The sequence below is a fragment of the Rhizobium sp. CF142 genome (genome assembly GCF_000281145.1).
Taxonomy (GTDB): Bacteria; Pseudomonadota; Alphaproteobacteria; order Rhizobiales; family Rhizobiaceae; genus Rhizobium.
The window spans coordinates 1-56,145 of the sequence record NZ_AJWE01000096.1; the positions used below are offsets into that span (position 1 = coordinate 1).

At 60.5% G+C, this 56,145-nt stretch carries 53 protein-coding genes and 1 pseudogene (1 of these 54 only partly in view); 23 read left to right on the forward strand and 31 right to left on the reverse strand.

All coding sequences use genetic code 11. The features are described from left to right. Positions 1 to 72: 72 nt before the first annotated feature. Positions 73 to 1,128 (forward strand): NAD(P)H-dependent flavin oxidoreductase, encoded by a 1,056-nt coding sequence (locus PMI11_RS20250; protein ID WP_007820697.1) that lies wholly within the window; start codon positions 73 to 75, stop codon positions 1,126 to 1,128. Between the two features lie 27 nt (positions 1,129 to 1,155). Here the strand turns inward: PMI11_RS20250 and PMI11_RS20255 are convergent, their stop codons facing one another. Next, positions 1,156 to 3,093, reverse strand: coding sequence for a mechanosensitive ion channel family protein (locus PMI11_RS20255; protein WP_007820704.1), 1,938 nt, complete (start codon positions 3,091 to 3,093; stop codon positions 1,156 to 1,158). A gap of 242 nt (positions 3,094 to 3,335) precedes the next feature. Here PMI11_RS20255 and PMI11_RS20260 point away from each other — a divergent pair, with 242 nt between their 5' ends. From PMI11_RS20260 to PMI11_RS20270, 3 genes are all read left to right on the forward strand, one after another. Further along, entirely contained in the window at positions 3,336 to 3,635 is a 300-nt protein-coding gene (locus tag PMI11_RS20260) for a hypothetical protein (RefSeq protein WP_007820706.1), read from the forward strand. Positions 3,636 to 3,761: 126 nt separating this feature from the next. Then, complete coding sequence (locus tag PMI11_RS20265; protein WP_007820708.1) at positions 3,762 to 5,501, forward strand: hypothetical protein; 1,740 nt, start codon at positions 3,762 to 3,764, stop codon at positions 5,499 to 5,501. 204 nt (positions 5,502 to 5,705) lie between these two features. Then, on the forward strand, positions 5,706 to 6,488 hold the full coding sequence (locus tag PMI11_RS20270; RefSeq protein WP_007820710.1) for a hypothetical protein: 783 nt from the start codon (positions 5,706 to 5,708) through the stop codon (positions 6,486 to 6,488). 41 nt (positions 6,489 to 6,529) lie between these two features. Here the strand turns inward: PMI11_RS20270 and PMI11_RS20275 are convergent, their stop codons facing one another. Both PMI11_RS20275 and PMI11_RS20280 read right to left on the reverse strand, forming a co-directional pair. Then, positions 6,530 to 7,546, reverse strand: a complete 1,017-nt coding sequence (locus tag PMI11_RS20275; protein ID WP_007820712.1) for an HAD family hydrolase — start codon at positions 7,544 to 7,546, stop codon at positions 6,530 to 6,532. Continuing rightward, a complete protein-coding gene (locus PMI11_RS20280; RefSeq protein WP_007820714.1) occupies positions 7,521 to 8,525 on the reverse strand; it encodes a formylglycine-generating enzyme family protein in 1,005 nt (334 codons plus the stop codon). Before PMI11_RS20280 ends, PMI11_RS20275 begins: the two co-directional genes overlap by 26 nt. A gap of 231 nt (positions 8,526 to 8,756) precedes the next feature. On the opposite strand from PMI11_RS20280, the gene PMI11_RS20285 reads away from it, so the two are divergent. Continuing rightward, positions 8,757 to 9,512, forward strand: a complete 756-nt coding sequence (locus PMI11_RS20285) for a hypothetical protein (RefSeq protein WP_051034616.1) — start codon at positions 8,757 to 8,759, stop codon at positions 9,510 to 9,512. A 15-nt stretch (positions 9,513 to 9,527) separates the two neighbouring features. Here PMI11_RS20285 and PMI11_RS20290 read toward each other — a convergent pair whose 3' ends face one another. The 10 genes and pseudogenes from PMI11_RS20290 to PMI11_RS20335 form a co-directional block, all read right to left on the reverse strand. Further along, the gene (locus PMI11_RS20290; RefSeq protein WP_007820726.1) at positions 9,528 to 10,826 is read right to left on the reverse strand and encodes a BatD family protein; all 1,299 of its coding nucleotides are present in this window, start codon (positions 10,824 to 10,826) and stop codon (positions 9,528 to 9,530) included. Continuing rightward, on the reverse strand, positions 10,823 to 12,379 hold the full coding sequence (locus tag PMI11_RS20295) for a VWA domain-containing protein (protein ID WP_007820728.1): 1,557 nt from the start codon (positions 12,377 to 12,379) through the stop codon (positions 10,823 to 10,825). Before PMI11_RS20295 ends, PMI11_RS20290 begins: the two co-directional genes overlap by 4 nt. Then, positions 12,376 to 13,365 carry a vWA domain-containing protein gene (locus PMI11_RS20300; protein ID WP_007820730.1) on the reverse strand — a complete coding sequence of 330 codons (990 nt, stop codon included), beginning with the start codon at positions 13,363 to 13,365 and terminating at the stop codon, positions 12,376 to 12,378. Before PMI11_RS20300 ends, PMI11_RS20295 begins: the two co-directional genes overlap by 4 nt. Next, on the reverse strand, positions 13,352 to 13,864 hold the full coding sequence (locus tag PMI11_RS20305) for a DUF4381 domain-containing protein (RefSeq protein WP_007820732.1): 513 nt from the start codon (positions 13,862 to 13,864) through the stop codon (positions 13,352 to 13,354). Before PMI11_RS20305 ends, PMI11_RS20300 begins: the two co-directional genes overlap by 14 nt. Then, positions 13,864 to 14,817: a DUF58 domain-containing protein gene (locus tag PMI11_RS20310; RefSeq protein ID WP_007820734.1), complete on the reverse strand. Its 954-nt coding sequence runs from the start codon at positions 14,815 to 14,817 to the stop codon at positions 13,864 to 13,866. The genes PMI11_RS20305 and PMI11_RS20310 overlap by 1 nt, the downstream gene beginning before the upstream one ends. Then, complete coding sequence (locus tag PMI11_RS20315) at positions 14,814 to 15,791, reverse strand: AAA family ATPase (RefSeq protein WP_007820736.1); 978 nt, start codon at positions 15,789 to 15,791, stop codon at positions 14,814 to 14,816. The genes PMI11_RS20310 and PMI11_RS20315 overlap by 4 nt, the downstream gene beginning before the upstream one ends. 72 nt (positions 15,792 to 15,863) lie before the next feature. Next, complete coding sequence (locus tag PMI11_RS20320) at positions 15,864 to 17,471, reverse strand: arylsulfatase (protein WP_007820739.1); 1,608 nt, start codon at positions 17,469 to 17,471, stop codon at positions 15,864 to 15,866. Positions 17,472 to 17,658: 187 nt separating this feature from the next. Next, the gene (locus PMI11_RS20325; protein WP_007820741.1) at positions 17,659 to 18,873 is read right to left on the reverse strand and encodes an alpha/beta hydrolase; all 1,215 of its coding nucleotides are present in this window, start codon (positions 18,871 to 18,873) and stop codon (positions 17,659 to 17,661) included. 248 nt (positions 18,874 to 19,121) lie between these two features. Beyond that, positions 19,122 to 20,135: pseudogene (locus tag PMI11_RS20330) on the reverse strand (glycosyltransferase family 2 protein); the annotation flags it as partial. A 69-nt stretch (positions 20,136 to 20,204) separates the two neighbouring features. After that, complete coding sequence (locus PMI11_RS20335) at positions 20,205 to 21,116, reverse strand: glycosyltransferase family 8 protein (protein ID WP_007820743.1); 912 nt, start codon at positions 21,114 to 21,116, stop codon at positions 20,205 to 20,207. A gap of 283 nt (positions 21,117 to 21,399) precedes the next feature. Here PMI11_RS20335 and PMI11_RS20340 point away from each other — a divergent pair, with 283 nt between their 5' ends. Beyond that, complete coding sequence (locus tag PMI11_RS20340) at positions 21,400 to 21,696, forward strand: hypothetical protein (protein WP_007820744.1); 297 nt, start codon at positions 21,400 to 21,402, stop codon at positions 21,694 to 21,696. 29 nt (positions 21,697 to 21,725) lie between these two features. Here PMI11_RS20340 and PMI11_RS20345 read toward each other — a convergent pair whose 3' ends face one another. The 4 genes from PMI11_RS20345 to PMI11_RS20360 all read right to left on the reverse strand — a co-directional run bounded on the left by PMI11_RS20345 (position 21,726) and on the right by PMI11_RS20360 (position 27,259). Beyond that, positions 21,726 to 23,174 carry a hypothetical protein gene (locus PMI11_RS20345; protein WP_007820745.1) on the reverse strand — a complete coding sequence of 483 codons (1,449 nt, stop codon included), beginning with the start codon at positions 23,172 to 23,174 and terminating at the stop codon, positions 21,726 to 21,728. A gap of 133 nt (positions 23,175 to 23,307) precedes the next feature. After that, positions 23,308 to 24,675 (reverse strand): polysaccharide biosynthesis/export family protein, encoded by a 1,368-nt coding sequence (locus tag PMI11_RS20350; RefSeq protein WP_007820746.1) that lies wholly within the window; start codon positions 24,673 to 24,675, stop codon positions 23,308 to 23,310. Positions 24,676 to 24,683: 8 nt separating this feature from the next. Continuing rightward, on the reverse strand, positions 24,684 to 25,634 hold the full coding sequence (locus tag PMI11_RS20355; RefSeq protein WP_007820748.1) for a glycosyltransferase family 2 protein: 951 nt from the start codon (positions 25,632 to 25,634) through the stop codon (positions 24,684 to 24,686). After that, positions 25,631 to 27,259, reverse strand: a complete 1,629-nt coding sequence (locus PMI11_RS20360) for a sugar transporter (RefSeq protein ID WP_244430634.1) — start codon at positions 27,257 to 27,259, stop codon at positions 25,631 to 25,633. The genes PMI11_RS20355 and PMI11_RS20360 overlap by 4 nt, the downstream gene beginning before the upstream one ends. Here PMI11_RS20360 and PMI11_RS38410 point away from each other — a divergent pair. Further along, a complete protein-coding gene (locus PMI11_RS38410; protein WP_280110104.1) occupies positions 27,249 to 27,371 on the forward strand; it encodes a hypothetical protein in 123 nt (40 codons plus the stop codon). The two genes, PMI11_RS20360 and PMI11_RS38410, sit on opposite strands and share 11 nt — an antisense overlap. A 100-nt stretch (positions 27,372 to 27,471) precedes the next feature. Here PMI11_RS38410 and PMI11_RS20365 read toward each other — a convergent pair whose 3' ends face one another. Next, positions 27,472 to 28,185, reverse strand: a complete 714-nt coding sequence (locus tag PMI11_RS20365; protein ID WP_007820754.1) for a sugar transferase — start codon at positions 28,183 to 28,185, stop codon at positions 27,472 to 27,474. A 466-nt stretch (positions 28,186 to 28,651) separates the two neighbouring features. Between PMI11_RS20365 and PMI11_RS20370 the strand changes: the two genes are divergently transcribed. The 5 genes from PMI11_RS20370 (at position 28,652) to PMI11_RS20390 (ending at position 34,585) form a co-directional block, all read left to right on the forward strand. Further along, the gene (locus PMI11_RS20370; RefSeq protein ID WP_085990557.1) at positions 28,652 to 29,395 is read left to right on the forward strand and encodes a Crp/Fnr family transcriptional regulator; all 744 of its coding nucleotides are present in this window, start codon (positions 28,652 to 28,654) and stop codon (positions 29,393 to 29,395) included. A gap of 117 nt (positions 29,396 to 29,512) precedes the next feature. Then, complete coding sequence (locus PMI11_RS20375; RefSeq protein WP_007820758.1) at positions 29,513 to 30,904, forward strand: glycosyltransferase family 4 protein; 1,392 nt, start codon at positions 29,513 to 29,515, stop codon at positions 30,902 to 30,904. Then, positions 30,901 to 32,145, forward strand: coding sequence for a glycosyltransferase family 4 protein (locus PMI11_RS20380; protein WP_007820760.1), 1,245 nt, complete (start codon positions 30,901 to 30,903; stop codon positions 32,143 to 32,145). Before PMI11_RS20375 ends, PMI11_RS20380 begins: the two co-directional genes overlap by 4 nt. Before the next feature lie 77 nt (positions 32,146 to 32,222). After that, positions 32,223 to 33,704, forward strand: coding sequence for a lipopolysaccharide biosynthesis protein (locus PMI11_RS20385; RefSeq protein WP_007820761.1), 1,482 nt, complete (start codon positions 32,223 to 32,225; stop codon positions 33,702 to 33,704). A 50-nt stretch (positions 33,705 to 33,754) separates the two neighbouring features. Then, entirely contained in the window at positions 33,755 to 34,585 is an 831-nt protein-coding gene (locus PMI11_RS20390; RefSeq protein ID WP_007820764.1) for a glycoside hydrolase family 16 protein, read from the forward strand. Here the strand turns inward: PMI11_RS20390 and PMI11_RS20395 are convergent. Beyond that, on the reverse strand, positions 34,582 to 35,463 hold the full coding sequence (locus PMI11_RS20395; RefSeq protein ID WP_007820766.1) for a LysR family transcriptional regulator: 882 nt from the start codon (positions 35,461 to 35,463) through the stop codon (positions 34,582 to 34,584). The genes PMI11_RS20390 and PMI11_RS20395 overlap by 4 nt on opposite strands. 99 nt (positions 35,464 to 35,562) lie before the next feature. On the opposite strand from PMI11_RS20395, the gene PMI11_RS20400 reads away from it, so the two are divergent. From PMI11_RS20400 to PMI11_RS20410, 3 genes are read left to right on the forward strand one after another with little or no spacing between them, the layout of a single operon-like run. After that, on the forward strand, positions 35,563 to 36,342 hold the full coding sequence (locus tag PMI11_RS20400; protein WP_007820768.1) for an SDR family oxidoreductase: 780 nt from the start codon (positions 35,563 to 35,565) through the stop codon (positions 36,340 to 36,342). A 10-nt stretch (positions 36,343 to 36,352) separates the two neighbouring features. Beyond that, positions 36,353 to 37,057 carry a ribonuclease activity regulator RraA gene (locus PMI11_RS20405; protein WP_007820770.1) on the forward strand — a complete coding sequence of 235 codons (705 nt, stop codon included), beginning with the start codon at positions 36,353 to 36,355 and terminating at the stop codon, positions 37,055 to 37,057. Then, on the forward strand, positions 37,054 to 37,980 hold the full coding sequence (locus tag PMI11_RS20410) for a dihydrodipicolinate synthase family protein (RefSeq protein ID WP_007820771.1): 927 nt from the start codon (positions 37,054 to 37,056) through the stop codon (positions 37,978 to 37,980). Before PMI11_RS20405 ends, PMI11_RS20410 begins: the two co-directional genes overlap by 4 nt. A gap of 111 nt (positions 37,981 to 38,091) precedes the next feature. Here PMI11_RS20410 and PMI11_RS20415 read toward each other — a convergent pair whose 3' ends face one another. From PMI11_RS20415 to PMI11_RS20425, 3 genes are all read right to left on the reverse strand, one after another. Beyond that, a complete protein-coding gene (locus tag PMI11_RS20415; RefSeq protein ID WP_007820772.1) occupies positions 38,092 to 39,063 on the reverse strand; it encodes a D-2-hydroxyacid dehydrogenase family protein in 972 nt (323 codons plus the stop codon). 107 nt (positions 39,064 to 39,170) lie between these two features. Next, positions 39,171 to 40,367, reverse strand: a complete 1,197-nt coding sequence (locus tag PMI11_RS20420; RefSeq protein WP_007820773.1) for a LysR family transcriptional regulator — start codon at positions 40,365 to 40,367, stop codon at positions 39,171 to 39,173. A gap of 31 nt (positions 40,368 to 40,398) precedes the next feature. Next, positions 40,399 to 41,319, reverse strand: coding sequence for a hypothetical protein (locus PMI11_RS20425; protein ID WP_007820774.1), 921 nt, complete (start codon positions 41,317 to 41,319; stop codon positions 40,399 to 40,401). 557 nt (positions 41,320 to 41,876) lie between these two features. Between PMI11_RS20425 and PMI11_RS20435 the strand changes: the two genes are divergently transcribed. Genes PMI11_RS20435 through PMI11_RS20455 form a run of 5 tightly spaced genes read left to right on the forward strand, consistent with a single transcriptional unit; the run spans position 41,877 to position 46,208 of the window. Then, positions 41,877 to 42,836 carry a VOC family protein gene (locus tag PMI11_RS20435; RefSeq protein ID WP_007820775.1) on the forward strand — a complete coding sequence of 320 codons (960 nt, stop codon included), beginning with the start codon at positions 41,877 to 41,879 and terminating at the stop codon, positions 42,834 to 42,836. A gap of 3 nt (positions 42,837 to 42,839) precedes the next feature. After that, complete coding sequence (locus PMI11_RS20440; RefSeq protein WP_007820776.1) at positions 42,840 to 43,568, forward strand: PIG-L deacetylase family protein; 729 nt, start codon at positions 42,840 to 42,842, stop codon at positions 43,566 to 43,568. Next, complete coding sequence (locus tag PMI11_RS20445; protein WP_007820777.1) at positions 43,568 to 44,239, forward strand: 4-carboxy-4-hydroxy-2-oxoadipate aldolase/oxaloacetate decarboxylase; 672 nt, start codon at positions 43,568 to 43,570, stop codon at positions 44,237 to 44,239. The genes PMI11_RS20440 and PMI11_RS20445 overlap by 1 nt, the downstream gene beginning before the upstream one ends. After that, positions 44,232 to 45,290, forward strand: a complete 1,059-nt coding sequence (locus PMI11_RS20450; RefSeq protein ID WP_202803157.1) for a 4-oxalomesaconate tautomerase — start codon at positions 44,232 to 44,234, stop codon at positions 45,288 to 45,290. The genes PMI11_RS20445 and PMI11_RS20450 overlap by 8 nt, the downstream gene beginning before the upstream one ends. Positions 45,291 to 45,341: 51 nt before the next feature. After that, a complete protein-coding gene (locus PMI11_RS20455) occupies positions 45,342 to 46,208 on the forward strand; it encodes an NAD(P)-dependent oxidoreductase (protein ID WP_007820780.1) in 867 nt (288 codons plus the stop codon). A gap of 153 nt (positions 46,209 to 46,361) precedes the next feature. Here the strand turns inward: PMI11_RS20455 and PMI11_RS20460 are convergent, their stop codons facing one another. Genes PMI11_RS20460 through PMI11_RS20475 form a run of 4 tightly spaced genes read right to left on the reverse strand, consistent with a single transcriptional unit; the run spans position 46,362 to position 48,579 of the window. Then, complete coding sequence (locus tag PMI11_RS20460; protein ID WP_007820796.1) at positions 46,362 to 46,688, reverse strand: YciI family protein; 327 nt, start codon at positions 46,686 to 46,688, stop codon at positions 46,362 to 46,364. Beyond that, entirely contained in the window at positions 46,688 to 47,530 is an 843-nt protein-coding gene (locus PMI11_RS20465; protein WP_007820798.1) for a class III extradiol dioxygenase family protein, read from the reverse strand. Before PMI11_RS20465 ends, PMI11_RS20460 begins: the two co-directional genes overlap by 1 nt. Continuing rightward, positions 47,523 to 47,876 (reverse strand): extradiol ring-cleavage dioxygenase, encoded by a 354-nt coding sequence (locus PMI11_RS20470; RefSeq protein WP_007820800.1) that lies wholly within the window; start codon positions 47,874 to 47,876, stop codon positions 47,523 to 47,525. The genes PMI11_RS20465 and PMI11_RS20470 overlap by 8 nt, the downstream gene beginning before the upstream one ends. Beyond that, the gene (locus PMI11_RS20475) at positions 47,869 to 48,579 is read right to left on the reverse strand and encodes an alpha/beta fold hydrolase (protein ID WP_007820810.1); all 711 of its coding nucleotides are present in this window, start codon (positions 48,577 to 48,579) and stop codon (positions 47,869 to 47,871) included. The genes PMI11_RS20470 and PMI11_RS20475 overlap by 8 nt, the downstream gene beginning before the upstream one ends. 198 nt (positions 48,580 to 48,777) lie before the next feature. Here PMI11_RS20475 and PMI11_RS20480 point away from each other — a divergent pair, with 198 nt between their 5' ends. From PMI11_RS20480 to murA, 3 genes are all read left to right on the forward strand, one after another. Then, the gene (locus tag PMI11_RS20480; RefSeq protein WP_007820811.1) at positions 48,778 to 49,512 is read left to right on the forward strand and encodes a GntR family transcriptional regulator; all 735 of its coding nucleotides are present in this window, start codon (positions 48,778 to 48,780) and stop codon (positions 49,510 to 49,512) included. 156 nt (positions 49,513 to 49,668) lie between these two features. Continuing rightward, on the forward strand, positions 49,669 to 51,081 hold the full coding sequence (locus tag PMI11_RS20485; protein WP_007820812.1) for a vanillate/3-O-methylgallate O-demethylase: 1,413 nt from the start codon (positions 49,669 to 49,671) through the stop codon (positions 51,079 to 51,081). A 194-nt stretch (positions 51,082 to 51,275) separates the two neighbouring features. Beyond that, positions 51,276 to 52,598 (forward strand): UDP-N-acetylglucosamine 1-carboxyvinyltransferase, encoded by a 1,323-nt coding sequence (gene murA, locus PMI11_RS20490; RefSeq protein ID WP_051034614.1) that lies wholly within the window; start codon positions 51,276 to 51,278, stop codon positions 52,596 to 52,598. A gap of 3 nt (positions 52,599 to 52,601) precedes the next feature. On the opposite strand, the gene PMI11_RS20495 is transcribed toward murA, so the two are convergent. The 5 genes in view from PMI11_RS20495 to PMI11_RS20515 are tightly spaced (at most 54 nt apart) and all read right to left on the reverse strand, a layout consistent with a single transcriptional unit that may run on beyond the window. Continuing rightward, positions 52,602 to 53,300, reverse strand: a complete 699-nt coding sequence (locus PMI11_RS20495) for an ABC transporter ATP-binding protein (RefSeq protein ID WP_007820814.1) — start codon at positions 53,298 to 53,300, stop codon at positions 52,602 to 52,604. After that, a complete protein-coding gene (locus PMI11_RS20500) occupies positions 53,300 to 54,046 on the reverse strand; it encodes an ABC transporter ATP-binding protein (protein ID WP_007820815.1) in 747 nt (248 codons plus the stop codon). Before PMI11_RS20500 ends, PMI11_RS20495 begins: the two co-directional genes overlap by 1 nt. After that, positions 54,043 to 55,077, reverse strand: coding sequence for a branched-chain amino acid ABC transporter permease (locus PMI11_RS20505; RefSeq protein WP_007820816.1), 1,035 nt, complete (start codon positions 55,075 to 55,077; stop codon positions 54,043 to 54,045). Before PMI11_RS20505 ends, PMI11_RS20500 begins: the two co-directional genes overlap by 4 nt. Beyond that, positions 55,074 to 55,934, reverse strand: a complete 861-nt coding sequence (locus PMI11_RS20510; RefSeq protein ID WP_007820817.1) for a branched-chain amino acid ABC transporter permease — start codon at positions 55,932 to 55,934, stop codon at positions 55,074 to 55,076. Before PMI11_RS20510 ends, PMI11_RS20505 begins: the two co-directional genes overlap by 4 nt. Positions 55,935 to 55,988: 54 nt before the next feature. Then, a protein-coding gene (locus tag PMI11_RS20515) for an ABC transporter substrate-binding protein (RefSeq protein ID WP_007820819.1) crosses the window boundary here: on the reverse strand, positions 55,989 to 56,145 show its 3' end. 1,019 nt of this gene lie beyond the right edge of the window; only the last 157 of its 1,176 coding nucleotides appear in the window; its start codon lies beyond the right edge, outside the window — the gene reads right to left on this strand; it ends in the stop codon at positions 55,989 to 55,991.

A 56,145-nucleotide genomic window follows, 5' to 3' on the forward strand; every position in this document is an offset into this window, starting at 1 on the left:
AAATAGTGTCGTGGCGGCCCGCAAGGCCGCCACTCGCTTTACGATCAAGCGCAATGCAGGAAGTATCGTGTCATGGGCAGTTGGCAGGACAATCGTATCATCGACCTCTTCGGGGTCGAGCTCCCCATCATCCAGGCGCCAATGGCAGGCGCGACGACGCCCGAAATGGTGATTGCGGGAAGCGAAGCCGGTGGCCTCGGTTCGCTTCCCGCGGCCCTTCTGACAATCGAGCAGACGAAAGCGGCCCTCGACCAGATACGCTCGGCGACATCAAAGCCGATCAATATCAATTTCTTCGCGCATACCAATCCTGCCGCCGATCCCGTTGCGCAGATGGCGTGGCGTACCGCCCTCGCACCCTATTATGTTGAGCTGGGGCTGGATCCCGCTGCGCCGGTTCCGGCGGCAGGAAGAGCGCCCTTCGACGACAATTATTGCACCCTTGTCGAAAGCTACCGGCCTGAGGTCGTGAGCTTCCATTTCGGCTTGCCGGGTCCGGATCTCCTGGAGCGTGTGCGTCGCACCGGCGCGAAGATCATCGCCTCGGCAACAACGGTTGCGGAAGCGCGCTGGCTCGCCAAGCATCGCGTCGATGCTGTCATTGCGATGGGGTTCGAAGCCGGAGGGCACCGCGGCAATTTCCTTGATGATGACATGGCAACGCAGGTCGGCACGATGGCGCTGGTGCCGCAGGTTGCTGATGCGGTTTCGTTGCCGGTCATTGCAGCAGGCGGCATCAGCGATCGGCGGGGCGTTCGCGCAGCCTTCGCGCTCGGGGCGTCGGCCGTTCAGGTCGGCACGGCTTATCTTTTAACGCCGGAGGCAAAGATTACCGCGTTTCATCGCGAGGCGCTCAAATCGGCGCGGGACGACAATACGGCCGTCACCAATGTCTTCACCGGCCGTCCGGCACGGGGGATCGTCAATCGTATCATGCGGGAGATCGGACCGCTTGCGAAGGCTGCACCGGCCTTCCCGACCGCCGGCGGAGCGCTTGCGCCGCTGAGAGCGGTGACCGAGAAGGATGGCAGGTCGGATTTCAGCAATATGTGGGCCGGTCAGGCCGCGAGCCTTGCGCGCGAAATGTCGGCGGCGGCGCTGACGCGTTACCTCGTCGAGGCCGATTAAGACGGTCGCTGCCGCTACGATAATATGTCAACCCTCGGCGCCGGCGGCCTTCGCCTGCTGGGCAGCGCGGAGCGTGGCTGTTGCGGCGGCGGCCGCGCCGTTCTTGTCGTCGCCGCCGACCTGAACCATGGGCTGGGCGAATTCGATGCCGTTGCTCTGGAAGGCTTCCCGGATCATGGCGTAGGCCTTGCGGCGAATATAGGTCTGCATGCCGGGCACGGTCGTCATGGCGAAACTCAGGACGATGCCGTAGTCGCCGAATTCCTCGACGCCCTTCATCTTGAGCGGCTCGATGAAGAGGGGACCGACCTCCTCATCAGCCTTCAGTTCCGCGCCGATCGTCTTGGTGATCTTGCGGGCCTTGTTGATGTCGGTGTTGTAGGCGACCGAGATGCGGAACTTGTCGATCACCCAGTCGCGGCTCATGTTCTCCACCGCGCCGAGCTCTCCGAAGGGCACGGTGAAGACCGGGCCGCGATGGTGGCGCAGCCGCACCGAGCGCAGGCTGAAGCCCTCCACCGTTCCCTTGTAGTTCTTGGCCTGAATATATTCGCCGACGCGGAAGGCGTCGTCGAGCATGTAGAAGACACCGCTGATGACGTCCTTGACGAGGGTCTGCGAACCGAAGCCGATCGCGACACCGAAGATACCGGCGCCAGCAATCAGTGGGCCGATTTCGACGCCGAGCTGGGAGAGAACGATGAGGGCGGCCATGACCGCCACTATGACGGCGAGCGCATTGCGGAAGATTGGTAACAGCGTGCGGAATCTCGCGCGTTTGGCGGCTTCAGCGGGGGCGAGACCGGTCGCATCCCCTGAAGTCGTAATGGTGCGGTCGATCCAGCCTTTGGCAAGCTGCCAGAGGAGATCGGCAATCAAGAGCACGATCACGCCTTTCAGCAGTCCGTAGAGGATGGCGGCGATCGTTGCGTTCTGATTTGCAAGCGAATCTGGGCTGAGGCGCCAGACGAGAGCCAGCCACCCAGCGGCGAGCGTGATGACGATTGCCCGACTGCCGCGCACGAGCAATATGCTTCTTGGATTCTCAGGCGGCGCTGAAGTGAGTGTTGCCGCAGCCCTGCCAGTGGCACGCAACAGATCCGGCAAGACAAGGACATAGACGCCGATCCAGAAAAGACCTTGCAGATCCAGGCACCAGAGAGCCCATAGGAGGGCAAGAAAGGCGGTCAGCCCTGCCTTTATGACGAGGGGATGGACGAGAGCCGACCAGACCGTTTCAATCGCCAGCGCCAGCAGAAGAATCGAGAAGCAGTAGGAGATCGCTTCGGTGACGGCGGGATCGACGCCAAGTGGTGCTCCGAGTGTTGCGGTTGCCACAGCAAACAGTGTGATGCCGAGAAAGATTCGGGCGCGGATAACAAGTCCGGGGCGATTGCTTTCCACGAGGCCAATGAGGACAGCGCCGATGCGGTAGACGATGAAGGCGACCAGATAGGCGAGCAGGACCAGCCGGGCGAGCGGCGGCCATTCGACGGCGAAGAATATGATCGCCACAACCACGCTAAAGACCGCGACCGGAAGAAGACGGGCGACCGGGCCGATCGATGTGGGGCGCGCGCGCCTGAAGAGCCATTCGGCGGCCGCGCCTATTGCGACCAAGCCGGCAAAAATCAGAAAGATCGGCGCATAGCCGTGCGATACCGCATCATGGCGAGCACGAGCGGCACCTTCGAACACTTCGGAGGGGATGCGCGGAACGGCCGCAAGAATACCATCGATGCGCGCGCGCGCCCGCGCTTCCCAGGTCGCAAAGCCTGATGGCTGGGCGGCCGCGGCCGTTGCGTCCTGCTCCTTCTTCCGATTTTCCAGCCAGGTTTGGATTTCGGGATCCTGCAACAGGCCTATTAGTTGGTCGATCTTCTGCTGGGGCGGCGGCGGCGCGGTTTGAGCCGCCGCCGAGGTCACGACAACGAGAGCCAGAAGAAATACCGCCAGCCTGATCATTCTAGATGTCTCCCGGCAAAGCTGCCGGCTGCAGCAGAGGCCGTCACCGATCTGTCCATGTGCTCATCCTTACACAAATAGAAGGATGCGCACAGCCGATGCGTTTATGGGAGTACGTTACAGTAAACTCAGGGGTAAAGGCGAGGGAAGAAGCGTAAACGGTGGCGGATTTACGGTAACGTACTTCCATCTTCCGCCCGCCACTTCATAGTCGGCGGGATGAGCAGGAGGCTGAAATTCCAATGGGTGGGAAAGGAGGCATTAATCGCAACAGTACCGAAACCGCACAGCGCGGGCTGTGGCGGCTCATGCTGAAATTGCCTGCCATGCGCGGCAGACTGCAGCTTCTCGCCTCGAAATCCCATTCGCTCGATGATCTCTTCGAGGCTTATGAAGAAGCAAGCCTCGCTCTGGGGCGGCTGATGCGGCAGCCTGGAGACGAGCATTGTCCAATGGTGACAGAATACGAAACCATCTGTGCCGAAATCGAATCCGACATTATCCAATATGTCCTGGAACACCGCCCGAGCGTGCCGGATTGAGGCGCAGGCTCGCGTTAAAATCTATCGTCTACTGGTTTTGTTAGCATTTTCGGTTGCAACCTGTTGCTGTCTCGGCGATAAACATCTCGGTTATACTTTAGCCTAATTAGCGCGTACGGGGCGATCATGGGTGCTGAAGTACACGATACCAGGGCATGCGAAGTATCGTTGCCGGAGGCCAGGGCGGAACTCGAACGAATTCTGTCCGATCCCAGATTCCACGCCACGGAACGGCAACGGGCCATTCTCAGGTATCTTGCGGAAAGGCGTTTCGCCGGCTGCGAGGAAGGGGTTAAGGCCTATTCCATCGCACTTGACGTTCTCGGGCGAGCGAGCAATTTCGATGCATCGAACGATCCGATCGTGCGCATCGAGGTGAGCCGGCTGCGTTCGGCGGTCGAAAACTACTACGAAGCCTTCGGTGCCGAGCGTGATGTGACAATCCACATCCCCAAGGGAACGTATGTGACGCTTTTCCCTCGTTCGCATGTGCCTTACGAACAAGACGAGGAAGAGCTGGCGTTGAAAAGCGATCTGCCCGAGACGCCGGATGATGTTCCGGTTTCTCAAGTTGCGGAGAGCACTGTTGCCGCTTCACCCTCAGGTCGGCCTCTGGCGATACATGCCAGCGTGGCGCTGCTGCTGTGCGTCGCGATTGCCGCCGGCGTTATCGCCTATGCATCGAAGCCGTCCCTGACGGTCCGTCCGTCGGTTGCTCTTTCCATGGATGCCGTCGACACCAGGTTGCAGGGCGAGGCTAGCCAGACGCGCGATATGCTGCTGACGGCGCTGACGCAATTCCAGACGCTGACAGTGGCGAAGGCGGGTTATGCCGGCATGCGAACCCAGAAGGTCGCGGGGCGGGCCTATGAAATCGACATGAAATATTACGGCGACGGCGATATCAGGAGCGTCTGGTGGCAGATCGTCGACAGCCAGTCCGGCGACCTTCTGAAATCGGGGCTCGAAACGATCGCCATCGATGGCAGGAGCCCGGCAGCGACCCGTCAGGAGATCGTCGATGTTCTTGCTCGCCGCTTTGCAGCGACGCGGGGCGCGATCAACAATATCGAAACGCATGCAAGCAGTACGGAGTCGATCGGAAACGCCTGCGTTCTGCGTGCCGAATATCAGCTCGATGACGGCAGCTCGGACGATATGGCCGCCGTGCGCTCCTGTCTCGAACGGACGCTTGCCGCCGATCCGAGCAATTCCGATGCCAAGGCACTGCTCGCGCGTGTCCTCATCGCGCCGGAGGCCGCGGCCGGGGATGCCGTGCTGCGCGCCCGTGCTCTCGATCTGGCAAACCGCGCGGTTTCGATCGCCCCCATGTCGGACCGCGCCTATGTGGCGCTGATGATGACGCAGTTCGCCGACGGGCGCATCGATGCGGCGCTGCAGGCCGGGAATCGGGCGATCTCGCTCAACCCGAGCAATCCGGATGCGGTGGCGAAACTTGCTTCCGTACTGTTTTCGGCCGGTTACTTCGACGCCGGTGTTGCTATGGCGCAGGATGCTGGCCGGGCCGTCGATATCGTGCCGCGTGATGCCATGCTCGTGCTTGCCCTGGATGCCTATCGCCGCGGCGACTGGTCGGAGGCCTCATTGCTTGCCGAACAGGTGAACTGTACCGATTTCGTCGTGCGAGCCTTACGGGTGGCCGCACTCGGCCAGCTCGGTTCCGACCAGGCGAAGGAGCGGCTTGCCGATGTGCGGGGCAGGGATCCGGATTTCGAGCGCACCTTGCGTTGGAAGCTGGAGGCAAGGCGCTTCCAGCCATTGCTTTCGGCCGAGATCGTAGCGGGACTGACCAAGGCGGGAGCCGTGTTCGCGCTCAACGACGTCACCGGAGCCGTGAATCCGTAGATGGGAGCCGCTGCTACGAGAACATTCGAAGCGTTCTCCTTGCGGCTGCCGAGGCAGAAGCGGCACACTATCCCGAAAACGACAGGCCCGTTTACGGCAGCATTTACGGCGCGATTTACCGTAACGTACTTCCGCCGGGAGGCGGAGATGTATCCTATCGTTACAGGGGCAATTTAACTTCGTGGGTCATCAGAGGGATATTGGATGCGAACCACCATGCTATTGCTTTCCGCGGCCATTCTGGCCGCTCCCGCAGTCGTGGAGGCTGCGGATATTGCTCCCGTTCTCGCTCCGCAGCCGAGGCCCGCAGATCCCGATAAATGGACCTTTTCGATCGCGCCCTATTTCTGGGCCGCCGGGATCACGGGCGACACCGGCGTCTTCGGCCTTCCTGAGGTGCACGTCGACGAGAGTTTCGGCGATATTCTCTCCGATCTCGATTTTGCCTTCATGGCAGCTGGTGATGCCCGCTACGATCGTTTCAGCATTGTCACCGACATCGCCTATGTCCGTGTGACGACGGATTCCGCCACGCCGCGTGGCATATTCGCCGACGAGGTCGACCTGAAACAGGAGACCTTTACGGCGATGATCGGCGCAGGTTACGCAGTCATCGACGAACCCCAGGGCCGGCTTGATGTCATTGGTGGCGTGAGGGTCTGGTATACCGAAACGACGATTTCCTTTTCCGGTGGTCCGCTGAATGGCGTTTCCGGCACCGACAGTGCGACTTGGGTGGATGCCATGGCGGGCTTCCGGGGCATGTATTCAATCACGCCCTCGGTCTACTTGACGGGATGGGGCCTGATCGGCGCGGGCGGTGCCGATCTCGACTGGGATGTGATGGCGGGTATCGGCTACAAATGGAACGATGCCATTTCCGCAATCGCCGGCTATCGTGCTCTCGGCGTGAACTACAGCGACGACACCTTGACCAGCGACATCGTCGAGCACGGCCCGATCCTGGGCGTCGTCTTCCATTTCTGAGATTGCGTGAGAGCGCTCGCTGCAACCTCGCGAGCGCTTTGTCATTGCTCGAAGGCGAAGATCTTTTTCCAGTCGTTTTTCATGTCGACCACCAGCCAATTCCGGCGCTCGGCTTCGTCAAGGGCCTTGTCCAGCTTTCCGAAGGCGGAATCCCGGTCATAGGCATATTCGCGAGCGGCATCCGTGTGGTGGACCAGCATGGCGAAGCTAGGACCTTTACCTGCCGTCGTCCAGCGCAACATCTCGTAGTCGCCGTCCGAGTTGCCGGCCGCGAAGATCGGCCGCATGCCGATGAACTTGTTGATGCCCACGGGCTTGCCCGGACCATCGTCGACGAAATCGATCTTCGGCAGGCGTTTCAAAACCGGGACATCGCCGACGAGATCATATTCGGTGGCGATCGTGCTACCGACGACCTGTTCGGGCGGGATGCCGTAGAGCTGTTCCGTGACCGGGCGCATGAACTCGACGCCACCGCCGGAGACGATATGGGTGCGGAAGCCGTTGGCACGCAGATAGTCCAGCAGTTCGCGCATCGGCAGGTAGGTCATCTCGGTATAAGGCTGGCCGGTCTTCGGATGTTTTGACGATGCGAACCAGTCTGTGGCGATCTTGCTGAATTCGTCGGTGGTCATGCCGGCATGCGTTGCCATCATGAGTTCCACCATGCCCTTCTCGCCGCCCTTGGCGATGCCTTTCAGGTCGCCATCGAGAACGCTCTTGAAGGGTTCTTTGGTCTTCCATTCGGGATGTTGGGGTGCCAGCGCCTTGACGCGGTCGAGCACAAAGCCGAGCTGGATATAATAGGGCTGCTCGGACCAGAGCGTGCCGTCATTATCGAAGACGGCAATGCGATCCGCTGGCGCGACATAGCCTTGTGCGCCTTCCGTGACAGTCGCCTTGACGAAATCCATGATGCGGGTCTTGGCTGATGTATCGTTCCATGAGGGCAGGGGTTCCTGCGCAAGCACGGGGCTCCATGCCGCTGCGATCAGAAGAATGAAAGCGACCGCGAGAGAGGCAAGGCAGGCATCAATGGTTTGGATGGATCGTCTCATGGACATTCTCCGGTGACGCTGAAACTCGTTTGATGCAGCGGAAGCCGAGATGGCTGGTCGAGGTATCCTCCGGCTCGGCATGGCGGGCGGCAGGGCGATAGCGGCGGCAGTAACTCGGTGCGCACAGATGGGAGCCACCCTTCAGCACGCGGCGAGGAATACGGATATTGGGCTGGCGCGGATCGTAGCTCGCCTCCATGCCGCCGCCGCGCGGATTATCAGGAATGCAGCAGGCTTTTGCTGATGGTTCGGGATGGCGATCGGACCAGTAGTCCGTGGTCCATTCCCAGACATTGCCGATCATGTCGTAAAGGCCGTAGCCATTCGGCGGGAAGCTGCGTACGGGCGAGGTCCGTTCGTGGCCTTTCGGTTTCGTGGACTTCACCGGGAAGGTGCCCTGCCATGTATTGGCCATGGGAACGCCGTCGGGCATCAGTTCGTCGCCCCAGGCAAATTCGGTATCGTCGAGGCCGCCGCGGGCCGCAAGCTCCCATTCCGCTTCCGTCGGCAGCTCGAGACCCGCCCAGTCCGCATAGGCCTTCGCGTCGCACCAGGCGACATGGACGACGGGATGGTCGAGCTTGCCGCGCAGATCGCTCAAACCGCCGAGCGGCCGGCGCCAGTTCGCACCGAATTTGAAGGTCCACCATTGGGTGATATCAGGCCCGCTGACGGTCTTCGGCTGGAAGAAGAGCAGCGACCCCGCGCGCAACATCTCGGGTTTGGCGCCGGGATAATCCTTGGGGTCGGGCGTCTTTTCGGCGAAGGTGACATAGCCGGTCGCCTTGACGAATTCCGTGAACCTGCGGTTCGTGACCGGGATCTCGTCGATCCAGAAGCCATCGACCTTCACGGGATGGGCAGGCGCCTCCTCGGGATAGTGATCATTCGATCCCATCGTGAAGGTCCGCCCGGGAATCCAGATCATGCCTTCGGGTGCCGCGCCCGGGGCCTGCCCATCGTCGAATGCCAACGCCATCGTCACCTCCGGAGTCTGAGCTTGAAGTTTCGCGCGTAAGCGGAGGAGACGGAAGTACGTTACCGTAAACGCGCTCGCGCGGGCGGTAATGGCCGGCGTAAATTTACGGTAACGTACTTGTTTGCCAGGGCTAGCCTGTGTCTTCTCGTGCCTCATGGATATCGGAGGGATATGATGAGCCGCACCAGGTTCGCGTCTTGTCTGCTGGCGCTTTCGCCCGGACTGTTCGGCATGATCGGCTCCGCTGCTGCGCAGGAGTCCGACAGCGATCTTGCCAAAAAGCTCAGTAATCCAGTCGCTTCGCTGATCAGCGTGCCCTTCCAGTTCAACTATGACCGCGGCTTCGGTCCTGAAGACGGCAATCGTGAGACGCTGAATATCCAGCCTGTCATCCCGTTTTCCATCAATGAGGACTGGAACGTCATATCGCGCACTATTCTGCCGGTGATCTGGCAGGACTATATTGCCGGCTCCTCCGGCCATCAGTTCGGCATCGGCGATATCACGCAGAGCTTCTTCTTTTCTCCCAAGCAACCTGGACCGGGCGGCCTCATCTGGGGTGTCGGCCCGGTCTTTCTTATTCCGACGGCGACAGACGAATTGCTGGGGACCGGCAAATGGGGCGCGGGGCCAACGGCTGTCTTGTTGAAACAGGACGGTCCTTGGACTTATGGCATTCTCGCCAACCATATCTGGTCCTTTGCGGGCCAAAGCGATAGGGCGGATGTAAGTTCGACCTTTCTGCAGCCTTTCCTCTCCTATACCACGAAGGATGCTTGGACCTTCACCCTCAACACCGAAAGCACCTATGATTGGGAGGCCAACCAGTGGTCTGTGCCGATCAATCTGCAGGCTTCGAAGCTTTTGAAGTTCGGCCAACAGCCCGTCAGTCTTTCCGCCGGCGTTCGCTACTGGGCGGATGCGCCAGATAGTGGGGCCGAAGGTTGGGCCTTTCGTGCCGGCATAACATTTCTGTTCCCGAAATAAGAATCCGCTTCGAGATCAGGCAGGTGATCTTCCATCGGCTGCGACTGGATTGAGTGGCGGCAGCGCCGATTGTTTTTTCTGGTCGCTGATAGCGCCGCGCCGGGCAAGGGCTTTGGCTATTGTGGACCTATCGATATCGCCACCCGCTTGTGCTGCAAAAAGCTTGCGTTCCAAAAGATCGATCTGCCGTGTGAGTTCGGGAGAGCCCTCCTTTGCCAACCAGTCGGAAATGGTTCGGTATCCGAGCTTAGAGGCCCAGGCCTGAAGGGCTGCGTAGACCGCGGTTTCGCTGCCGGTCCTAATCGTCTGCTCTATCTGGTGAAGGTGATAGGAACGGGAGCTGTACCTGAGATCGCGACGCTTCGAGCGCCATACGGCAAAGCGCGGGGCGAGCCAGCGGACGACGAGAGCGATAACTGCCAGCGCGATGGTGATGGCGGCAATGATCCAGATGGTGGTGAGGCGCGATGAGCGGCTTTCTTCTTGGGAAAGCTGTGGAGCGATTGCTTCCTTGGCCGCTGCAGCGCCGACCGTGACTTTCACATCAGGAAGTGTCGCGGTTTTCTGGGTTTTACCGTCGACATCGAACCACGGGTAGGAAACCGTGGGTATGTCGAATGTTCCGGCAGTGGTGGCGGTATAGATGATGGTTTCGGTGCGCCGGCCGGCCGTCTCCCTGTTAATCTCTATGCCGTCTTCAATCTTCGGCGGCTTCACATATTGCTGCAGGCCGGATGCGCTGCCGGGCTTTACCGGCGGGATCATCATCGCCTGCGTGTCCAGAGCGGTGATGATGATGGTGCGCGAAAGCGCATCGCCTGCCTTCAGCTTGGCGGGATCGCGATCGAAGGATTGTTCGATCGTCAGACCGTGGGTCGCAAATACCGGTTCGTTCGGCAGGGCGTTGCCGCCAACCGTGAAGGAGATGCCGGGCATGGTGACGGTTGCCTTGGTCGGCTTTCCATCCACCGTATAACCGAGTTCAATCGGGACATCCGGCAGAGTATAGGGGCCGGACGCTTCCGGCACGATCGCATAGCTGCGGCGGATGCCGGAATATTGCACGCCGTCGATGATCTGGGTGAGATTGAAGCTGCGTTCTTCCGGCAGGGTCACCATTGCATTCGGGACGGCAAAAAGGGGAAATTGCGGCGGTGAGGTAAAGAACTCGGGTACGAAGACATCGACCGTCAGGCGCACCTGCTGCCCGGGCACGATTTCGTCACCGCCTTCGACGGCAGCACGCGCAAATGGTTCGGCAGCCAGCGCGCTTCCCGATGCCAACAGCCAGAACAACAGGGCAAAGTGCGTCATGGTTTTTGTCCCTGCGCTTCCAGTGCGAACTTGCGCGTCATCAGCTCGGCCGGGCTCACCTGAATATTCTTCATCCACATTTCCGAAGTCTGTTCGGCGGTGCTGATCTGCCCTTCCTTGCCTTTTTTGCCCTTGTCGTCGAACTGCACGCTGTCGGGCTTTTCGTTCGGCTCCTGCGGTTGCTCTTCTTCCTTCTCCTGTTGAGCCTTCAGTAGCCTTTCGGCGATGACGAGATCGGCCTCGGCGTCGGGCCAGTCCTTCCGCATTTCAACGGCCTTCCGATAGGCCGCGACGGCCTCCTCGAACTTGCCGAGATGCAGGAGAGTGTTTCCCTGATTGTACCAGCTCTCGGCCATATCCACGGCGGCGAAGGCGTCGAGTGCATCCTGAAAACGGCCGGCCCTATAGAGGGCGGCGCCTTTCCACATAGGGTTACGAAAATGGCTGGCGGCTCCTTCGTAGTCATCCTGTTCGAAGGCGAGCCGCCCCTGCTGGTCCGGGGTCAGCCAAAGATCCATGAAGCTAGCCGCTTCAGCGGGTGAGGGCGTCAGCAATCGGATGGCGAGGAATAGGGCGCCGACCCTGACCACCCAGCCGCGTCGGAAGGAGAAAGCGAGCAGCAAGGCAACCGGGGCGATCAGCCACCAGCCGGCATCCCGCCAGCGATTGCCCTCGGAAGCCTGTGCGTCAGAAAAATTCGTGCTGATGCGCTGGATGATCCAGCGCACGTCCGTATCGTCATCCGTGATCGTAGCGACATCTGCGCCGGTGGCCGACTGCACCTGCTTCAGGGCCTCGACATCGAGTTTGGGCAGCAGGCGCCCACCGCCGGTACCCGTTAGAAAGCTGCCGTCGGCCGTCTTGACCGGTCCACCCTCGGCGGTGCCGATGCCGAGAATGACGATACCATTGGCATTTAGGGCCTTCAGCGCATCCAGTGTCGCCGGTTCGATTCCATCCGTCAGAAAAAGGATCGTGCCGGCCATGCCCTCGGTCTTGAAAAGGTTGTTCGACAACGAAAGCGCAGCTGACGTGTCCTTGCCGGGCTTGGGCATGATCCGCGTCGCCAGGGCATCCGAGTAGCTCTCGATCAAGGAGGCATCTTCCGTCAGTGGTACCACGAGGTGGGCGCTGCCGGCATAGGCGACGATTGCGGTTTTTGCGCCGGGCCGCGCAGCTAGAATATCGCGGATCTTTAGCTTGGCGCGTTCGATGCGGCTGGGGCTGATATCGATCGCGTCCATGGTCGGGGAAAGATCGACGGCGATGACGAGGGGTGCGGTATCCTCGACAAAGGGCGGGGCCTCGCGCTGCCATGTCGGGCCTGCTGCCGCGATAGCGCCCAAAGCCATCAGGGCGGCAAGCAGCCATGATGGATTAATCCGTCCCTGACCGACAGGCTCGACGATCAGCTTGTCGAGCAGATGCGGAGCGATCATGTTCTTCCAGCGGTCGCGAATATCGTCCGAGCGGGCTGCGAGCCAGAGGATGAGGGGTGGAACGAGCAGGGCCAGCAACCACCATGGCCGCAGGAAATGCAGATCCGTGATCATGCCGCTGCCCTCCTACGGATCAGGCCGTAAGAGCCTGCAAGAAGGTGATAGAGGGCGAGAATGACGATCGCGGCGCCAAGCGGCCAATGGAACAGTTCGATACGCGGACGCCAGGACAGTACCTTCTGATCTTCCGGCGTGATCTGATCCAGAATGTCGTATATCGTCGCGAGCTGGCTCTGGTCGCTACCGAAGAAATAACGGCCACCGGTATCTGCGGCGATCTTCTGCAATGTGGCGGTATCCAACTTCTCCTCGCCGGTGGCGGCGGGATCACCTATGCCGATTGCATGGATGGTAATGCCATTCTTTCCGGCGATCTCGGCCGCCTTCATCGGCGGCATCTTGCTCGCCGTATCATTGCCGTCGGTCAGCAGGATCAGGACTTTCTCGGGTGTTGTGGTCTTTTCGAACATTCGGAGTGCAAGGCCGATCGAATCCCCGAGCGATGTGCGCGGCCCAGCAATGCCGGGCAGCAATCCGTTGATCATCATCCGCACGAGATCATGGTCCATGGTGAAGGGCGCAAGCGGGTAGGGCGCATCGCCGAAAGCGATCAGGCCCAGCCGGTCGTTGGGTCGTTTTGTGACGAAATCGGCGACCACGGTCCGTACCGCATCGACGCGCGCTCCCAGACTGCCGTCGGGTACCGGGAAATCACGTGTCTCCATCGATTGCGATAGGTCGAGCGCCAAGAGGATATCGCGCTGCGGCTCTACCTTTTCGAGCGGTGGCTCGACGAATTGCGGCCGGGCGAGCGCCAGCACGACAAGGCACCAAGCGAGGCTCTCGGCGACCGTCTGCAGCCAGGCTCGCTTGGGTATGATGGAACCCTCTGTCGGCTGAACGCCGGCGGCGCGCGTTACCTGATCGAAAAACGGCAGACGGATCGAGGCCGATATTTCCCGGTGCGGCGGCAGCAACCACCAGATCAGCAGGGGAAGCGGAAGCAGCAGAAGCAGCCATGGATGCTCAAGCTGATACATGGTGCCTCCTGATCCACCGTCTCGAATTGAGTATGAGCTCATTGCCGCTATCAGGAGGAAGGGCGGCGATGGCAGTACCGTCGTGATATTCGAGATCATCGAGCAGGCGGGTCAGCGCTTTGTCCGCTCCGCGGCTGTCCATGCGTTGCAGCCACGCCTGACCGGTGAGGGCTGCGACATCACTCCTTGGCCATGCCGCGAGTGCTGTGCGCTTCAAGAGTTCCGACAGGTCGTGCACGCCCTTTTCGCGGCGGGCGGGATTGCGGATGTCCGCTTCGATACCGTCAAGCAATCGCAGGGCTTCCCGCCGATAGGCATTGCGGCGATATCGCCTGAGCCAGATAAGGAAGGCCACCAGCACCGCAATGCCGAGCAGCACGGCAAGCGCTGCCCAGCCCCAGGTCTGAGGCAGCCAGGAAACCGGCGGCGGAACCGCGATATCATGCAGCGAGCGGAGTGCCGTCTCGGTCATCGGATCGAGCTGGATTTTCGGCTCCATCAGCGCCTCCGCTGCCGCCAGGCGGATTGCTCGAGCAGGCGGCGAAGCTGCGGCGCCGTCTCCTCGGCAGTGGAGACGGGCAGCATCGGAAGGCCAAGTTCGCGTTGCCATGCCCGCAATTCGCGGCCGCGATTGCGGGCGAATGTGTCAATGGATTTGCGCACTCCGGCCTGGCTGAGCGATAGTTCCGCCTGCAACCCTCCGCCGCTGACGACGATATCGGCGGATTTGGGAAGCTCCAGAAGAAAGGGGTCGTAGATCAGCAAACAGATCACGTCGTTGCGGGCCGATAGAGCCAGCAGCAAATCGCGCGTCGTCTCGCCGTGCCCGCCGAAATCGCTGATGATGACAATGAGATGATCGTGATGGGCGACGCCTGCAACGCGTTGCAGCACCTCGTCCAGCGAGGCCGGAGAGGGCGCGCCCGCAAAGCCGGCATTCAGCGCCGCATTCTTCGTGGCGATCTTGTCGGCAAGGGCAATGACGGCGTTGCGGCTGCGATGCGGTTTCACCTCCTCTATGTCGCCATCGCCGAAGATGAAGCCGCCCACCCGGTCGCCCGACCCCAGAATGCGCCAGGCGCTGAGCATGGCCGCCTCGGCGGCGGTGACGGATTTCATGGCGCGGCGGCTGCCGAAGAACATGTTGATCCGCTGGTCGACCACGAGGATCGCCGGCCGCTCCTTTTCCTCGCCGTATATGCGCACGACGGGTTTGTTCGTGCGGGCCGTCACGCGCCAGTCGATGGAGCGGATATCGTCACCCGGCAGATAATCCCGCAGTTCCTCGAAGATCAGGCCGCGGCCGCGCAGCGCCGATTGCATGCGGCCGGCAAGCTGCTGGTGGCTTCTCGCTTTCTGGACGAAGGTCAGGTTGCGGGCGCGGCCCTCAAGAGCGACGAGCTGTTCCGTCGTGACATAGACGCCATCGCTGCTCAGGGCCGCGGTACTCATGAGACCGCAACCAGCTCAGTGATGCGGTCGATCACCTGATCGGCGCTCGTATTGGCCGCATGCGCCTCGTAGGAGAGAATGAGGCGGTGGCGGAAGACATCGTTGACGATGGCCTTCACATCGTCAGGGGTGACGTAGTCGCGGCCCTTCAGCCAGGCATAAGCGCGCGAAACCTTGTCGAGGCTGATGGCGCCGCGTGGGCTCGCGCCGACCTGCAGGAGCTTTGCCAGATCCTTGTCGTAGCGGTCGGGATAACGCGTGGCGAAAACGAGAGCGACGATGTATTTCTCGACCGGTTCCGAAACCGTCACCGTACCGATTTCCGTGCGGGCGTCAAAGACGGCCTGCGGGTTCAAGCGGTCGATGACTGGAGCGGAGCCTTTGCCATGGGTGGCATTCTCTTCGTCCCGGTTGAGCCGCATGATTGCGGCTTCCGATTGCTCATCGGGGTAGCCGACCTCGACATGCATGAGGAAACGGTCGAGCTGCGCTTCGGGAAGCGGATAGGTTCCTTCCTGTTCGATCGGGTTCTGTGTCGCCATGACCATGAAGAGGTCAGGCAGCGGATAGCTCTTGCCGCCGACGGTGACCTGCCGCTCCTCCATCGCCTCCAGCAGGGCCGATTGCACTTTGGCTGGCGCGCGGTTGATTTCATCGGCCAAGATGAGATTGGCGAAGATCGGTCCCTGCTGGAACTTGAACTCGCCCTTACCGCCCTCGGAGAAGTAGACTTCCGATCCGGTGATATCGGCCGGCAGAAGGTCTGGCGTGAACTGGACGCGCGAGAGCTCTGAATCGAGGTTTTTCGCCAGACTCTTGATCGCTCTTGTCTTGGCAAGGCCGGGGAGACCCTCGACCAGCAGATGGCCATTGGCGAGGAGGCCGAGCAGCAGCCGCTCGACCATCGTCTCCTGGCCGATGATCGACTGGCCGATGCGTTTGCCAAGATCGAGGATATCGTCACGTGCCGTCATAGGCGCCCCCAGGGAATTTGGACCGCAGGCACAACTGTTTTGGCCATGCCCGCGGTGGTGCACTTGGTGTCACTATTGCTGCCCGCTAGGGCTTTGTTCGAGCGATCGCATCAGGGCGTCGATCATCTGGTCGACGCTGAAGCTTGCCGAACGCTGGCTTGGGGGGAATTCGCGGAACGTCTGCAGGAATGGCGCCACCCGCCAGACGCCGTACTGGATGAGGTAGGCGTTTTTCGCTAGCCAGTCGTAATATTGATCGGACACAACATCCGCACGCTCGTAGGGGTCCATCCTGAGATTGAAGACCTTCGGCGCGCGCAGACAGACGAAGGGATTGGCCCATACCACGAAGCCGCCCGGCTCGCGCTGTTCGCAAAAGACGATCTTCCAGTTGTTGTAACGATAGGCGACGAGCTGTCCGTCGTCGTTGAAGTAATAGAAGTCCTGACGGTCCGATTTCTCTTGCTGGTCCGTGAGATAGGGAAGCTGATTATAGCCGTCGAGATGGACCTTGAATTGGTTGCCACCGATCGTCGTGCCTTTTACCAGCTTGTCCTTTATGTCCGGGTCGCCGGCCGCTGCGAGCAGCGTCGGGAACCAGTCGAGGCCGGACATCATCTGGTTGGAGACCTCGCCGGCCTTGATATGTCCCGGCCAGCGCACCAGGGCGGGAACGCGGAACGCGCCTTCCCAATTGGTATCCTTCTCGCTGCGGAACGCCGTGGTGGCGGCATCCGGCCAGGACCATTGGTTCGGTCCGTTGTCGGTCGTGTAAACCACGATGGTATTGTTGGCGATGCCGAGATCGTCGAGGGCTTTCAAGAGCTTGCCGACGTCGCCGTCATGCTCGATCATGCCGTCGGCATATTCGTTGCCGGGCATGCCGCTCTGGCCCTGCATCGACGCACGAACATGCGTGAAGGCATGCATGCGGGTCGTGTTCATCCAGGTGAAGAAGGGTTTGCCCGCCTTGACCTGCCGGTCCATGAAATCGATCGCCGCGGCGGTCGTCTCATCGTCGATGGTTTCCATGCGCTTGGTGTTAAGCGCACCGGTATCCTCGATCTTTCCGTCTGCCGTTGCCTTCAGCACGCCGCGCGGTGAGCTAGTGCGGACGAACTCCTCATCGTCTTTCGGATAATAGGGACGTTCCGGCTCCTCTTCGGCATTCAGGTGATAGAGGTTGCCGTAGAACTCATCGAAACCATGCTTGGTCGGCAGGAATTCGTCGCGGTCGCCAAGGTGGTTCTTGCCAAACTGGCCCGTCGAATAACCGAGCGGTTTGAGGGCCTGGGCAATGGTGATGTCACGCGGCTGCAGGCCAACGGTTGCGCCGGGAATGCCGACCTTGCAGAGACCGGTGCGCAGGCAGACCTGACCGGTTATGAAGGTGGAGCGGCCCGCCGTGCAGCTGTTCTCGGCATAATAATCCGTGAACATCAGGCCTTCCTTGGCGATGCGATCGATGTTGGGCGTGCGGTAGCCCACGACGCCGAAGGAATAGGCGCTGATATTGGTTTGGCCGACGTCGTCCCCGAAGATGACGAGGATATTCGGCTTGTCGGGCGTCGCAGGAGCTGCCTCCTGGGCGTAGGTCATGGAAACGAAGGGTGCAGCGGCGAGGCTCATTGCGACTGCTGCCGTTGCCGAAAGAAGTCTGCTGGAGAGTGTCGTGGCCATCACGTTCTCCCCGCCGCAAGGTCGTTCAACATTACGCTCTCCCTGGTGTCGGGCAGGGCAGAGCCCGCCGGAACTGGATCGGTCGCCATTCGACCGGGAGAGACTTCTACTTTGAGGCCATCTGCGGAAGTACGTTACCGTAAATGTCGATGTTGCGACATGTAACCACGCACGTAAATCGCGCTCGTTACTGCGTTAGCGGCTTCGATTGCGGATCGGCGCGAAGTGTATCTTCGACTTCGACTGGTTTTGCGGCGGCTGGCAGAGGCTGTCCGACGATCGTCAGTGGCGCTGCGACCGCCGTGCCGGCGACCTTACCCACAGTTTGCACCGTGCCTCCTACGACGGCAGCAACGCCCTCGCCGAGGGTGATGTTGGAGTCTGTCAGGGGTTGGCCAGTCATCAGCCGCTGGCCGATCAGCTTGACGATTTCAGGGCTTTCGGCAAATTTGCCGTGATTGAGCTTGTCACCGGTGTCAACCTTCGTCAAATCGATGGCCGTAATGCCGGCCTCCTCCAGCCGGCTGCGATAGGGTTCCTTGGACGGGTCGATGGCGCCCAGCCGGGATACTTTTCCGGTGATGAAGCTCGAAACTGCCAAAGCCCGGTCGTCCTGTGAAACGAAGATCGTGAATTTCGGACGGGGCGTGCCCATTTCTACGAACTGCTTGGCGAAAACCTGTATGTCGATATCGGGCGAGGCAAGAATGACGTCGCGGATTTTGGGGTTCACATGCCCGTCACGAATGCCCATCTGGCGCAGAGATTCCATGGCGAGCCAGGTTCCCATGGAATGGGCAAGGATAGTGATATCCTTCACACTCGGATCCTGAGCGAGGATTCGTAGCGCCTGTTCGAGTGCCGTGCGCGAATAGTTCGTGCTTTCCTTGTCATATTCATAGGCCGTCAACTGTGCACGCGAAGGCCAGGTGAAAAGGACCGGCGTCGCTCTCATGCCGCTGTCGTGGACGATCTGGGCGAGGCGGAAGACAGAATCCTCATAGGTATTGTTGAAGCCGTGGATGAAGACGAGTGCGTGGCCGTCAACGAGATGCTGTTGGAACCAGGCGCGCCCTTCCGCCCGCGTATCGAGCTGCTCGACCCGCGTGACGGCGAAATCGGTCGCCGGGTTCGGCGGCAGCTTTTCGGGCCACTGTACGGTGCCAGCCGCACGCTTCGGCGGAATGGAAATTGCGATATCCGTCAGGTAGGGTTTCGGACTGCGTTCCCCATTGAAAAGCGTCGCAGGATTTGCGGAAGGCTGACGGGTGGTCGCCACCAGCATCTCGACCTGTGATGTTTTCGGAGTATTGGCCGTGAGGGTGACGGGGGTCATCACCCCGGTCGGATGGCCGCAGCCCGCCAGCACGGAAAGTGCGGCGAGGAGAGTGCGTCGCAGCATGATCACTTCCTGGTTCAACAGTCTGGCACTCTAGGCCGCGCTATAGCGCGGATGGAAGTAAGTTACCGTAAATGCGGGTGTTAATGCGGATGTTTAAGGCAGCCTCGGCAGTGACCCGAAGTGAAGGGCCGGCTGATGCGCCATCTGAATGTACGAATTCAACGGGAAGCTTGCGCTTCGCCTACGATGACTGTGCCTCCCTGCGCCGGGGTGCCTGCTTTTTCCTGTGAAAGCAGACTCTGTTGCCGCACGTCGCCGTCGGACGCACTTCGCCAGAGTTCCCAACCTTCGCCCTGTATAAGCCCGCTGTCGGAGAGGTCCTTCCAGTGGTGATAGGTGCTGGTGCCCGTATAGACGAAGTTGCGAGCGTCTTCGGGGGAAGAGTACATCGTGTACTCGGCAGTATGTTCCGAGCGGTTGGCGGGATCGGCAACCTTGTTGAGGAAGCTCGACAGGAATTTGAAGTGCAGGAGGGCGCTTGTGATGCCGACGGCGCCGCGCATTTCGCCGAGATTGAGGGCGAGGGGCCAGACCTGGTGCGAGGATTTGAGGTAGAGGCGCTCACCGGATACGTAGATCAGCGGGATCTTGTTGAGCGCAGGGCCATCCCAGATGCGGCCACGGAAATAGACACGACCGCGTACACCGCCTTTGATCCAGATGGTGCGGCTGTTCTTGTCGAAATGCGATTCATAGCCCGATCGGTCGAAGAGGCTGCAGATCTCAAGCGGATTGCGACCGGGCTTGCAGATGTTTTCGCTGACGGGATTGCGGCTGTACATGTCGATCATGACCGAGCGCAGCGAGCGGGCACCGACGGATTCCATATAGGCGGTCAACTGGCTGATCGAACGCGTATCGCAATGCGGATAGACGAGGAACTCATCCGCATCGACATAGAGAACCCATTTTTCCTGGCAATGGCGGTTCATGACCGCGTTGATCCAGTCATTGCCGAAGCGCGCTGCCTTGTAGGAACCGGCGGCTGACAACAGCGAAACATCCTGCATGCCGGACAGGAGCTCGGCCGTACCGTCGCTCGAACCGTTGTCGATGCAGATGAAATGCTCGACACCGAGATCGCGATAATATTGCAGGAAGAACGCCATCCGGTGTCCTTCGTCGCGGATCACGCAGATCAGCACGTGGCGTGCCTGCTTCAGGCTGTCGCGCAGCCCGGCATAGCCGACCTGGCCAGCCTTTAGCGAACGGCGCAGCCGGGCCTTAGCGTAGTGCGAGATGCTGGTCGTCAAAGCACTCATTTCTGCTCCTGAACACTGGTGCCAGCTTTAAAGATCGGCTCTGCCTGCAGGGATCGGGCCGACTTTTCGTCAGACGACGTAGTCGCCGGCGAGCAGGGTCTGGACGCGCGGATTGGGCATCTCATTCTGAAGGGCATGCCTCACGCGCTCGCGCATCGAACGATATTTGTAGACCACCTTGCGGTCGAAGCTGATGCCCCGGTAGAGCGCTTTATAGGCTGGGTGCGTCTTGCGCAGATCGATATAGACTTGGCTTTCGGTATCGCTCCACGGGAAGAACGTGCCGTGCCAGGGTTTGGGGTGCGCCATATAGTGGACGATGGCAAGCGAGGACATGTCCACCAGATGCAGGAACTGCTTGGGGAAGTTCCAGCGGTTCGACACCAGGATGAGCGAGGGGCCGCAAACATAGTTCAACGCGCCCTGATCATGCTTGCCGTCGCAGGCTTCCGGGTTCGTGGCAAAGAGTTGCAGCGCTTCCGGGCCGATCCAGCCGTCGCGGTGGAATTTCAGAACGCCGGCGTTGAAGTAACTGCTGTCCTTGCCGTTTTGCAGCAGGCCGTGGATGGACGTGTAGTCGCGGGCCGCGAAGAATTTTCCGGGGGGCGCGAACGCATTTTCGAGATCGGCAAGGCTGCTGACGATCTGCGTGTCGCCATCCAGATAGATGATCTGGGTATAATTCTCGGGCAGGATCTGGGCGAGTACGAGCTTAGCCATGGTGCTGACGCTGATACGGCCCATGAAATGCGAACCATCGAGCTTGCCGAGGGATTGGTGCAGTGCTTCTGTCGCATCCATCAGCTTGACACCGCTCAACGCCAGCAGGCTCTTCAGCTCCTCAAAATTGTCCAGATGTTCCGACATAAGAACACAGACATCCGTCTCAGCATTTGCAAATTTTCGGGCCTGCAGCGCCGAGAGAATAGTCGGAAAGGAATATTCGACATCCGTAACGTAGGCCACGCACTGATTACTCATGGTACAATCCTTCTCGTAGTTCTTCGTCGGCAAGTGTCTTTATTGAGTCTGTAAAAAATTTCTCTTTGTCGAGTTGCTGTCCTGTACTTGTTACAAGCGGGTAATTTCTCATCCGGTCGGGAGCCAATCGTGCCTCGTCAGCGTTTTGATCACGGCGGATTGTGAGAAAATTAACCATTGCTGTCGCTCCACTACCAAAAGCCGGGTGTTGTGGATTTAGCCCTGTAATGTGAAGATCGGCACGGGGCGCATGTGGGACGATAGAAAGGAATAAGGCATCGCAATGCTGAACGGCACGATCATTGTGATACTGATTTCGCTCGCAGCCGGAGCGGCCATTCGCGCCTGGGCCTTCGCTATTTTCGCGATCGTTGTAGCCCTCGGTTTCGGCATCGTGGCTCATCAAAACGCGTCGCTGCTTGAAGCCGCGCTTTACGGTTTCGCTATCCTCGTGCTGATGCAGGTCTGCTATGTGACGGGCGTCTTCGTGGCCGGGCTTTGGCGCCGCAGCCGCAAGCCGTCCAAGGAGAGTGCGATCGTCGACCCGGCGCCCGTGCCGAGCAAGCAGCAGCAGGGCTGACATCATCGACATGTTTTCTGCCCCGCACATCATCGTGATGGAAATACCGGCGTACTCATCAGAGATGCCGGCGTCCTCTGCAGACGGGTCATGCGGTTCTGCTGCCCGTAGGGGGCGGTCAGGCAACCGCTTGCAAGCCCGGCCGTGATGCTGAAAAGCAGGCCGAGGTCGGTGCTGCTTCCGGAAATCGTCGCCGAGGCAATCTGCGCGACGGAAGCGAAAACGGCAGCCATCCCAATCGCCCGGTTTTCACGGCTCGCCAGTTTGCTGCGAGCAGCAGTCAGGAGGCTGTAAAGGAAGAGCACGAATAGAACCGTCCCGGTGAGGCCGACGTTCGACAGAAGTGCGGCGGCGAAGCTCGATGCGCGCACGGTGCCGAGGCCTGCCCCGAAAGTGGCCGTCTCCACGAAAGAGACCAGCGCCAACGTGTTCCAGGCGGTGCGCTCCTCGCCGGATTGCGATTCGAGCTTGTTGGCCAGGGTGACGTTCGCCAAATCGCCGACGGCGTTCCAGGCGCTCGGGATCAAGGCTACAGCCATGATCACGCAGGGTACCATGAGCAGGGTGATCAAAAGGAAGGTCGCATAGGGACGTGTGGCCTGGCCGCCCAAAAGCCGCTTGAGGCTAAACAGGATCGCAACACCGATCATGAAGAGGCCGGCGACATAGGCAGTCGTCGAGGTGCAGAGGATCAGGGTCAGGCCGACCGATACCGTTGCAAAGCCGGTGAAGCGGCTCGGGAAGCGCTCAAGCCAAAGGATGAGGGTGAAGCTGAAAAACACCAGAGCCGCCGCACCATAGGCACTTGCCTCCGGGAAGGAACCGACGATGCGCTTGAAGCCGCCGATGACCTCGGCTGTGTGCATCGTATAGTTGGCGTTGCGCATGAAATCGAGCAGGTCGGGCTGACCTATCGTGAACGTCGCAATATCGAGCAGGGCGAAACCCAGGCAGACGAGCGCCGTGACGATGAGCTGGCGGGCGATGAAGCGCCCGTGCCCGAGCCGGGCAAAACCGCAGATGACGGCGAAGCAAATGAGGTCGCCGAGCAGGTAGACGGACTGCGTGAGATTGGAAGAACCCGGCGCCAGCGGCGATGCCATGATCGACATCAAGCCGGAACTGCTGCGTGCGGATGAATAAACCAGTGTCGCACCGGCAAAAATGCGGGGCAGGAAGAAGGCCGATACGGCGGAGAACAGAACATAGGCCGCAAACCAGAAGCCGGGGCCGGGATAGGCCAGGCTCGTCAGGGCCGCCTGTTTCTGACGCGGACGCAGCAGCACACCGATCGTGACGAAGAGCAGCAGCAGATGGCTCGGCTGAATGCTGCTGCCGCCGAGTGCGGGAAGCTGGAAGGCTGCGGCCGCACCGAGCAGCGTGGAGATGCAGAGCGCCGTGATCGCAAAGCGGGATCCATAGTAGACGAGCGCCAGGCCGAGCAAGAAGACGAGGAAGCCGATTGGTTCAATTGTCATGCCGCTACCTCCGAACAGGGTCGAAGATTCTCTGCCGTCACGCCACGCAAACCCTGCGTGCGGCGCAAAAAGACGGCAAATGCAGACATGAACTGAACTCCGACGCTAACAGGCATAATCCTACACTGGTCTCCTAGTTCGATCCCGTCTGCGATACCCAGTTCGGACGGGGCGCATCGCTTCGGGCTACATTAGGGATGAGGGCGGCGGCTGGCTGCTGGGGCTGCGATGCAGCAGATGAGGCATCGGTAGCTGCCTCGACGCCGATCTCGATGATGTCATGCGGCAACAGGGCGGTGTTTTCATCTGCCACGATATTGCTGTAGCTGCCGTCCTCGTTGCGGCGAACGATCTTGAAGTTCTTTTTCGTCGTGCCGAGGAGCGTCGATTCTGCACCCATGCGGGCGAGTTCGGCGCTGTATCCAGCCTGATCGCCGAGGAGTTGCGCCACTTGCATGTCGATGCCCGCCTTGTTGATGGCGAGGCTGAGCGTGTTCAGCTCCTGCTGGTTTTCGGCGTTCCGCTTGTTGATAATCGTTGCCTTTTCGCGCTGGCTCTCGTTCAGTCCCTGGCGGGACTTGGTCAGTGCGATCTCGAGGTCCAGCAGTTCGCTCTGGGTTTCAGCCAGGCCGCGGTCCACCGAATATTGGCGGGTATTGCTGGTCAGGCCCTTGCTGACGAGGCTGTTGACGTTGTTCAGCTCCTGCTGCGCAAGGTCGATCTGCCGCTTCTGGGAGACGATCTTGGCCTCCAGCGACTGGATTTCCTGCGTATAGAGGCGGCTCAGATCGTCTGCCGCCTCGATCTGGCTGTTGGATTCGACAGCCCGCAGGCGCATCAGGTTCAGTTCCTCGGCCTTGAGTTTGTCGATATCCGGCACGCCGGCGATCTCTGCGGGAATGTCGAAATCCGACTGACCGGCGATCTCGGCGCGCAGGCGGGCTGCACGCATCAAGAGATCGCGGCGATTCAGGAGGGCTGAGCGATAGTCGCCGGCCGACTGGATGCGGTCTCGCTGATAGTAGCTGCTGTCGTCACGCGACCGCATGTAGCCGCCTGCAATGCTGACGGCTTTGATGACGGTCATATTGGCCTCGAAGGGATAGCGTCCCGGCCGCTCGATGCTGCCGTTGACGAAGATCGGCGCGTGCTGGTCGATTTCGACAGCGATGAAAGGCCTTCCGGGAAGGTCGGCCTTGTCGGCCAGTGCTTCTGAAATGGCATCCGACAGCTGCTCGGTCGTCTGGCCGGAGGCCCTGATTTGACCGGCGATCGGGATCGAAAGATTGCCCGCATCATCGACGCTATAGGTTCCATCGAGAGCTTCCCAGCTCGCATATTTGGAATCGGTGGAACGCCATTCCACGACCCGCAGCTTTATCTTGTCTTCGGGGACGAGCGTGTAGCTGTCGGCGTGGGCAGCACTCCATCCCATCACGCAGGTAAAAACGGCAGCAAGGCCAACGAATGGAAGACGATCAAAGAAAGACATGGGCCACATAGCGTCTGTTACCTCCGTTTTGCCGCGATGGATGGCGAAGGCATCTCGCGATTTGAGGACTGGCTGAGTTCGAGGATGCGCATGGGAGATGCACGTCCCATCAGCAGATCGGACAAAGCCAGGAAATTGCCGTTCAGCCGGCCAAGACGGTCGACTGCGCGATCATTGAGCAGGGTGCCCCGGGCGTTCGCCAGGATATTGCGGCCGATCTGCGCCAGCGCACGGGTCAAGGACATGGTGCCCTTGCGCATCAGATGCACGGGATTTGCGACTTGCGAATAGCCGAGCCTCTTGCCGGGCTGGCGTCCGGACTTGACGCCGAGATGGACGCCGCAGGCGCCCGAAATATGCACCGATCGTCCGTAGCGGGCGATGGACCGGCTGAAATCGACATCTTCGAGCCAGCCGTAGAGCGGCAAGTCCTCGTCGAAGGCGAGCCCGTGGCCGACAATTGGCGCCAGCCGAACCGCCATATTGCATCCATAGGCGTTATAGATTTCGGTCACCTGCTCACCTCTTTCGCCTGCGGTCTTGATGACATGCATGGCTTCGGACTGGGTCAGCCCCTTGCCGAGAATGCCATCGGCGAGGACGTCTCCGGTGGCGATGACCACATCCGGATTGTCGGCGAAGACGGCCGCCATGCGCGGAATAAAGCCGGGCGCGGGAATGAAGTCGTCGTCGAGGAAGATCAGCACGTCCATGTCCGCGCTTGCGGCCTCAATGATCCGGTTGCGCTGGCAGGTTAGGCCGCGGGGCCCGACCATCAATTCCACGCCCTTTCGGTCGGCGAGCCCGGCAGCGTCATCCAGGTTGGGGACGCAGACGATTATGCGCTCCGGGTGAGGCTGGAGGCTGTCGATATAGGTCACCGTCTCCAGAAGTGTCGCCGGCCGGCCCGCCGAGGCAATGCCGACGGCGATCTTCAGCTTCGGCGCTTGTGGGGTCGGAGCCATCATGTCTGAACACTCGCTGGTGTGTTGTTGATGATCGCGCCGAGGATTTCTGCGCCGACATTGCGCATGCTGTCGATGACGCGAACGGTCTCGTCAATCGAAGTGCGGCCGTAAGAGGTTACGACGAGAACGCCGTCCAATTCCGGAGCGATCGCATTGGCGTCCGGCGACGAGGTGAAGGCAGAGATATCGACGAATATGGCGTCGAATTCCTTCTTCAGGTCGCTGAAGTTGAGCTGGGTGCGGCGCGAGCTCAGACGAACGGCGGGCGTCACTGCGCGGACCTTGCCAAGAGGCAGGAACTTCAGAGTGGGTGTCAGTGACAGGGTGGCGGTGCGGATCGCCTCGATATTGTCGAGCACGTCGATCAGGCCGGCCGAACTGTTCGGCGCAATGGACTTGCTCAGGGAAGATTTTGTCGCCGCGGCATCGATCAGCAGGGTACGCGAACCTGATATTGCCGAGAGCACAGCAAGCTCGCAGGCGATGGTGGATGCTCCTCCGCCCGGGTTAACGGCCACGATGCCGATCACCACGCGCCGTCTGCGGCGGAAGCCGGTGACAGTCGCACCAAGTTCGGCCATTCCGGGGATCATCGGATAGGCGACGGTGCCGCTATCGTTGGCAGTAGGCAGCGCCGCCGCGCGGCCAGCCCTCTTTGCGCGCCCAAGAGGCGTGACGAAAGACAGGCCAGCCGCTTGCGAGAGCTGGTTGGTACGCATGATGCGCCGGTCACTGACATGGCGGATCATGGCAAGGCCGAGGCCGGAACCGGCGCCGACGACCAGCGCGAAGGCGAGGATCAGCGAATTGTTCGGTTGCGCCTTGGAGAGCGGTGAGGTGGCCCGCGAAACGATGGTGGCGTCGGAGACCGGATAGGAAATGCGCTGCTTGGCCTCGGTGTACTGCGTAAGGGTGTTCTCGAAGAGGGTGCGGCGGGCATCGGTCGCGCTCTGCAACTCAGCAAGCTTGAACTGGTCGCGCGGATTCGCCTTGAAGGTGGCAAGCGCACTTGCGGCATCGGCAAGCCCGCGCTGCTGCTCATTGACGAACTGTTCCAGCCATTCGCTGTACTGCTGGGCTGCAGCGGCCTTCATCTGGACATTCTTACGGATGTATTGCTGGGCAACCGCATCGGCGATCTCAACCGCCCTCTGTGGGTTGGATGCGGATGCGGATATTTCGAGGATCGTCGACTGGCCAATGCGGCGCATTGCGACAATATTGCGCAGCCGTGCGATCGCCCGGTCGGTCCGCTGCGCTTCCTGGCTCGCCGCAGCGGGCTGGGCATTGCCCGAGGTCGCATCACTCTGTGCCGTCTCCGGCTGGGCGGTGCTGGCGGGGGTGCCCGTCAGCCAGTCCTTGACCTTGTCCTGCAGGGAAAGGGACTGATTGGAGAAGGCCGGATCGTTGGCGAGGTTCAGCGCGCTGGCGGCACCGCCAAGCACGTCGCTGGACTTCGCTATTTCGAGCTGTGCATCGATGAAGGCGTCTTCAGCGAACGCGCGTTGAGCGTCCGAGCCGTTCACCTGCGGGAAGACCATAAGCTGGGTACTGGCCACATATGTCGGCTTGGCGATGAGGAGATAGGCGGCGGCAAGTGCCAGGAAGACCAGGATGGTAGACACGATCCACGGCCAACGCATCCTTACGAAAAAGGACATGTCCCGCAGCGTCAGCGACGAACTACCGCTGGCAGTGGCCGGCAAAGATATCGGGGAGACGCTGCTGAAGACGTGATTTGAGTTCATAGTGTCCTGATCCAAAGGGCGAGAGTGTCTTCTTCGTTGATATTCAGCAGGTGCGCATGGCCCCGGTCGGGCCATACGTCGTTCTTGGATTAGTAGCAGCCGCGCTGCGAGAACAGGGCGGGAACCGTCTTTGCGATGATGATGAAATCGCGCACGAGCGACCAGTCGCGGACATATTGGACATCAAGCGCGACGCGATATTCGTAGCTGACATCGTTGCGGCCGCTGGTCTGCCATTGTCCGGTCAGGCCTGGTCTTGCAGCCATATAGCTCGTGACATGCTCGCCGTAGCGCGCAAGTTCTTCAGCCGTCACCGGCCGCGGGCCTACAACGCTCATTTCGCCGCGCAAGATATTGATGAGCTGCGGGAGCTCATCGATGCTGGACTTCCTCAGGATCTCACCGACAGTGGTGATGCGCGGATCGTTCTTCAGTTTCCGCGTCGTTTCCCACTCGGCCCGCGCTGAGGGATTGGCGCGCAGCAACTCGGCGAGCTGGGCGGCGGCATCGGTTTTCATTGTGCGGAACTTGAGACAGCCGAACGCGGCGCCCCCATATCCAATACGTGTATGCGAATAGAAGACCGGCCCGGGATCGCTCAACTTTACGATGAGTGCGACGATCAGCATCAGGGGTGACAGCAGAACCAGAGCGGTGGTCGCCACCACGATATCAACCGCGCGCTTGGATGCCCTTCCGACCACATGAGGTCGTGATACTAGGCGACGATCGTTATTCGGCCCGGACTGGTCAACGTTCGGCCAGGATTCACGAACTTCAATACTCTGTGTTTCCCAAGTCATCGACCGACTCCAAAAGTTTCCGGTTAGAACCTTATGAAGTTTGGTGCAGCGCAATGTGCTTGTCTGTGACCGCGGTCATAATGATTAGCAAATTCTTTATGCTAATACTGTAATGCTACGGAGTTCTCTACGAATTCGGCGGCGGGGGATTTCTACATCCTAATTTTATTCGAAAATTTAACTTACATGTCGTCTGAGGCGCACGGCTTGAATAGATGAAGCCGGGCGTTGTAGCTATTTTTTGAACAATTTTGATAGGGACCGCCCCAAAAATAGGCAGTTTGGCTTAATACCTCTCCTGAATTCGACGGATACTAGAAAAAATATAATCTATATAACTGGTGGTATTGTCACTATTATTTGAGATGCTCTTGTCATCTTCGATTGTTATTTGACTCTCAAGTTAGGACAATATAAATGATGCAGTGCAGCATCAGCTACGACCAATCTGTTTTGTTGGGGAGTTATGCGCATGGACGGAGCTACACAAACGAGAGACTATAGGGTCGCTGTGGGCAATGCGGCTATTAGCGTTGTTCCGGATACATCTTTGAACAATCGCATCTCAAGTGACGACGACTTCCCGTTCTGCCGCGCGACTATACGAAATTTTCGTCGCGGCGAACTTATTGCAGGCGCTGGAGTCTTTGTAGATATGTTTGCTCGCGTGCAGCGCGGGCTAGTCAGCGCCAGTACGATGCTGCCAGACGGCAGGGAGTTCATTGTGGAGATCATTCCGAGGGGCGGTTTGATCGGTGAGCTCGAAGTATTACGTAAGCAAATACTGAATCTGGAGTATAGAGCCAGTTCGGATTGCGAGCTATACTTCTTCGAAGGCCGGCTGCTGCGAGAAAGGTACGCCACCGATCCGCAGTTCCAGGAGAAGGTTTTTTCGAGAACGCTTGCGCGTGTTTCCGAGCTGGAGCGCCGCATAATTTCGAACGCCGGATCCAGCCTTCAGTCGCGGCTGGCCGCAATGCTTCTGCGGCTATCTTCGGTCTACGGAAAGGATACGCCGGCGAACCGGGACGTGCTGATAATTTCCCAGAACGATCTGGCGGCGACGCTTCCGGCTTCTCGTGAAAAAGTCAACCAGTGCTTGCGTCGCCTGCGTGAATGCAAGGTGATCGACGGAGCCCAGGGCAGGATCCGTATCCTCAACCGCAAGGCGCTGGAAGCCTATGCTGACGGTGCGGCGTCGGCAAAATAATGCACTTCGTCACGATCCGGCTGCCGTCCGCGGCCGGTCCGTGACCACTTCACCCTCATGGACGGTTAGGGGCCTGGCCGTCAAAGCATCCATTGTGTCTGTCGTCGGAGAGCTTCTATGAACGACATCGGCCAACTGCGTCCTGATGAGAATGGGCCTGCCGTTTCGACGTTGCGGTGGCCGGCTTCCGGACGCTACGCAAAAATATGGAGGGACGGCATCGCGGCGCACCCGGTGCTCGACCGTGTGGTCATCATTGACGACTATTCGACGGCGAGGGGTGGGGCGACCGCCCTTGCGGTCCTGTCGGCGAAGCTCTTCTGCGGACTCGGCATTGCCGTGACCTATATCTGCGGCGACGATGGAGCGAACGAGGAGCTTGCGGCCCTCGGCGTTTCAATCGTCAAGCTGAATAGCCGCGACCTCCTGAGTTCCAACCGAGCCAAGGCCTTCGCGACCGGCATTCATAATCCGGCAGCCGGCAGCATGATTTCCACCTGGGTGCGGGCCAACGATACGCCCAGGACAGCCTATCATGTTCATGGCTGGCATCAGATCCTGTCGCCGGCGGTCTTCGACGCGCTTACACCCGTTGCGGAGCGATGCGTCGTTCACGCCCATGATTTCTTTACCGGTTGTCCCAATGGGGCCTTTTTCGATTATCAGGCGCAGGAGATCTGCCAGCGTCGTCCGCTCGGGGCAGGCTGCATCACCACCTCCTGCGACAAGCGCAGCTATGCGCAAAAGCTCTGGCGTGCGGCCCGCGGCGCCAATCTCTTGCGCGCGCTGAGAAGCCGCCCCGCCTTCAGCAGGATCATCCTGCTCCACGAAAAGATGGCCGAGTTCCTGGTGGGCTCCGGCTACCAGCCGGAACGGCTCGTCACCATCCGCAATCCTATCGCGCCACTGACGGCCGAGCGTGTGACGGCCGAGGACAATGATGAGTTCGTCTTTATCGGCCGGCTGGACGAGGAAAAGGGCATCGAAGATGCGCTTGCCGCTGCGCGCAGAGCCGGAGCAAGGCTATGCGTGATCGGCGATGGGCCGCTGATGCCGAAGGTCGTGGCGGCCGGCGATCATGTCCGGCCCATGGGCTGGCAGTCGCATGCGGAGATCGGCCGGATCATCCGCACCGCAAGCGCGCTTGTCATGCCGTCCCGCTATCCGGAGCCGTTCGGCCTTGTGGCGATCGAGGCGGCGCGCAGCGGCCTTCCCGTTATCATGACCAAGGGCGCTTTCCTTGCCGAGGAAATGGAGAGGGCCGGAATGGCGATCTCCTGCAACACGATGGACGAGGAAGCCTTCGCCACAACGCTGGCGGCCTTCCGCAACATGCCGAGGGAGGATGTTCGCCTCATGAGCGAACGTGCCTTCCGGCTGTCGCCCAATCTGGCGACGACGCATGAAGAATGGCGCGATGCCCTTCTCGCGCAATACCGCAGTCTGATTCCGACGAATGTAGTGCCCGAGCCGAGGGGCGGGGCGATCATACAAGGAGCGTTCAGGTGACTGTCAAAGCAGCAAGCTCTCTCCCCGAAGCGATGGCATTCCGCGGTGACGCGCCCGTCGTGGCAAGAAGTCGGGTCGTCGAAGCCGGCAGCCGGGTCGATGCGAAGCAGCTTCGCGTCGCTATCGTCCACTATTGGCTGGTATCGATGCGCGGTGGCGAAAAGGTGGTGGAAGAACTCTGCCGTATGTTCCCTCAGGCAGACATCTTCACGCTGGTGTATAATCCCGATCGTACCAGCGATTTCCTCAACAGCCGCAACATCCAAACGTCCTTCCTGCAGAAGATCCCGCGTTCTACGCGCCATTACACGAAGATGCTGCCGCTCATGCCCTTCGCGCTCGAGCACTTTGATCTGCAGGACTATGATCTTGTCATTTCAAGTGAATCCGGCCCCGCCAAGGGCATCATCACCCGGGCAGATGCACTTCACATCTGCTACTGCCATTCGCCGATGCGCTACATCTGGGATCAGTTCCATGTGTACCGGCGCGGTGTTTCCTGGATCGGCAAGGCAATGATGTCACTCACGGCTCCGATGCTGCGTGCCTGGGATGTGACGACTGCCTCGCGCGTCGATACGTTCGTAGCGAATTCCAGCTATGTCGCGGGCCGTATCCGCCGCTTCTATGACCGCGACGCCGTCGTCATCTATCCACCGGTTGCGACCGACGATTTCGCCGTCGGGCAGGGCAAGGGCGAGTTCTATCTCTATGCGGGCCAGCTCACCGCCTATAAGCGGCCGGATATTGCCGTGAAGGCCTGCACCGAAATGGGCCGCAATCTGGTCGTGATCGGTGAGGGCGAGCAGGAAGCCTATCTGAGATCAATCGCCGGACCGACGGTGCAGTTTCTCGGCCATCAGACGTTCCCGGTTCTGCGTGATCATCTGTCGCGTTGCCGCGCGTTGCTGTTCCCTGGCGTCGAAGACTTCGGCATTCTGCCGGTGGAAGCGATGGCGTCCGGCCGGCCGGTTCTGGCCTTTGATGCGGGCGGCGCACGCGAAACTGTCTGCGCACCGCATGTCGGCTTCCGCTTTGCCGAGCAGAGTACGGAAGCGCTGATGGAAACGATGGCAGCCTTCGAAGCGGTCGAGGACGCGCTCGATCCGGTGGCGATCCATAACCACGCCCTGAAATTCTCCGCAGCGGTGTTCCGCGACCGCCTCGGTTCGCTCATCGATGAGCAACTCGCCAAGCATGGCCATCAGGCCGCAAGCCCTATCAGGAGGAAAGTAAGCTGACACGCACAAAAACCCCGGAGCGGCGGTACCCGGCGCTCCCCAGAAGAGGTTCGTTGCTCATGGCCAAGGAATAGATCGTGTCAAGCGTATCGCATAGAACGGCGACAGCAAGCATTTGGACAATCAGCGGAAAATTCCTGGCACGACTGCTCGATTTCGTGAGCCTGCTCATTCTTGCAAGACTTTTGAGCCCGGCCGATTTCGGCATCGTCGCCATTGCCACATCGGTTCTTGTCATCGTCGAGGCGATCCTCGATCTGCCGCTCACCCAAGCGTTGGTGCGTGTTCCCTCACCGTCTGAGCGGATGTTTGCAACAGCCTTTACATTGAGCCTCATCAGAGGAACGGCGATCAGCCTGTTGATGATGGTCATCGCCTGGCCGATGGCTCTCATCTACAACGATCCGCGGCTTTTTCAGCTGGTTGCCGTGGTTTCGATCGCGCCTGCAATGCGTAGCGTCATCAGCCCGCGCATGGTGCTTTTCATGCAGCGTTTCGACTTCCGGCGCGAATTTGCCCTCGACCTCATCGCCAAGGGATCGACCCTGATCTTTGGTGTCAGTGTCGCGCTTGCGACCAATAGTTACTGGGGGTTGGCGATTGGCGCCGTTGCCGGGCCGACGATGTCGACCATCGTCTCCTATATCTTCGCGCCGATGCGGCCGAGGCTCAGCCTTTCGGAATGGAAGCATTTCCAGGACATGATCGGCTGGAACACTGTTTCTCAGGTTCTCAACTCGCTCAACTGGCAGATGGACCGGCTGCTGCTGCCGTGCTTTACGAGCCTTTCCACTTACGGCGCCTTCAGCGTCGCGGATAATCTTGCCGGCATTCCCTATCAGACATTCGTCGGTCCGCTGATGCGTCCGCTAATGGCCGCCTTTTCCAATGTTAGCGATCGGGGCAAGCAGATCACCGCCTATCTGAAGGCCACCAATGCAATCATGGTCGTGGCGGCTCCCATCCTGTTCGTCATCATTTTCCTGGCCGAACCGATCCTGCGCATCGTCGTCGGCGAGAAATGGGCCTTCGCGGCGCCGATCCTGCAGTGGCTCTGCACCGTCAGCCTGATCGGCCTGCCGACGACCATCATGCCGCCGCTCGTCATGGTTCTCGACAAGACCCGCTATGTGGCGCTCCGGATGTTTGCTGAATTCGCAGTGAGGGCGCCGGTTACAGTGCTCGGCGTTGCGATGTTCGGGCTTGACGGTGCGCTGGCAGGGCGCGTCATCGCCGCTGTCGTTGCCTATGTCGTCTGCCTTGTCATCACACAGCGGCTGATCGGTGCCTCGATTGGTGCGCAGCTCTACGCGTTTATCCGGCCGCTTGCGGCCTGCCTGCCGATGATCTGTTTCCTGCTCTGGGTTCGGCCTGTTCTCATTGCCATGCCGCTCGGCATCGAACTCGTCGCTGGCGTTGGCTTATGCAGCGGTGCCGCGCTTGCGATTTTCTGGGTTTTCTCCTTGCTCCTGTGGCAGGCCGTAGGGCGGCCGGACGGGCTAGAGGCCATCATCGTCAGGAAGATCATGCCCTGGCGAAACGGAGTCGTCGTCTCATGATCGGCTCGCAAAACCCCGCGACGGGGTCGAAATCTCCGGGAGGGAGAAACATGCATTACGCGAAATTTGCCGGAAGATTTGCGCTTCTGATCGTCATCGGCCTTTTCGGCCCGCCAGGTCCGCGGCCGAGCGAAGCGGAAGAGCCGCTCAATCTCGACGATTTTCAGCTGACCTTTAGCGAAGATTTCAACACCCTAGATGCTTCGGCCTGGGGTGAGAACGGATCGCGCTGGATCGCACATACACCGTGGAATGGCGATTTCGGCGATGCCCAGTTTACCGACCCGATGGACGGTTTCCCTTTTACGGTCAATGACGGCATCTTGCGGATCGAGGCTCGGAAGGATGCGGATGGCAAGTGGCGCTCCGGTCTGCTCGCCTCCACCAATCCGAAGGGCGAAGGCTTCTCCCAGGAGTTCGGTTATTTTGAAGCGCGTATGAAGCTGCCGCCCGGCAAGGGCGTATGGCCGGCTTTCTGGCTGATCGGCCTCGACCGGTCCAAATTTACCTCGGAAATCGACGTGATCGAATATTACGGCCGTGCACCGGGCGAGTTCAGCATGGGCTATCATGTCTGGCGCCCGAGCAACCAGCACACGACGGACGGCCATCTGACGAATGTGCCCGAAGGCTCGCTCAGCAGCGACTATCACACTTTCGGCGTCGATATCGGCCCGCAGAAATCGACCTTCTATCTGGATCGCAATCCCCTCTGGAGCTTCGATACGCCGCCGGAATTCCACATGCCCTTCTATCCGCTGGTCAATCTTGCGCTCGGGTCAGGCTGGCCGATCGATGAAACGCCGAACCCGTCCTATCTGCTGGTCGATTACATCCATATCTATCAGCGCAAGGACCTGATTTCGGCCAAAAACGATTAGGGCCGGATGGCGGTCTGCGAGCGTTTGAGCGCGTCGAGTACGATGCCGGTCAGCCGGCGCGATGGGGAACTGCGCGGCCAGAGCATACCGACCTCTCGCGGTGGAAAGGGCACAGGCAGTTCGAGGACAGCGAGGTTGAGGCCTTCCGGCCAGGGTCTTGCCCAGTCCGGCACCAGAGAGACGCCGAGCCCATTGGCGACCAAGACCGAGATCGCTTCGAGGGAATCGAGTTCCAGACGTTCAGCCGGCTTCAAACCCTGTCTTTGAAGATACTCGTCGGCAAGGCGGCCACCCCAGTTGTTCCGGTCGTAGCGGATGAAGGGGCGGGTCTTCAGGAGCGCGTGCGGGTTCTCGCCCCGGCAAGCGGCGGGGGCTACGAGAACCAGACGTTCGGCCCGCAGCAGTTCCCATTCCAATGTTTTCGGTATCGAAAAAGGTGGCTTTACGATGATCGCCGCGTCGATATCCCGGTCTATCAGCCGCTGGTAGAGATCGGTCGACGGGCCTGGCAGCAGGAAGACCTCGACAAGCGGCATGCTGGCGAAGACTTCATGCAGGGCTGAGGGCAGCAGCCCGGTCAGCGCGGTGGTGATGGCGCCGAGCCGAAGCTCGCCGGAAGGCAGATCGGCATTGGCAAGGCTGCGCAGATCGCGGACCTCTGAGAGGATCCTGCGGCTCTTTTCGATGATGGCGTGGCCGGTATCGGTCGGGCGGACACGGCGGCCAACCCGGGTCAGCAGCGGCACGCCGACATCGTCTTCCAGCGCCTGCATGCGCTGGGCGACCGCGGCCGGCGTGATGCCGAGGCGGCGGGAGGCTTCGGCCAGCGATCCGAGTGCGGCAACCAGCAGGAAGGTATCGAGAAAGCGCGTTTCCATAAGAAAAGTTTTTCTATCTTCTGAAACCAGAAAAAGCGAGATTTTTCTTCTTTTCGTGATCGCCATAATGTTGGCGAAACCGGAGTATCTGCCTTGGATATGCAATTGAATGGAAAGACCGCGCTTGTGTTCGGTGCGGGTGGTGGACTGGGCGGTGCGATTGCCCGCTCGCTGGCCTTAGAAGGCGTTCGCGTCGCCGTCGCCGATATCGATGAAGCCGCGGCAAGGAAAACGGCGGAAGGTATCGTTTCCGGTGGGGGGAAGGCACTGGCGATCGGCTGGGATATTGCCGATCTCTCTGTCATCGAGGCAAGACTCGCTGTGATCGCCGATACTTTTGGGGCCGTCGATATCCTCGTCAACAATACGGGCGGACCGCCACCAACACCGGCCTCCGGTCAATCGGCGGAAACCTGGTCGAAATATTTCGACATGATGGTGCGTTCGGTGATTGCCGTGACGGATGCCGTATTGCCCGGCATGAAGGCGAGCGGTTGGGGCCGTGTCATCACGTCCACGTCATCAGGCGTCGTGGCGCCGATCCCCAATCTGGGTATCTCCAACAGCCTGCGCCTGGCATTGGTCGGCTGGTCGAAGACGCTCGCCCGTGAGATCGGCCGTGATGGGATTACCGCCAATATCGTGCTGCCGGGGCGCATCGCGACCGGCCGCATTACTTTCCTCGACGAACAGAAGGCGAAGCGCGAAAACCGGCCGGTGGAAGAGGTGACGGCGGAGAGCACAGCCGCCATTCCTGTCGGGCGTTACGGCCGACCGGAGGAATACGGAGACACAGTTGCTTTTCTCGCCAGCCCGCGCGCATCCTATATTACCGGCTCCGTCATCCGCATCGACGGCGGCCTCATCCAGAGCATATGAGGTGCAATCCATGTCTCTAGATCCAGCCGTTATCGAAACTCTGAAGGGCGTCTCCACGGCGACTCTGACAACCGTGCTTCTGAAAAAGGGGCTCAGGAATGTCTGGATGCGCGGCACAAAGCCGCTAAGGCCGGGCCAGGAGCGGGTGGTCGGCCCAGCCTTCACGCTGCGTTTCGTGCCGGCGCGGGAGGATTTGGCAACACCCGAAAGCTGGGCTTCGCCAATCTCCACGCGCGCGGCGATCGAGGAGATGCCGGAGGGCTGCATTGCCGTGGTCGATGCGATGGGCGTGCAGGATGCCGGCATCTTCGGCGATATTCTCTGCGCCCGGATGATGAAGCGCAAGGTCGCGGCCTTGGTCAGCGATGGTGTGGTGCGCGATCTGGAAGGCGTGCTTGCGAGCGAGTTGCCTGTCTGGTGCGACGGCATGGCTGCGCCGCCTTCCGTCGCCGGGCTGACCTTCGTCGGCTGGCAGCAGCCGATCGCCTGCGGTGGCGTTGCTGTTTTCCCCGGCGATATCGTCGTTGCCGACAAGGATGGCGCCGTGCTTATCCCAGCCGCCTTGCTCGATGCGGTGCTTGCCGAAGCGCCGGAACAGGAGCGCATGGAAGGCTGGATCATGACCGAAATCGACCGGGGCGTGCCGCTGCCTGGTCTCTATCCCATGAACGCGGAAACCAAGGCACGCTATCAGGCGTGGAAGGATGCACAATGAGCTTCGGAACTGACGCAAAGGGCGTCTATGCAATTGCAACCACGCCATTTCTGCCTGATGGTACCCTCGACGCGCCGTCAATCGACCGGCTGACCGACTTCTATCAGGACAGCGGCGTTACCGGCATGACTATCCTCGGGATCATGGGCGAGGCGCCGAAGCTTGAGCCCGCGGAATCGCGAGCGATCATTCGCCAGGTGGTCGGCCGTTCAAGAGTGCCGGTCGTTGTCGGCGTCTCCGCACCTGGCTTTGCGGCGATGCGTTCGCTCGCCCGCGATGCGATGGACATGGGGGCCGCCGGCGTGATGATCGCGCCGACGCCGGCGCTTCGCACCGACGAGCAGATCGTCCAGTATTTTGCGCAGGCTGTTGAGGCCGTCGGCACGGACGTTCCGTGGGTGCTACAGGATTATCCGCTGACGCTGACGGTCGTCATGTCGGCCAGCGTGGTCGCCAAGATCATCTCCGATCATCCCTCCTGCGTCATGCTTAAGCACGAGGACTGGCCGGGATTGGAGAAGATCTCAAAGCTGCGCGCCATGCAGAAAGCCGGCGAGCTTCGACCCTTCTCGATCCTCTGCGGCAATGGCGGCATGTTCCTCGATTTCGAGCCGGAGCGCGGTGCTGACGGCGCCATGACCGGCTACGGTTTCCCGGACATGCTGGTGGAGTTGGTCAATCTGTTTGCCGTCGGCAAACGCGATGAGGCCCATGACCTCTTTGACGCCCATCTGCCGCTGATCCGCTACGAACAGCAGCTCGGCGTCGGCCTTGCCGTCCGCAAGCATGTTCTCATGCGCCGGGGCGTCATCACCTCGGATGCGCAACGCAAGCCAGGAAGCGCGCTCAGCGCCACGGCGCGGGCTGAGGTCGACTATCTGCTGCGCCGCCTTGCGCGGCACGATCCTCGCGCACCCGTCTGATGAAGAAGGCTCCCCGCGGCAGAGCGGGGAGCCTTGTTGTTCAAAATGTACCGCCGCTCGGTCGATGGCGGCGGTCGCCTGCGAGGCGATGTGTAAGCAGTCGTTCCCGCCTTACTTCGGAGAATTTAGAACCCGGATCGGTTTTCCGTCGATCCAGGCGGCGATATTCTCCACGGCATCCCGATAGAAGATGCGATAGGTTTCCTCCGTCACATAGCCGAGATGTGGGGTCGCCACGACATTGGCGAGCCGCCGGAATGCGTGGTTCGCGGGCAGGGGCTCCTCGTCGAAGACATCAAGGCCGGCGCCGCCGAGATGGCCGCTTTCCAGTGCTGTGACCAGTGCCTGCTCGCCGACGAGTGGTCCCCGGGACGTGTTGAGAAGGATGGCACCCGGTTTCATGCGGTCGAGTTCGCGCTTGCCGATGATGCCCTTTGTTTCAGCGTTCAGGGTGAGATGCAGCGTGACGATATCGGCGGCGGACAGCAGTTCATCGAGGGAGGCGGCGTAGCCGATGCCGAGATCGGCACTTTTCTGCGGCGTGTTGGAGCGCGACGAGCCGATAACGTTCATGCCGAAGGCGCGGCCGTAAGCGGCGACCTGCTGGCCGAGCTTGCCGAGACCGACGACGCCGAGTGTCAGCCCCCTGAGGTCGCGCCCGACGGAGAGCTGCCACGGATTTTGCGCTGCGCGGAAATTGGTGACTTCCGAGGGGATATGGCGAACCAGCGCCATCAGCAGCGCCCAGGTGAGTTCAGCGGCTGAGCCGACGAAACCGCGCGTGCCGGCAACCGTGATGCCGAGGCGGGTGGCAGCGGCCATGTCGATCGAGGCATTGGCCATGCCGGTCGTGATCAGCAGTTTCAGTTTCGGCAGCCGGCCGAGGCGTTTGGCGTCGAAAGGGGTGCGTTCCCGCATGGCGATGATGATGTCATAGTCCGACAGCCGGCCGATCAGCGCGTCGGTATCGGCGATATGGTCGTCGAAACAGTTGATCTCGACCTTCGCCTCGATGCCGCTCCAGTCGGCCATGGAAAGCGCGACGTGCTGATAGTCATCGAGAATGGCGCAGCGTAAAGGCATTCGAAGAACTCCATGAAATATCGGTGTTTGGCGCCCCGGTCAGAGAACCATTATCGCATATTCCGAGGATATGGTGGCCGCTCGCGCAATCGTGAGAGAGGCATAGGCTAGTCGAGTTCTGCCGAATGTTCCTTGAGCAAAGCCAGAAATTCCGCCTGAAGGGCCGTCGGTAGCCAGTGGCGGCGCAGCGTGACACCGACAGGGCGCCGCGAATCCGGCAGCGGATAATCCATCGCGGCGAGAAAGCCTGCCTCCAGCTCATAGCGGATCTGATGGTGGGAGAGCAGGGCGAGGTGATCGGACTTCAGGAGCACGCCTCTGATGGCATTGAGCGAGCCGGTCTCGACGCTCTGGCGGGCAGGCTTGTCCTTCGGAAAGGTTGCTGCCACGGCGTTGAAGGTTTCGCGCGAGGGCGTGTCGCGGCGGGCGACGACCCAGGGGTAGTCCGCGAGATCGTCAGGGGTGATCTCCCGGCGCTGCGTCAGCGGATGGTCGGCACGTCCGGCGATGCTGAGTTCGAAATCGAAGAGCGGTTCCTGATACAGGGTTTTCGAGACGAGGCTTCTACGCAGTGCGCCGACGAGGATATCGATGCGGCCGCGCTCAAGGTCGTCGATCAGCACCTCGTAGCTGCCCTCAACGATTCCGAAGCGTGCGAGCGGATAGCGGTTGGCAAGATGCGCGATCACATCGGGCACCAGGAAGGTTCGGGTCAGTGGCAGGGTGCCGATCGAGATACGGCCGGCATAGTGATTGCGTGCCTCCAGGAGCTCGTCGCGAAGGTTTTCGAATTCAGAAATCGCCAGGCTGAACCAGCGGGCGGCGGAAAGGCCTGCGGCGGTCAGGCGGACATTGCGACCGGAATTTTCGAAAAGGGAAATGCCGATGATGGCTTCGGCCTCGCGAGCGGCGCGTTGTACGGCCGGTTCCGATTGCTCCAGCGTGCGGGCAGCGGCGCTGAAGCTGCCATGTTCGGCAAATGTCGTAATGGCGCGCAGGTGCGGCCATGTGAGGCGCATTTCGATAATGCCAATTGCCGCTTTTGCGGCTGGTCCCCAGGCCTGACGGATAAGGCCAAGAAGGCGACGGAACCGTTGTTGGGCGATCTTGCCTTCCGCCGTCAGCATCATGGCGTGGCGTTCGACAAGGGTTGCGTCCAGAAGCTTTTCCAGCCGCCGCAAGGCTTGGGATGCCGCAGGCTGGGTGATGCCGAGGATGGCTGCGGCTGATGTCAGCGAGCCGGTCTCGGCGCAGGCGACGAATAGCCTGATATGTCTGATATTCGGATGGTCGGGCGTCGGCATGGCTCTTCCTGGGGGCCTGCGGAGGGGCTTCTCAGGGTAGCGCGGCCGGTGTTTTGACGGAACGGTGTTTGTTCATCCAGTCTGCCGCCACCTGGATGCCACCGAGCGGGAAGATATGCAGTTGGCTAATAAGGCTTTCAGGCTTTTCTGCTTTGTAATCAGCAAAGGCAGCGACCAGATCGGTCGGCTCGTAGGGCAAGAGCAGCTTGCCCATGTCCATGGCGCGCTTCTGCAGCACCTTGATCGAGGGGCCGATGCCGCAGGAGATTGCGTATTTGATCAATGTCTGAAGCCTGGCAGGACCGGCAACGCCGACATGGATGGGCATGGTGACGCCGGCTGCCTGGATGCGTTCCGCCCAGTCGATGACAGGTTGAGGGTCGAAGGTGAATTGAGTGGTGAGGGCAAGCTGCGCATCGGTACGCGAGGCGAAATCCTGCTTCCAGAGCAGTGCCCGGTCGGCCAGGGCAGTTGATCCGTCCGGGTCGACGTCACGGCTGCCTTCCGGATGACCGGCAAAATGCAGATGCGTGAAGCCGTGATGGTCGAAAAGCCCGGTCTCGATCAATTGTGTGGAACTGTGAAAATCGCCTACAGGCGTGGTCCTGCCGCCACCGAGCAGGAGAGCCTGGTGGACATCGGCTTCGCCGCGATATCGTTCCAGCCAGTCCGCCAATGTGCTGATATGAGGAATACTGCGGGCCGGGAGATGCGGCATGACTGCAAACCCTTGTGCGCTTAGCCGCCTTGCCGTCGCCACCATATCATCGATCGGGGTGCCGTCGAGATGAGCGATATAGACGCGTGTCCCGGTTGGCAGGAATGCGCGAAAGTCATCGATCTTGGCGGCCGTTCTTGGCATGACCTCGATCGACCAACCTTCGATCATGTCGGCGAATTCCGGCTCAGGAGTGCGTTCCCTGGACTTGCTGGTAAAATTCAACAACGCCATTTCATTACTCCGTTCGGCGCTCCTCCGCGCCTCTCAAAATGTATACATAAAGAAATCTATTTCAATCCAGATGAGTCAATTTCAGGCTAAATTGCGATAAATATGCAGATACCTCGATCTTTGAGTATGCATTTGGCTTGAGAAAAAAAGGAGCGTGCCTGTCGCGTAGGACCGCCCATTCGCTCCGGCGGCCTGACGATCAGTGATAATATTGTCGATCCGACCATGCCCTTCTGCGGCGTCAGGGAATTCGGCCGGGCCGCGAAGGCGGCATCGAGGGCCTCGACAATTATATCGAGCTGAAAACCGTCCATTTTACCTAGATGCTGGCAGGGGTGGATGGTCGCCGGAGCCGGGCTTTGGCGGCAGTCCTTTCAGCTCGCTCTTGGCTCTATCTGTAACCTCAGCTTATGACCCGTCAGCAGAACGAAGTTGCCTGCTGTTGCCAACCTTCCTAGTATTTTCAATGGCAGGCGGACGTGGAGGCGTACGCCTGTGAGGAGGATCATCATGAGATTTTTGAAAGCCGGTGAGGCCATCGCCTGGGAGCCTGCCGCATGACCGAGCCCTGTTTTGACGTCGCGCATCTCGGTCATGTGGAACTCTATAGCGACCGTTTCGATGAGAGCCTGGATTTCTTCACAAGGGTCTATGGGCTCACACCCAGCCTGATCGAAGATGGCGTCGCCTATCTGCGTGCCTTCGACGATTATGAATTCCATACGCTGAAGCTGGTTCGGCATCACACGACCGGCGTCGGCCATGTCGGCTACCGCACGTCGTCTCCGGAAGCCCTGGAACGGCGGGTGAAGGTGATCGAGGAAATGGGCTGTGGCCTTGGCTGGGTGGACGGCGACGCGGGACATGGCCGCGCCTATCGCTTTATCGATCCGGACGGTCATATTTTCGAGCTCTATTACGACACGCATGTCTATGAGGCGCCCGAAGGCGAGCGTCCAGCGCTGAAGAATATCGCCCAGCGCTATCACGGGCGCGGCGCCAGTCCGCGCCGGCTCGACCACCTGAACCTGCTCGCAAGCGATATCAGGGCAATCCGCGACTTCATGACGAAAGCGCTTGGCAGCCGGGTGACGGAGCAGATCCAGCTCGACAATGGAAGGCTTGGTGGCTGCTGGTTCACGGTCAACAACAAGACCTATGACATCGCCTATTCCGAAGACCATACCGGCGCGAAGGGCCGATTTCACCACGTCACCTATGCTGTCGACCAGCGCGAGGACATTCTGCGCGCGGCCGATATCTTTCTTGAGAATGGCGTCCATATCGAAACCGGGCCGCACAAGCATGCGATCCAGGGCACCTTTTTCCTCTACGTCTGGGAGCCAGCGGGCAACCGTGTCGAGCTCGCCAATGCCGGCGCTCGGCTGATCCTCAGGCCCGATTGGCCGACCGTGACCTGGACAGAGATGGAGCGCAAGAAAGGCCAGGCCTGGGGCCTGAAAACGATCGAGACATTTCACACGCATGGCACGCCCCCCGTGGCAAGGAAGGACTAGTTCATGGCAAAGACGGCCTTGGTCATCAGCGCGCATTCGGCGGATTTCGTCTGGCGCTGCGGCGGTGCGATCGCGCTTCATCAGGAAAAGGGCTACGAGGTTACCGTTCTCTGTCTGTCCTATGGCGAGCGCGGCGAGAGCGCCAAGCTCTGGAAGAATGCAGGGATGACGCTGGAAAAGGTGAAGGCGGCGCGGCGCGTCGAGGCGGAGAATGCCGCGCAGGCACTTGGCGTGCACGATATCCAGTTCTTCGATCTCGGCGATTATCCGCTGGTCGTGGGCCAGGAGGCAAAATTCCGGCTGGTCGATGCGATCCGCGCCGTGCAGCCGGAATTCATGCTCAGCCACTCCAAGTGGGATCCCTATAATACCGACCATATGTATGCGACGCAGGTGGCGCTCGAAGCACGCATGATCGCACAGGCCTGGGGGCATAATCCTGGCGAGAAGGTCCTTGGTGCGCCGCAGCTTTATCTGTTCGAACCGCACCAGACCGAGCAGATGGAATGGAAGCCAGACGTCTTCCTCGACATCTCGCCTGTCTGGGAGAAGAAGTGGGCGGCGATCCAATGCATGGAGGGGCAGGAGCACCTCTGGCACTACTACAAGAATGTCGCCGAAAACCGCGGCAATCACTTCATGCGCAATTCCGGCGGTCAGTCGGGAGGTCGTAAGGCAACGCATGCCGAGGGTTTCCAGTCGGTGTTCCCGCGAACGGTGGATGAACTCTGATGGGCGTCGTCGTTCAGAACATCGAGAGGGCGGAACAATCCGTCATCGATCGTCTCGCTACCTGCGGGGTGGCGACCGTGCATGAGGCGCAGGGCCGCAAGGGCCTGCTCGCGAGCTACATGCGACCGATCTATCCGGGTGCGAGGATTGCGGCGAGCGCGGTGACTATTTCCACCCCTCCGGGCGACAACTGGATGCTCCATGTGGCTATCGAGCAGATCAGAGCGGGCGATATCCTGCTGCTCGCGCCGACCAGTCCCTGCGAGGATGGTTATTTCGGCGATCTTCTGGCGACGTCTGCCATGGCGCGTGGCTGCCGCGGGCTCGTCATCGATGCCGGCGTGCGCGATGTCGCCGATCTCAAGGCGATGAATTTTCCGGTCTGGTCGAAGGCGATCTTTGCGCAGGGCACGGTCAAGGAGACGCTGGGCTCGGTCAATATTCCCGTGGTCTGCGCCGGTGCGCTCGTCAATCCGGGTGACGTGATCGTTGCCGATGATGACGGCGTCTGCGTCGTGCTGCGGGAGGAGGCGACCGATGTTGCCGACAAGGCCGAGCAGCGGATTGCTGCGGAAGAGGAGAAGCGCCGGCGGCTGGCCGCAGGCGAACTCGGGCTCGATATCTACAAGATGCGCGAGCGGCTGGCAGAGAAGGGGCTGAAATATGTCTAGGGTCGCGGCGCAAGGCGGCGTTCCCTGCATGTGGATGCGCGGTGGCACGTCCAAGGGTGGCTATTTCCTGGCTGAAGATCTGCCTGAGGATCGCGACGGATTTCTGCTCCGGGTGATGGGCTCGCCCGATCCGCGGCAGATCGACGGCATGGGAGGCGCCGATCCGCTGACCTCGAAGATCGCCGTCGTCAAGCGGTCCGAGCGGCCCAACGTCGATATCGATTATCTCTTCCTGCAGGTCTTTGTTGATGAGCCCATTGTCACTGATGCGCAGAACTGCGGAAACATCCTTGCCGGTGTCGGGCCCTTCGCCATCGAGCGCGGCCTGATCGAGGCCGGGGACGGGCAGACGGAAGTCCGCATCTTCATGGAAAATACCGGGCAGGTCGCCACCGCTAAGATCGCCACGCCCGATCGCCGTGTGAGCTATGCGGGTGACGCTCGTATCGACGGCGTGCCGGGCACGGCGGCGGCGGTGCCGATTACCTTTGCGGATACGGCAGGTTCAAGCTGTGGAGCCCTGCTGCCGACCGGCCATGCCGTCGATATCATCGAGGGTATCGAATGCATGCTTATCGACAATGGCATGCCCTGCGTCGTCATGCTGGCGAGCGACCTTGGCATCGAAGGGACGGAAACGCCTGATACGCTCGAAGCCAATGGAGAGCTTAAAGCGAAGCTCGAGGCGATCCGGCTGAAGGCCGGGCCGATGATGAATCTCGGCGATGTCGCTAAGAAATCGGTGCCGAAAATGACGATGGTTTCGCCGGCAAAAACTGGCGGTGCGATCTCAACGCGAACCTTCATTCCGCATCGTTGTCATGATGCGATCGGCGTGCTCGGTGCAGTCAGCGTGGCGACGGCCTGCCTTCTGCCGGAAGGGCCGGCGGCCAAACTGGCTGTCGTGCCTGATGGCAACGAGAAACTGATTTCCGTCGAGCATCCGACCGGAGAAATGAGCGTGATCGCGACCGTCAGGGACGGTGTCGTGACCGATGCTGCGGTGCTGCGGACCGCCCGCAAGCTTTTCGATGGGTATGTCTTTGCGTGAATGCTGCAGCGTTCAGTCGCGGGACAGTATTTCGCGGAATAGGAGGCTGAGATGAGGATCGGGTTTCTGGGTTATGGCGAAGCAGCGCGAGCCTTTCATGAGGGGCTGAGCCGACCGGGCCTGAGTTTCATCGCCTATGATATCCTGCTCGCTTCAGGGGGCGAAGCCGTACGCGATGCGATGCGATCACGCGGTGCCGATATTTCCGAGACCCTTGCCGGGTTTTCGGAGGCGGATTGGATATTCAGCGCCGTGACCGCCGACCAGAGCTTGCGTGCCGTCGAACCGCTCTTGCCGTATCTGCGGCAGGGGCAGGTGGTGATCGATATCAATTCCGTTTCGCCGGACCGAAAGCGGGAGACAGCTCTCGCTGTAGAAGCGGCGGGCGGCGATTATCTCGACATGGCGGTCATGGCGCCGGTTCACCCGCGCAAGCACCAGACGCCTGTTCTACTTGCTGGTGCTCCGGCCGAGCGGCTGTTGCCGGAGCTTTTGGGGCTCGGCTTTTCGGCAGAGATTGCGGGACCGGCGGCCGGTGCTGCAACAGCGATCAAGATGGTACGTTCGCTGTTTGTGAAAGGGCTGGAGGCGATCACCGTCGAGGCTTTGCTCGCGGCAAAGGCATCCGGCTGTTACGAGGAAGTCCTATCTTCGCTTTCAGGGTCTTTTCCTGGTCTCAACTGGCCGCAATTTGCCGAATACCAGATGGAGCGCACGACGCGGCACGGGCGGCGGCGGGCGGCGGAGATGCGCGAAAGCGCTGCGACGCTCGATGCGCTTGGGCTTCGTGGCGGGTTGGCGATGGAGATTGCCGAGGTGCAGGAGCGCATGGGTGCTTGCGGCCTAGGCCAGATTGGCGGGCTGGAAGAAACTGTCGGACGTGTACTGGAATTGCGGTTGAGGCCTCAGAAGGGATGAGCATCCGAGGGCGGGACCGTGCGGCCCGGATGAGGGGGCCGTAGCTCACAAGCGACCGTTCCTCTCGGTCCGATCGTTCCCTCTCTTGCTTTGCCAGCCCCCTCATCTGCCCCTCTCCGGGGCACCCCTCCCGCTCGTGGCGGAACTAAAACTCTATGTCCTCGGTGTCATCGGATCACTGATGCGTCCGGCCTGGAATGTCGCAGGCAATGGCGTGAGTTCGATCTTTGCCACAATGCCTGCCCTGTTGAAAGGGTCGCCCTCTGCAAAGGCTGTTGCTTCAGCGATACCAGCCGTTTCCAATATGCCGAAATTACCGATCGAGGTCCCGCCGTCATCGAGTAGGGCAGAGCCGATCAGCACCTTAGCAAGGCCTTCACCGCCGGATTGCACCCAGGCGCGATGGGCCGGGCGGTGCAGGTCGCGGGCGCTATCCTGCTCGGAATGGTGTAGGCAGCGCATGAGGAAGAAGGCGGGCATCAGGCGGCGTTTTCCAGAACGACCATGCCGGCACCAGTCATGGAGGCCGGGGCATGATAGTGCTTGTGGATGAGGTTTACCTGCTCGTTCATGGCGGCGCGCATCACCAGCCACATGATGAGCTCTGCGCCTTCAGAACCGAACTGCTCGACATAATCCTCGCGGCTCATGGCGCGATAAGGTTCCGGATTGGCAGCAATGCCGTCCAGCCAGGCGCGATCCGCCGTCTGGTTGATGAAGCCGGCGCGGGCGCCTTGAAGCTGATGCGACAGGCCGCCGGTGCCGAGGATGACGACACGTTCGTCACCCGGCCAGCTTTCGATCGCCTCGCGCAATACCTTGCCCATTTCCCAACAGCGCTGCGGGGTGGGGATCGGATACTGGATCGTGTTGACCCAGATCGGCAGAACCTTGACCGGCCAACGCTCCGGCCGGCCAAAGAAGAGTTCCATCGGCACCTGTAGGCCGTGATCGACCTCGATTTCGCGGCAGACCAGCGGATCGAAGTGACGCTCGACCAGCTTGTCGACGAAGTGCCAGGAAAAATCGACCGCACCTTCAAAGGCGGGAATGGACCGTGGTCCCCAGCCTTCATCGACCGGCTGATAGGTTTCCGCCACGCCGACGGCAAAGGTCGGCACGCGGTCGAGGAAGAAGCTGTTGCCGTGATCGTTGAAGACGACGACGGCGATATCGGGCCTCGCCTCGCGCATCCATTGCTTGCCTGCCTCGTAGCCATCGAAGAAGGGCTTCCAGTCCGGCGTGTCGCGCAGGCCCTTGTCGAGTGCCGCGCCGATCGAGGGAACGTGGCTCGTTCCGAGGCCGCCGATGATCTTAGCCATTTCTTTTCTTTCCCAGTCTTTCGTAGAGAAAATCCTCATGCGACATGCCGGCCTGTGCAGCGCCGATCTGAGTGATCGGCGTCGGGTCGACAGCCGCGATCTTCAGGATGAAGAACAGGTTGCCGCCGAGGCGCACCATCTCGTGCCAGTCACGTCTTTTGACGGCGGCTTTTTCCTCATCGTCCAGGCCGAAGCGGGCGAGATAAGCATCCTCATCCGCCTTGAAGGCGTCGCGGTTAGCAGGCTGACCAAGCGCCATCGCCATCTTGTTGAGCTGGTAACCACGGATCGAGCCGGCCCGATCGAAGAGCGGTGTATCGGGAATGGTCGCGGTATTTTCAGGCATAGATTCCTCCAAATCTGCGCGTCAGCCAGCTGGCGATTGCGGCCGTAACTTCGACTGGCCGCTCTACGGGTGCGAAGTGGCCGGCATCTTCGATGATGACGAGTTCTGTATCGGATGCCGCGTCTGCGATTTCCTGATGCTGGATGATCGGGCTCCAACCATCGTGGCGCGCTGCGACAAGCAGAATGGGACAGCCGAGTTCGGCTATATAGGCGCTAGCGTTCGGCCGGTTGATCAGCGCGCGGATCTGCCGCTCATGCATATTGGGGCCGGCTCGCAGCACCATGGCGCGCAGACTGGTGATGAGTTCCGCATCGGTCAGCCGGGCTGGGCTCAGCATGGGTGGCAGCCACTCGTCGGCCAATTCTTCCATGCTGCGGTGGCCAAGGTCGATCATCTGCTGGCGTCTGATTTCCTCGCCGTCGCGTTTCGGGTGATGGCCGGTATTGGCGAGCACCAGGCCGCGCATGCGGTCAGGTGCGATGCGTGCCATTTCCATGGCGACGCGACCGCCCATGGAGTGGCCAACCACGATCAGATCGCCGTCGGTGGCAGCGAGAACGCTTTCCGCCATGGCTGATATCGAGGAGGTGCGAGAGACATCAGCGGCATGCACAGCCATGTGCTGCGCGACAGCCTCGGCAAGTGGCGCCCATACAATGCTATCGGACACGAGCCCCGGAATGAGCACGAGCGTTGCCATCGATTTTCCTCCCGCTGACCAGACATCATAAATGTATACATTGTGTCAAGGGAACAGCTGATATGGCTGCGATAATTGCTATACTCCGTGGATATAGCCTCTCATATGCATACAAGTTTGTGCTAGGGTGATGTTCAGTGTGGGGTTTTGTATGCGTTCGCGCTGTTATATACGTTTAGCCGGGATTGGGAGGCGCCGATGAAGCAGAGTGAAGCCGCAACGCATGGCCGTCGCGCCGTTATCGAGTTGCGGGAAAAGATTTTGAGCGGCGAACTGCAGGGCGGCACGCGCCTCTTTGAAGTACCGTTAGCGGAGGCGCTTGATATTTCACGCACACCGGTGCGCGAGGCGATGTCGCGGCTGACGGAGGAGGGGCTGCTCGATCGTCTGCCAAATGGCGGTTTTGTGGTCCGTCGCTTCGGCTTTGCCGATGTGGTCGACTCCATCGAGGTGCGTGGCGTCATGGAAGGCATGGCGGCAAGGCTCGCTGCCGAACGAGGTGCCACACCTGAGGCGCTCGAGGATATCAGGCAGACGGTGCTGAAGCTCGACGCCTGTTTCGGCGAGCAGCTCGACGATGTCGATTTCGACGCCTATTCCGATCTCAATGAAAAATTCCACCATCAGCTTGCTGCACTTGCAGGCAGCGAGATCATCCGGCGTGAGGTGGAGCGGGCAAGTTCGTTGCCCTTTGCCTCGCCCTCGGCGTTCCTGCCTGACAAGGCTGATATCACCGCCTTCCGCCGTTCGCTGCGCTCCGCGCAGGACCAGCACAGGGCGCTCGTCAGTGCGATCGAGGCGCGCGAAGGCAGCCGTGCGGAAGCGATCGCCAGGGAGCACGCACGGACGGCGCGGCGCAATCTTGAATACATTCTGGCGGAGGACCCAACCCTGATCGAGCAGATCAGGGGGCTTGCGCTGATTCACCGGTAATTTCAGATAATTCGCGCTTCAGCAGGGCGGCCTATGGCCGCCCTTTTTCATTTTCAGCGCATTGAACTGGGTGCTGCCGGGAGAAAATAGGCTTGCAATCTGATCGCATTGGGCATTTCATGTATACATTATCGCATGCCAATGGGAGGACATCAGGTGGCGAGATCGAACCTATCCGAAGTTTTGAAGTCGGCCGGCAATACGGTGGAACTGCTGCGCAATTCCAAAGTCGGCATGTATGTATACCCGGTCGTGGCGGCCGAGTTTTCCAACTGGCGTTCGGAGCAGGCCGCGTGGCGCAACTCCGCCGTTCTCTTTGATCAGTCGCACCATATGGACGAGCTGACCGTCGAAGGCCCAGATGCGGAGAAGTTCCTCGCCTATCACGGCGTCAACTCCTTCTCGAATTTCGATACGAACCGCGCCAAGCATTTCGTGCCGGTCACGCCTGCCGGTCATGTCATCGGCGACCAGATCATCTTCCGCGAGCGTGAGGACAAGTTCATCCTCGTCGGCCGTTCGCCGACCTCCAACTGGCTGATGTTCTGCGCCGCTTACGGCAAGTGGAATGTGCGCCTCAAATACGATCCGCGTTCGCCCTCCCGCCCTGAAGGCGAACGGGTGCTGCGCACGCATTACCGCTACCAGATCCAGGGACCGGATGCCCCGAAGATCTTCGAGAAGATGAATGGCGGGCCGATCCCTGACATCAAGTTCTTCCATGTCGACAAGATCAAGGTCGGCTCGAAGACGGTAAATGCGCTGCGCCACGGCATGTCCGGCGCGCCGGGCCTGGAAATCTGGGGACCTTACGAAGACAAGGCCTATATCTACTCGGTCATCCTGGAATCGGCAAAGGCGGCCGGCGTCGATCTCGTGCGCTGCGGCAGCCGCGCCTATTCCACCAACACGCTGGAATCCGGCTGGATCCCGTCGCCGCTACCGGGCATCTATACGGGTGACGGCATGCTGGCAGCCTATCGCGACTGGCTGGGCGCCGACAGCTATGAGGCAACCGGTGCCATCGGCGGCAGCTTCGTTTCCAGCAATATCGAAGATTATTACGTTACTCCGTTCGAACTCGGTTACGACTTCTACATCGGCTGGAAGAAAGACGATTTCATCGGCAAGTCCGCGCTCGAGAAGATGAAGGGCCAGACGAGCCGCAAGAAGGTGACCTTCGAGTGGAATGCCGAAGATGTCGTCAATGTCATCGCCTCGGCCTTCCGTCCCGGCGAGGATCACTTCAAATGGATCGATTTCCCGCAGCCGAATTACGCCTCGACTAGCGCCGACAGGATCATGCGCGATGGCAAGATGGTCGGCATGTCGATGTTCAACGGCTACAGCTACAATGAGCGTTGCATGCTCTCGCTCGGCATCGTCGATGCCGATGTCGAGATCGGTGACGTTCTGACCCTCGTCTGGGGTGAACCCGATGGTGGCTCCGGCAAGACGTCCGTCGAGCCACACGAGCAGGCGGAAATCCGTGTACGTGTGTCGCCCACACCCTATTCACGTGAAGCCCGCGAGAATTACGCCGATAGCTGGCGTAGCAAGAAGGGCTGAAATCCGACACCTCCATCCACGGTGTTAATGACGGCGCCCGGGAGGGCGCCGTTTTTTATGGATTCGTCCCGTCCTCTTGCCTCTAGCCGTCCGTGCGCAGCAGCGCTAAAAACAGCCACACTTCCCGATCGGCGATCACTCCGATGTCACAATGACAACGCAGATATGCCCCCTGAAAATCGAATCGAACAAGGATGACAGCAGTGGCACAGGCCCAGCCGCATGAGCGAATTCAGTACATCGTCGAGGGCGGCCATCGCCTTGCCGGCGAGATCCAACCAAGCGGCAACAAGAATGCTGCCCTGCCGATCATTGCCGCCTCGCTGCTGACCGACAAGCTCGTGCATCTGACCAACGTGCCGCGCATCCGCGATGTCGAAGCACTGGTCGAGCTGATCCAATCCGTCGGCGCCAAGGCACGCTGGCTCGGTCGCAACGAACTCGAGATCGAAGCGAGTGATCTCAAGCCCGCCGATCTCGATCCGGCGCTCTGCGCCCGCATTCGTGCATCCATCCTGCTTGCCGGTCCGATGCTGGCGCGTTGCGGTGAGATCACACTGCCGCCGCCGGGTGGCGATGTCATCGGCCGCCGCCGTGTCGACACACACTTTCTCGCATTGGAGCAGCTCGGTGCGGAGATCAGCGTCAACGGCTCCTATAGTTTCCGCGCCAGGCACCTGCGCGGTGCGGATGTTTTCCTGGACGAACCCTCGGTCACCGCGACGGAAAATGCGCTCTGCGCGGCTGTTGCTGCCGAGGGCAAGACGATCCTGCGCAATTGCGCCTCCGAGCCGCATGTTCAGGATCTCGCACATTTCCTCATTGCGATGGGTGCGAAGATCGAGGGTATCGGCACCAATACGATGACCATTCACGGCGGCCAGCCTCTTGGCGGCGCGTCGCACCGTATCGGCCCTGACCATAACGAAATCGGCTCGCTGATCGGTCTTGCTGCCGTCACGAGTTCTGAAATCACCATCCGCCGGGCGGGTGTTGAGCATCTGCGCTCGACGCTGATGACCTTCGAGCGCCTCGGCATCCGCTGCAGCATCGAAGGCGACGATCTCGTGGTGCCGGCGGGGCAGGAGATGAAAATCCAGCCGGATTTCGGCGGGCACATTCCAAAGATCGAGGACCAGCCCTGGCCGGCTTTCCCGGCCGATACGATGTCGATTGCCATCGTCACCGCCTCGCAATGCGACGGTGTGGTGCTGATGTTCGAGAAGATGTTCGAAAGCCGGATGTTTTTCGTCGACAAGCTGATTGCCATGGGCGCGCGCATCGTGCTCTGCGACCCGCATCGCGCGATCGTCGCCGGTCCTTCCAAGCTGCGCGCCGCGCAGGTGGAGAGCCCGGATATCCGCGCCGGCATGGCGATGCTGATTGCTGCCATGTGCGCGGAGGGAACCAGCATCATCAATAATGCCCAGCAGATCGAGCGCGGCTATGAGCGGATCGAGGAGCGGCTGAACGCACTCGGTGCGCGCATCACCCGTGTGCCGCCGCGCGAAGCCTAAATCTCAGACGCTCAGGTGAGCGTCGAGAGTTTCGGGTGAGGCAAGAAGCGCTTCCGATGTGTCGCGATAGGTTATCACGCCACGTTCGAGCACGATGACCTCATCCGTCAGCGGCAGCACCTTGCGGGCCTTCTGCTCGACGATAATCGCCGACATGCCTTCGTCGGTGACGATGCGGCGAAGTGCAGCCAGAAGCTCGTCGACGATGATCGGGGCAAGGCCTTCCAGCGGCTCGTCGAGCAACAGGATCTTCGGATTGAGCATCAGGGCGCGGGCGATGGCGAGCATCTGCTGTTCGCCGCCCGAGAGCTGATTGCCGAGGTTACGGCGGCGTTCCTGCAGGCGCGGGAACATCTGGTAGACGCGGCTGACATTCCATGCGCCGGGGCGGGCGCTCGCCGTCAGATTTTCCTCCACTGTCAGCGAACGGAAGATATTGCGTTCCTGCGGTACCCAGCCGATGCCGAGCGGCGCGCGCTTTTCCGCCTGCAGCCGGGTGATGTCGCGCTGCTGCAGGTGGATGGAGCCGGCATGATGGGTGGTTACGCCGATAATGGTGTTCAGCAGTGTCGTCTTGCCGGCGCCGTTGCGGCCAAGCAATGCCAGCGAACGGCCTTCTTCCAGCGAGACATCGACCTTGGCAAGCACACGGGCTTCGCCATAACCGGCGACGAGACGCTCGATCCGCAGCAGTTCGGCCATCAGGCATCCTCCCCGAGATAGATGGCTTTCACTTGCGGGTCTTTCGAGATCTCGGCGACGGTCCCTTCAGCAAAGAGTGCGCCGGCGGCGAGCACCGAAATACGGTCTGCGAAGGAGAAGACGAGATCCATATCGTGTTCGATCAGCACGACGGTGACATTGGCCGGCAGCTCGCGGACGATGCCGAGAACCTCGTGCCGCTCCTCTTCGGGAACGCCGGCGGCGGGCTCATCGAGCAGCAGCACCTTCGGCTGCATGGCAATCGCAAGTGCGATCTCCAGCAGGCGCTGCTTGCCGTAGGGCAGGAGTGTTGTCGGCATGCCCATGACGTCGACGAGACGAAAGCGTTCCAGCAGTGCGGCGGCTTCATCGGCGACTTCGCGGTCGGCCGAGAGCGGCCGCCAGGCGAAGCGGCCGTGGCCCTTGCGTTCGCTGATCGCCAGCATGACGGAATCGAGCGGCGTGAAATCGCCGAAGAGCTGATTGATCTGAAAGGTACGGGCAAGACCCTTGCCGACGCGGCGATAGGAAGGGACGCCGGTAATGTCTTCACCAGCGAGCAGGATCTCGCCGCTGTTCGGTGTCAGTACGCCGGTCAGCAGGTTGATGATGGTGGTCTTGCCGGCGCCGTTCGGGCCGATCAGGGCATGACGGGCACCCTGGCGGATCTGCAGCGAGACATCGTTGGTGGCGATGAAGCCGCCGAAGCGCTTGACGAGATGCCGGGTTTCGAGGGCGAGCGTCATTTGCTTTCCTCCGCGACGGTTTGCTGCATGCCGGCTTCGCGCTTGCGGGTTGAGCCTGGTAGCAGGGTCCGCCAGCGTGTCAGGCGCTCGCGGCCGACCAGAACGATGATGATAAGCGCGAGGCCGATCCAGAACATCCAGTATTGCGGCGTGATGACCGACAGCCAGTTGCGCAGGATGGAGAAGATCACCGCGCCGAAGACGCCGCCATAGAGATAGCCGACACCGCCGATGACCAGCACCAGCAGCACTTCGGCTGAACGGTGGAAAGCGAGCACGTCTGGCGAGACGAAGCTTGTCGTCTGGGTCAGCAGCGCGCCTGCGATACCGGCATAGGCCGCCGAGATCGTGTAGATCGCGACGATGCGGCGGGTAGGCGAGATGCCGAGCATGGAGGCGCGGCGCTCGTTGTGCTTGATCGCCTTCAGCGACAGGCCGAAGGGCGAATTGACGATGCGCCGGGCGCCATAGGTCAAGAGCATCAGCACAATCAGGCAGTAGATGTAGCCGGTGCGGCCCCAGAGATCGAATTCGAAATAACCGAGGATCGGATTGATGATGACGCCGCTGAGGCCATCGGCGCCGCCGGTGAGCCAGGCCGCTTGGTTGACGAGTTCAGCAAGCAGCATGGCGACGCCAAAGGTGGTCATGAGGCGGGTGAGATCGGAGCCACGCAGGACGAGGAAACTCGTCAGGAAGCCGAAGAGGCTGCTGACAAGGCCAGCCGCCAGCAGGCCGATAATCGGTTCGCCGGAGACGTGGACGGCAAAGAGACCAGCCGTGTAAGCGCCGAGGCCGAAGAAGGCGGTGTGGCCGAGCGAGACGATGCCGGCATAACCGAGGATGAGATCAAGCGAGACGGCAAAGAGCGCCAGAATGGCGATCTCCGTCAGGATCAGCATCTGCGATGGCAGGACGAAGATCGCGGCGATGGCCACCAGCCATAGCGCGAATTCCCAGATCTGCCAGCGGCCGGCGTGCCTCAGGAGCCCCATGGCCTGCGTGGAGGCGTTGTTGCGTTCACCGCTCATCGGCCGCCCTCCCGGGAGAAGAGGCCATGGGGCCGGAGGATCAGCACAAAGATCATGACGGCATAGATGATGAAGGCGCCGAGTTGCGGCACGTAATATTTGCCGGCGACGTCGGCGACGCCGAGCAGAAGTGCTGCGATGAACGGGCCGGTGATGGACGAGGTGCCGCCGACGGTGACGACGATCATGAAATAGATAAGGTATTTCAGCGGAAAGTTCGGATCGAGGCCGAGCAGTTCGGTGCCGAGTGCGCCACCAAGGCCGGCGAGACCGGAGCCGAGCGCGAAGGTCAGCGCGAAGATGACCGAGACATTGATGCCCATGCCGCGGGCGACGCGTCCGTCATCGACGGCCGCACGTAGCTGGCTGCCGAAGCGGGTTCGGGTGAGCGCCAGTTGCAGCGCGACCGTCAAGACCGCGCAGATGACGATGATGAAAAGCCGGTAGCGGCCGATATCGATACCGAGGAAGTCGAAGCGGCCGCTGAGTTCAGGTGGCAGGTTGATGAGTTGCTGCTGCCCGCCCATGAAATAATCGATTGCCGCGATCGCCATGAAGACGAGGCCGATCGAAAACAGCACCTGATCGAGATGCGAGGCCGAATAGAGGCGGCGGTAGAGCAGCCGTTCCAACACAACGCCGGCAAGCGCCGTGACGATGAAGGCGGCAGGCAGGCACCAATAGAAGGAGATGCCGTAGCTATTCATCATGATGACGGTGACGTAACCGCCTGCCATGGCAAAGGCGCCATGCGCCAAATTGACGAAATTCATCAGGCCCAGCGTGACCGACAATCCGCAGGCGAGAACAAAAAGAAGCATGCCATAGGCGATGCCGTCGAACAGGATTGTCAGCATGAGACCTCACTGCATCCAGGCGGCGGAATTGCTTCCGCCGCCTGTTTCCTGGGCTTACTTGGCAGCCGTATTCGGATCGTGGATGTCAGGGTAAGTCGCGAACTCGACATTGTAGAGTTCGCCATTCTTCTCCTTGACCTCGCGCATATAGATATCCTGCACGATGTCGCGGGTATCAGGATCGATGGTGATAGGCCCGCGCGGGCTGACG

Coding starts and splice junctions, on each gene's coding strand:
- PMI11_RS20375 (WP_007820758.1), top strand. CDS start 29,513: ATGAACGACATCGGCCAACTGCGTCCTGATGAGAATGGGCCTGCCGTT.
- PMI11_RS20390 (WP_007820764.1), top strand. CDS start 33,755: ATGCATTACGCGAAATTTGCCGGAAGATTTGCGCTTCTGATCGTCATC.
- PMI11_RS38410 (WP_280110104.1), top strand. CDS start 27,249: ATGGTAGACACGATCCACGGCCAACGCATCCTTACGAAAAAGGACATG.
- PMI11_RS20310 (WP_007820734.1), bottom strand. CDS start 14,817: ATGAGTACCGCGGCCCTGAGCAGCGATGGCGTCTATGTCACGACGGAA.
- murA (WP_051034614.1), top strand. CDS start 51,276: ATGACAGCAGTGGCACAGGCCCAGCCGCATGAGCGAATTCAGTACATC.
- PMI11_RS20290 (WP_007820726.1), bottom strand. CDS start 10,826: ATGACGCACTTTGCCCTGTTGTTCTGGCTGTTGGCATCGGGAAGCGCG.
- PMI11_RS20445 (WP_007820777.1), top strand. CDS start 43,568: ATGGGCGTCGTCGTTCAGAACATCGAGAGGGCGGAACAATCCGTCATC.
- PMI11_RS20435 (WP_007820775.1), top strand. CDS start 41,877: ATGACCGAGCCCTGTTTTGACGTCGCGCATCTCGGTCATGTGGAACTC.
- PMI11_RS20450 (WP_202803157.1), top strand. CDS start 44,232: ATGTCTAGGGTCGCGGCGCAAGGCGGCGTTCCCTGCATGTGGATGCGC.
- PMI11_RS20460 (WP_007820796.1), bottom strand. CDS start 46,688: ATGCCCGCCTTCTTCCTCATGCGCTGCCTACACCATTCCGAGCAGGAT.
- PMI11_RS20370 (WP_085990557.1), top strand. CDS start 28,652: ATGCGCATGGACGGAGCTACACAAACGAGAGACTATAGGGTCGCTGTG.
- PMI11_RS20345 (WP_007820745.1), bottom strand. CDS start 23,174: ATGACAATTGAACCAATCGGCTTCCTCGTCTTCTTGCTCGGCCTGGCG.
- PMI11_RS20455 (WP_007820780.1), top strand. CDS start 45,342: ATGAGGATCGGGTTTCTGGGTTATGGCGAAGCAGCGCGAGCCTTTCAT.
- PMI11_RS20470 (WP_007820800.1), bottom strand. CDS start 47,876: ATGCCTGAAAATACCGCGACCATTCCCGATACACCGCTCTTCGATCGG.
- PMI11_RS20265 (WP_007820708.1), top strand. CDS start 3,762: ATGGGTGCTGAAGTACACGATACCAGGGCATGCGAAGTATCGTTGCCG.
- PMI11_RS20500 (WP_007820815.1), bottom strand. CDS start 54,046: ATGACGCTCGCCCTCGAAACCCGGCATCTCGTCAAGCGCTTCGGCGGC.
- PMI11_RS20260 (WP_007820706.1), top strand. CDS start 3,336: ATGGGTGGGAAAGGAGGCATTAATCGCAACAGTACCGAAACCGCACAG.
- PMI11_RS20355 (WP_007820748.1), bottom strand. CDS start 25,634: ATGATGGCTCCGACCCCACAAGCGCCGAAGCTGAAGATCGCCGTCGGC.
- PMI11_RS20350 (WP_007820746.1), bottom strand. CDS start 24,675: ATGTGGCCCATGTCTTTCTTTGATCGTCTTCCATTCGTTGGCCTTGCT.
- PMI11_RS20395 (WP_007820766.1), bottom strand. CDS start 35,463: ATGGAAACGCGCTTTCTCGATACCTTCCTGCTGGTTGCCGCACTCGGA.
- PMI11_RS20415 (WP_007820772.1), bottom strand. CDS start 39,063: ATGCCTTTACGCTGCGCCATTCTCGATGACTATCAGCACGTCGCGCTT.
- PMI11_RS20320 (WP_007820739.1), bottom strand. CDS start 17,471: ATGGCCACGACACTCTCCAGCAGACTTCTTTCGGCAACGGCAGCAGTC.
- PMI11_RS20270 (WP_007820710.1), top strand. CDS start 5,706: ATGCGAACCACCATGCTATTGCTTTCCGCGGCCATTCTGGCCGCTCCC.
- PMI11_RS20510 (WP_007820817.1), bottom strand. CDS start 55,934: ATGCTGACAATCCTGTTCGACGGCATCGCCTATGGCATGCTTCTTTTT.
- PMI11_RS20340 (WP_007820744.1), top strand. CDS start 21,400: ATGCTGAACGGCACGATCATTGTGATACTGATTTCGCTCGCAGCCGGA.
- PMI11_RS20465 (WP_007820798.1), bottom strand. CDS start 47,530: ATGGCTAAGATCATCGGCGGCCTCGGAACGAGCCACGTTCCCTCGATC.
- PMI11_RS20475 (WP_007820810.1), bottom strand. CDS start 48,579: ATGGCAACGCTCGTGCTCATTCCGGGGCTCGTGTCCGATAGCATTGTA.
- PMI11_RS20295 (WP_007820728.1), bottom strand. CDS start 12,379: ATGATCACGGATCTGCATTTCCTGCGGCCATGGTGGTTGCTGGCCCTG.
- PMI11_RS20365 (WP_007820754.1), bottom strand. CDS start 28,185: ATGACTTGGGAAACACAGAGTATTGAAGTTCGTGAATCCTGGCCGAAC.
- PMI11_RS20495 (WP_007820814.1), bottom strand. CDS start 53,300: ATGGCCGAACTGCTGCGGATCGAGCGTCTCGTCGCCGGTTATGGCGAA.
- PMI11_RS20325 (WP_007820741.1), bottom strand. CDS start 18,873: ATGCTGCGACGCACTCTCCTCGCCGCACTTTCCGTGCTGGCGGGCTGC.
- PMI11_RS20280 (WP_007820714.1), bottom strand. CDS start 8,525: ATGGCGTTGGCATTCGACGATGGGCAGGCCCCGGGCGCGGCACCCGAA.
- PMI11_RS20425 (WP_007820774.1), bottom strand. CDS start 41,319: ATGGCGTTGTTGAATTTTACCAGCAAGTCCAGGGAACGCACTCCTGAG.
- PMI11_RS20285 (WP_051034616.1), top strand. CDS start 8,757: ATGATCGGCTCCGCTGCTGCGCAGGAGTCCGACAGCGATCTTGCCAAA.
- PMI11_RS20440 (WP_007820776.1), top strand. CDS start 42,840: ATGGCAAAGACGGCCTTGGTCATCAGCGCGCATTCGGCGGATTTCGTC.
- PMI11_RS20255 (WP_007820704.1), bottom strand. CDS start 3,093: ATGATCAGGCTGGCGGTATTTCTTCTGGCTCTCGTTGTCGTGACCTCG.
- PMI11_RS20305 (WP_007820732.1), bottom strand. CDS start 13,864: ATGGAGCCGAAAATCCAGCTCGATCCGATGACCGAGACGGCACTCCGC.
- PMI11_RS20315 (WP_007820736.1), bottom strand. CDS start 15,791: ATGACGGCACGTGACGATATCCTCGATCTTGGCAAACGCATCGGCCAG.
- PMI11_RS20405 (WP_007820770.1), top strand. CDS start 36,353: ATGTCTCTAGATCCAGCCGTTATCGAAACTCTGAAGGGCGTCTCCACG.
- PMI11_RS20250 (WP_007820697.1), top strand. CDS start 73: ATGGGCAGTTGGCAGGACAATCGTATCATCGACCTCTTCGGGGTCGAG.
- PMI11_RS20400 (WP_007820768.1), top strand. CDS start 35,563: ATGCAATTGAATGGAAAGACCGCGCTTGTGTTCGGTGCGGGTGGTGGA.
- PMI11_RS20335 (WP_007820743.1), bottom strand. CDS start 21,116: ATGAGTAATCAGTGCGTGGCCTACGTTACGGATGTCGAATATTCCTTT.
- PMI11_RS20410 (WP_007820771.1), top strand. CDS start 37,054: ATGAGCTTCGGAACTGACGCAAAGGGCGTCTATGCAATTGCAACCACG.
- PMI11_RS20300 (WP_007820730.1), bottom strand. CDS start 13,365: ATGTATCAGCTTGAGCATCCATGGCTGCTTCTGCTGCTTCCGCTTCCC.
- PMI11_RS20505 (WP_007820816.1), bottom strand. CDS start 55,077: ATGAGCGGTGAACGCAACAACGCCTCCACGCAGGCCATGGGGCTCCTG.
- PMI11_RS20480 (WP_007820811.1), top strand. CDS start 48,778: ATGAAGCAGAGTGAAGCCGCAACGCATGGCCGTCGCGCCGTTATCGAG.
- PMI11_RS20275 (WP_007820712.1), bottom strand. CDS start 7,546: ATGAGACGATCCATCCAAACCATTGATGCCTGCCTTGCCTCTCTCGCG.
- PMI11_RS20420 (WP_007820773.1), bottom strand. CDS start 40,367: ATGCCGACGCCCGACCATCCGAATATCAGACATATCAGGCTATTCGTC.